48 protein-coding genes and 2 pseudogenes are annotated in these 57,671 nt (G+C 64.7%); 24 read left to right on the forward strand and 26 right to left on the reverse strand.

The features are described 5' to 3' along the window. A pseudogene (locus ACTHNZ_RS20675) lies at positions 1-444 on the forward strand (threonine synthase); the annotation flags it as partial. Between the two features lie 32 nt (positions 445-476). Continuing rightward, positions 477-1,949 carry an NAD-dependent succinate-semialdehyde dehydrogenase gene (locus tag ACTHNZ_RS20680; RefSeq protein WP_440544449.1) on the forward strand — a complete coding sequence of 491 codons (1,473 nt, stop codon included), beginning with the start codon at positions 477-479 and terminating at the stop codon, positions 1,947-1,949. A 15-nt stretch (positions 1,950-1,964) separates the two neighbouring features. Here ACTHNZ_RS20680 and pdxR read toward each other — a convergent pair whose 3' ends face one another. Next, positions 1,965-3,449, reverse strand: a complete 1,485-nt coding sequence (gene pdxR, locus ACTHNZ_RS20685; RefSeq protein ID WP_440544451.1) for a MocR-like pyridoxine biosynthesis transcription factor PdxR — start codon at positions 3,447-3,449, stop codon at positions 1,965-1,967. Positions 3,450-3,536: 87 nt separating this feature from the next. On the opposite strand from pdxR, the gene ACTHNZ_RS20690 reads away from it, so the two are divergent. The 3 genes from ACTHNZ_RS20690 to ACTHNZ_RS20700 are packed head-to-tail and all read left to right on the forward strand — an operon-like array spanning position 3,537 to position 6,356. Further along, on the forward strand, positions 3,537-4,655 hold the full coding sequence (locus ACTHNZ_RS20690; protein ID WP_440544453.1) for a four-carbon acid sugar kinase family protein: 1,119 nt from the start codon (positions 3,537-3,539) through the stop codon (positions 4,653-4,655). Next, complete coding sequence (gene pdxA, locus ACTHNZ_RS20695) at positions 4,652-5,677, forward strand: 4-hydroxythreonine-4-phosphate dehydrogenase PdxA (protein ID WP_440544455.1); 1,026 nt, start codon at positions 4,652-4,654, stop codon at positions 5,675-5,677. The genes ACTHNZ_RS20690 and pdxA overlap by 4 nt, the downstream gene beginning before the upstream one ends. 1 nt (position 5,678) lies before the next feature. After that, positions 5,679-6,356 (forward strand): 4-hydroxythreonine-4-phosphate dehydrogenase, encoded by a 678-nt coding sequence (locus ACTHNZ_RS20700; RefSeq protein ID WP_440544456.1) that lies wholly within the window; start codon positions 5,679-5,681, stop codon positions 6,354-6,356. Here ACTHNZ_RS20700 and ACTHNZ_RS20705 read toward each other — a convergent pair. Genes ACTHNZ_RS20705 through ACTHNZ_RS20730 form a run of 6 tightly spaced genes read right to left on the reverse strand, consistent with a single transcriptional unit; the run spans position 6,331 to position 13,439 of the window. Then, positions 6,331-6,801, reverse strand: a complete 471-nt coding sequence (locus tag ACTHNZ_RS20705) for a dihydroneopterin aldolase (RefSeq protein ID WP_440544457.1) — start codon at positions 6,799-6,801, stop codon at positions 6,331-6,333. The two genes, ACTHNZ_RS20700 and ACTHNZ_RS20705, sit on opposite strands and share 26 nt — an antisense overlap. Then, on the reverse strand, positions 6,798-7,424 hold the full coding sequence (locus tag ACTHNZ_RS20710) for a sarcosine oxidase subunit gamma (RefSeq protein ID WP_440544458.1): 627 nt from the start codon (positions 7,422-7,424) through the stop codon (positions 6,798-6,800). Before ACTHNZ_RS20710 ends, ACTHNZ_RS20705 begins: the two co-directional genes overlap by 4 nt. Continuing rightward, on the reverse strand, positions 7,414-10,440 hold the full coding sequence (locus tag ACTHNZ_RS20715) for a sarcosine oxidase subunit alpha family protein (RefSeq protein ID WP_440544459.1): 3,027 nt from the start codon (positions 10,438-10,440) through the stop codon (positions 7,414-7,416). The genes ACTHNZ_RS20710 and ACTHNZ_RS20715 overlap by 11 nt, the downstream gene beginning before the upstream one ends. A gap of 1 nt (position 10,441) precedes the next feature. Next, on the reverse strand, positions 10,442-10,756 hold the full coding sequence (locus ACTHNZ_RS20720; protein WP_440544460.1) for a sarcosine oxidase subunit delta: 315 nt from the start codon (positions 10,754-10,756) through the stop codon (positions 10,442-10,444). Between the two features lie 24 nt (positions 10,757-10,780). Continuing rightward, entirely contained in the window at positions 10,781-12,025 is a 1,245-nt protein-coding gene (locus ACTHNZ_RS20725) for a sarcosine oxidase subunit beta family protein (protein WP_440544461.1), read from the reverse strand. 28 nt (positions 12,026-12,053) lie between these two features. Further along, positions 12,054-13,439, reverse strand: coding sequence for an L-serine ammonia-lyase (locus ACTHNZ_RS20730; RefSeq protein ID WP_440544462.1), 1,386 nt, complete (start codon positions 13,437-13,439; stop codon positions 12,054-12,056). A gap of 266 nt (positions 13,440-13,705) precedes the next feature. On the opposite strand from ACTHNZ_RS20730, the gene ACTHNZ_RS20735 reads away from it, so the two are divergent. Continuing rightward, positions 13,706-14,776 (forward strand): GlxA family transcriptional regulator, encoded by a 1,071-nt coding sequence (locus ACTHNZ_RS20735; protein WP_440544463.1) that lies wholly within the window; start codon positions 13,706-13,708, stop codon positions 14,774-14,776. 168 nt (positions 14,777-14,944) lie between these two features. Here ACTHNZ_RS20735 and ACTHNZ_RS20740 read toward each other — a convergent pair whose 3' ends face one another. The 4 genes and pseudogenes from ACTHNZ_RS20740 to ACTHNZ_RS20755 all read right to left on the reverse strand — a co-directional run. Further along, positions 14,945-15,895, reverse strand: a complete 951-nt coding sequence (locus ACTHNZ_RS20740; protein ID WP_440544464.1) for a choline ABC transporter substrate-binding protein — start codon at positions 15,893-15,895, stop codon at positions 14,945-14,947. 106 nt (positions 15,896-16,001) lie between these two features. After that, complete coding sequence (locus ACTHNZ_RS20745) at positions 16,002-16,991, reverse strand: GlxA family transcriptional regulator (protein WP_440544465.1); 990 nt, start codon at positions 16,989-16,991, stop codon at positions 16,002-16,004. Between the two features lie 16 nt (positions 16,992-17,007). Further along, the gene (gene choW / locus ACTHNZ_RS20750; RefSeq protein WP_440544466.1) at positions 17,008-17,913 is read right to left on the reverse strand and encodes a choline ABC transporter permease subunit; all 906 of its coding nucleotides are present in this window, start codon (positions 17,911-17,913) and stop codon (positions 17,008-17,010) included. Continuing rightward, a pseudogene (locus tag ACTHNZ_RS20755) lies at positions 17,906-19,364 on the reverse strand (quaternary amine ABC transporter ATP-binding protein); the annotation flags it as partial. The gene choW and the pseudogene ACTHNZ_RS20755, both read right to left, overlap by 8 nt. Positions 19,365-19,426: 62 nt before the next feature. On the opposite strand from ACTHNZ_RS20755, the gene ACTHNZ_RS20760 reads away from it, so the two are divergent. The 7 genes from ACTHNZ_RS20760 to ACTHNZ_RS20790 all read left to right on the forward strand — a co-directional run bounded on the left by ACTHNZ_RS20760 (position 19,427) and on the right by ACTHNZ_RS20790 (position 25,129). After that, a complete protein-coding gene (locus tag ACTHNZ_RS20760; protein WP_440544467.1) occupies positions 19,427-20,365 on the forward strand; it encodes a TorF family putative porin in 939 nt (312 codons plus the stop codon). 140 nt (positions 20,366-20,505) lie between these two features. Then, positions 20,506-21,303 (forward strand): CDP-diacylglycerol diphosphatase, encoded by a 798-nt coding sequence (locus tag ACTHNZ_RS20765; protein ID WP_440544468.1) that lies wholly within the window; start codon positions 20,506-20,508, stop codon positions 21,301-21,303. A gap of 178 nt (positions 21,304-21,481) precedes the next feature. Next, positions 21,482-21,742, forward strand: a complete 261-nt coding sequence (locus ACTHNZ_RS20770; RefSeq protein WP_440544469.1) for an XRE family transcriptional regulator — start codon at positions 21,482-21,484, stop codon at positions 21,740-21,742. Positions 21,743-21,745: 3 nt separating this feature from the next. After that, a complete protein-coding gene (locus ACTHNZ_RS20775; RefSeq protein WP_440544470.1) occupies positions 21,746-23,092 on the forward strand; it encodes a type II toxin-antitoxin system HipA family toxin in 1,347 nt (448 codons plus the stop codon). A 358-nt stretch (positions 23,093-23,450) separates the two neighbouring features. Next, positions 23,451-23,984 carry a hypothetical protein gene (locus ACTHNZ_RS20780; RefSeq protein ID WP_440544471.1) on the forward strand — a complete coding sequence of 178 codons (534 nt, stop codon included), beginning with the start codon at positions 23,451-23,453 and terminating at the stop codon, positions 23,982-23,984. 8 nt (positions 23,985-23,992) lie between these two features. Beyond that, entirely contained in the window at positions 23,993-24,484 is a 492-nt protein-coding gene (locus tag ACTHNZ_RS20785; RefSeq protein WP_440544472.1) for a hypothetical protein, read from the forward strand. A 162-nt stretch (positions 24,485-24,646) separates the two neighbouring features. Continuing rightward, positions 24,647-25,129 (forward strand): DUF2778 domain-containing protein, encoded by a 483-nt coding sequence (locus tag ACTHNZ_RS20790; RefSeq protein WP_440544473.1) that lies wholly within the window; start codon positions 24,647-24,649, stop codon positions 25,127-25,129. Between the two features lie 373 nt (positions 25,130-25,502). Here the strand turns inward: ACTHNZ_RS20790 and ACTHNZ_RS20795 are convergent, their stop codons facing one another. From ACTHNZ_RS20795 to ACTHNZ_RS20815, 5 genes are all read right to left on the reverse strand, one after another. Next, a complete protein-coding gene (locus ACTHNZ_RS20795; protein WP_440544474.1) occupies positions 25,503-26,477 on the reverse strand; it encodes a cysteine synthase A in 975 nt (324 codons plus the stop codon). 82 nt (positions 26,478-26,559) lie between these two features. Then, complete coding sequence (locus ACTHNZ_RS20800; RefSeq protein WP_440544475.1) at positions 26,560-28,566, reverse strand: acetyl/propionyl/methylcrotonyl-CoA carboxylase subunit alpha; 2,007 nt, start codon at positions 28,564-28,566, stop codon at positions 26,560-26,562. Between the two features lie 68 nt (positions 28,567-28,634). Then, positions 28,635-29,420: an enoyl-CoA hydratase/isomerase family protein gene (locus tag ACTHNZ_RS20805; protein ID WP_440544530.1), complete on the reverse strand. Its 786-nt coding sequence runs from the start codon at positions 29,418-29,420 to the stop codon at positions 28,635-28,637. 71 nt (positions 29,421-29,491) lie between these two features. Further along, positions 29,492-31,099, reverse strand: a complete 1,608-nt coding sequence (locus tag ACTHNZ_RS20810) for a carboxyl transferase domain-containing protein (RefSeq protein ID WP_440544476.1) — start codon at positions 31,097-31,099, stop codon at positions 29,492-29,494. Positions 31,100-31,162: 63 nt separating this feature from the next. Next, a complete protein-coding gene (locus ACTHNZ_RS20815; protein ID WP_440544477.1) occupies positions 31,163-32,344 on the reverse strand; it encodes an isovaleryl-CoA dehydrogenase in 1,182 nt (393 codons plus the stop codon). Positions 32,345-32,540: 196 nt separating this feature from the next. Between ACTHNZ_RS20815 and ACTHNZ_RS20820 the strand changes: the two genes are divergently transcribed. The 3 genes from ACTHNZ_RS20820 (at position 32,541) to ACTHNZ_RS20830 (ending at position 34,926) form a co-directional block, all read left to right on the forward strand. Next, complete coding sequence (locus tag ACTHNZ_RS20820; protein ID WP_440544478.1) at positions 32,541-33,374, forward strand: TetR/AcrR family transcriptional regulator; 834 nt, start codon at positions 32,541-32,543, stop codon at positions 33,372-33,374. A 98-nt stretch (positions 33,375-33,472) separates the two neighbouring features. After that, positions 33,473-34,483 (forward strand): DUF2891 domain-containing protein, encoded by a 1,011-nt coding sequence (locus ACTHNZ_RS20825; protein WP_440544479.1) that lies wholly within the window; start codon positions 33,473-33,475, stop codon positions 34,481-34,483. Between the two features lie 149 nt (positions 34,484-34,632). After that, positions 34,633-34,926, forward strand: coding sequence for a hypothetical protein (locus ACTHNZ_RS20830; protein ID WP_440544480.1), 294 nt, complete (start codon positions 34,633-34,635; stop codon positions 34,924-34,926). Between the two features lie 118 nt (positions 34,927-35,044). Here the strand turns inward: ACTHNZ_RS20830 and ACTHNZ_RS20835 are convergent, their stop codons facing one another. The 4 genes from ACTHNZ_RS20835 to ACTHNZ_RS20850 all read right to left on the reverse strand — a co-directional run bounded on the left by ACTHNZ_RS20835 (position 35,045) and on the right by ACTHNZ_RS20850 (position 40,374). Further along, a complete protein-coding gene (locus ACTHNZ_RS20835; RefSeq protein WP_440544481.1) occupies positions 35,045-37,336 on the reverse strand; it encodes an amylo-alpha-1,6-glucosidase in 2,292 nt (763 codons plus the stop codon). Positions 37,337-37,413: 77 nt separating this feature from the next. Then, positions 37,414-38,196, reverse strand: coding sequence for an alpha/beta fold hydrolase (locus ACTHNZ_RS20840; RefSeq protein ID WP_440544531.1), 783 nt, complete (start codon positions 38,194-38,196; stop codon positions 37,414-37,416). Positions 38,197-38,297: 101 nt separating this feature from the next. Next, the gene (locus ACTHNZ_RS20845) at positions 38,298-39,167 is read right to left on the reverse strand and encodes an MOSC domain-containing protein (RefSeq protein ID WP_440544482.1); all 870 of its coding nucleotides are present in this window, start codon (positions 39,165-39,167) and stop codon (positions 38,298-38,300) included. Between the two features lie 169 nt (positions 39,168-39,336). Continuing rightward, positions 39,337-40,374: a rod shape-determining protein gene (locus ACTHNZ_RS20850; RefSeq protein WP_440544483.1), complete on the reverse strand. Its 1,038-nt coding sequence runs from the start codon at positions 40,372-40,374 to the stop codon at positions 39,337-39,339. Positions 40,375-40,672: 298 nt separating this feature from the next. On the opposite strand from ACTHNZ_RS20850, the gene ACTHNZ_RS20855 reads away from it, so the two are divergent. Further along, on the forward strand, positions 40,673-42,259 hold the full coding sequence (locus tag ACTHNZ_RS20855; protein WP_440544484.1) for an ABC1 kinase family protein: 1,587 nt from the start codon (positions 40,673-40,675) through the stop codon (positions 42,257-42,259). A gap of 35 nt (positions 42,260-42,294) precedes the next feature. Here ACTHNZ_RS20855 and ACTHNZ_RS20860 read toward each other — a convergent pair whose 3' ends face one another. The 5 genes from ACTHNZ_RS20860 to ACTHNZ_RS20880 all read right to left on the reverse strand — a co-directional run bounded on the left by ACTHNZ_RS20860 (position 42,295) and on the right by ACTHNZ_RS20880 (position 48,571). Beyond that, entirely contained in the window at positions 42,295-43,185 is an 891-nt protein-coding gene (locus tag ACTHNZ_RS20860) for a L,D-transpeptidase (RefSeq protein ID WP_440544485.1), read from the reverse strand. Positions 43,186-43,642: 457 nt separating this feature from the next. After that, a complete protein-coding gene (locus ACTHNZ_RS20865) occupies positions 43,643-45,160 on the reverse strand; it encodes a PAS domain-containing protein (RefSeq protein WP_440544486.1) in 1,518 nt (505 codons plus the stop codon). Further along, positions 45,157-45,615: a response regulator gene (locus ACTHNZ_RS20870; RefSeq protein ID WP_440544487.1), complete on the reverse strand. Its 459-nt coding sequence runs from the start codon at positions 45,613-45,615 to the stop codon at positions 45,157-45,159. Before ACTHNZ_RS20870 ends, ACTHNZ_RS20865 begins: the two co-directional genes overlap by 4 nt. 25 nt (positions 45,616-45,640) lie before the next feature. Continuing rightward, the gene (locus ACTHNZ_RS20875; RefSeq protein ID WP_440544488.1) at positions 45,641-47,434 is read right to left on the reverse strand and encodes a sensor histidine kinase; all 1,794 of its coding nucleotides are present in this window, start codon (positions 47,432-47,434) and stop codon (positions 45,641-45,643) included. Positions 47,435-47,536: 102 nt separating this feature from the next. Continuing rightward, positions 47,537-48,571 carry an AraC family transcriptional regulator gene (locus tag ACTHNZ_RS20880; RefSeq protein WP_440544489.1) on the reverse strand — a complete coding sequence of 345 codons (1,035 nt, stop codon included), beginning with the start codon at positions 48,569-48,571 and terminating at the stop codon, positions 47,537-47,539. A 252-nt stretch (positions 48,572-48,823) separates the two neighbouring features. Between ACTHNZ_RS20880 and ACTHNZ_RS20885 the strand changes: the two genes are divergently transcribed. The 6 genes from ACTHNZ_RS20885 (at position 48,824) to ACTHNZ_RS20910 (ending at position 56,345) form a co-directional block, all read left to right on the forward strand. Further along, positions 48,824-49,957, forward strand: coding sequence for an acyl-CoA dehydrogenase family protein (locus ACTHNZ_RS20885; protein WP_440544490.1), 1,134 nt, complete (start codon positions 48,824-48,826; stop codon positions 49,955-49,957). Positions 49,958-50,163: 206 nt separating this feature from the next. Further along, positions 50,164-50,412 carry a hypothetical protein gene (locus tag ACTHNZ_RS20890; protein WP_440544491.1) on the forward strand — a complete coding sequence of 83 codons (249 nt, stop codon included), beginning with the start codon at positions 50,164-50,166 and terminating at the stop codon, positions 50,410-50,412. A gap of 321 nt (positions 50,413-50,733) precedes the next feature. Continuing rightward, on the forward strand, positions 50,734-52,467 hold the full coding sequence (locus ACTHNZ_RS20895; protein WP_440544492.1) for an AMP-binding protein: 1,734 nt from the start codon (positions 50,734-50,736) through the stop codon (positions 52,465-52,467). Positions 52,468-52,584: 117 nt separating this feature from the next. After that, positions 52,585-54,108 carry a CoA-acylating methylmalonate-semialdehyde dehydrogenase gene (locus ACTHNZ_RS20900; RefSeq protein WP_440544493.1) on the forward strand — a complete coding sequence of 508 codons (1,524 nt, stop codon included), beginning with the start codon at positions 52,585-52,587 and terminating at the stop codon, positions 54,106-54,108. Between the two features lie 79 nt (positions 54,109-54,187). Next, the gene (mmsB, locus tag ACTHNZ_RS20905) at positions 54,188-55,087 is read left to right on the forward strand and encodes a 3-hydroxyisobutyrate dehydrogenase (RefSeq protein WP_440544494.1); all 900 of its coding nucleotides are present in this window, start codon (positions 54,188-54,190) and stop codon (positions 55,085-55,087) included. A gap of 109 nt (positions 55,088-55,196) precedes the next feature. Continuing rightward, on the forward strand, positions 55,197-56,345 hold the full coding sequence (locus ACTHNZ_RS20910; RefSeq protein WP_440544532.1) for an enoyl-CoA hydratase/isomerase family protein: 1,149 nt from the start codon (positions 55,197-55,199) through the stop codon (positions 56,343-56,345). Positions 56,346-56,371: 26 nt separating this feature from the next. Here the strand turns inward: ACTHNZ_RS20910 and ACTHNZ_RS20915 are convergent, their stop codons facing one another. Further along, positions 56,372-57,088: an autoinducer binding domain-containing protein gene (locus tag ACTHNZ_RS20915; RefSeq protein WP_440544533.1), complete on the reverse strand. Its 717-nt coding sequence runs from the start codon at positions 57,086-57,088 to the stop codon at positions 56,372-56,374. A 94-nt stretch (positions 57,089-57,182) separates the two neighbouring features. On the opposite strand from ACTHNZ_RS20915, the gene ACTHNZ_RS20920 reads away from it, so the two are divergent. Continuing rightward, complete coding sequence (locus tag ACTHNZ_RS20920) at positions 57,183-57,626, forward strand: DUF4902 domain-containing protein (protein ID WP_440544495.1); 444 nt, start codon at positions 57,183-57,185, stop codon at positions 57,624-57,626. The last annotated feature ends 45 nt before the right edge of the window (positions 57,627-57,671 follow it).

Below are 57,671 nucleotides of genomic sequence, written 5' to 3' on the forward strand. Positions count from 1 at the left end.
CTGGGCCGCGATGCAAGCCGCGTCGCCCAGCTATTCGGCGCCGAGCTTTCAGCGCACGGCCGGTTCGAATTGACGGAGCAAGAGCGAACGCGCATCGCCGGCTATGGCTTCGTCTCGGGCAAGAGCACGCACGCGGACCGGTTGCGGACCATCGCCGATGCCTGGCAACACCATCGCATGCTGATCGACCCGCACACCGCCGATGGCGTCAAGGTAGCGCGTGAACATCTGCGCCCGGGCATTCGCACCATCGTGATGGAAACGGCGCTGCCGCTGAAATTCGAAGGCATCATCCGCGAGGCAACGGGCCAGGCCGCGCCGCGTCCGGCGCAACTGGCCGATCTGGAGCAACGCCCCCGGCGCTGTGAGGTGCTCGCGCCATCGGCCGATGCGGTGATGGCATACGTCGCCCGGCATTGCCATGGCTCACACCGCCAAGCCTAACCATGATCGATTCGAAAACGAAAATAGCTGCCATGACGAAACCGTACGCATTGCACGATCTGATCCGCACCGATAATTTCATCGACGGCGAGTGGGTTCCCGCCGCGAGCCGCAAGCGTTTTGCAGTGACCGACCCAGCGACGGGCGAAGTCATCGCCGAGGTAGCCGACAGCGGCCCCGCCGATGCCCGCGCCGCGACCGATGCGGCCGCCCGAGCATTCCCCGCTTGGCGTGACACGTTGCCGAAGGAACGCGCGGCCGTCCTGCATCGCTGGCATGCCTTGATCATCGAGCACGCGGATACGCTTGCGCGCCTCATCTCGCTCGAGCAAGGCAAGCCGTTCGCGGAAGGGCGCGGCGAAGTCATGTACGGCGCATCATACGTCGCCTGGTTCGCGAACGAAGCGACGCGCATCTACGGCGACATCATTCCGCAGCAGCAACGCGGCAAGCGCATGAGCGCGGTGAAGGAACCGGTGGGGATCGTCGCCGCCATCACCCCGTGGAATTTTCCGCTCGCGATGATCGCGCGCAAGATCGCGCCGGCGCTTGCGGCTGGCTGCACCGTGGTCGCCAAGCCGGCCGAGGATACGCCGCTCACCGCGTCGGCGCTGGTCCTGCTCGCGCATGAAGCGGGCGTACCGCCAGGCGTGCTCAATCTCATCACCACGTCACGCGACCACGCAGCCGAATCGGTCAAGGACTGGCTGGACGACGGCCGCGTGCGCAAGATGACGTTCACGGGTTCGACGCCGATCGGCAAGTACCTCGCGCGTGAATCGGCCGGAACCTTGAAAAAGCTCTCGCTCGAACTCGGCGGCAACGCACCTTTCATCGTGTTCGACGACGCAAACCTCGACGCCGCCGTTGCGGGGCTCATGGCATCGAAGTTTCGCAACGGCGGGCAGACATGCGTGTCGCCGAATCGCGTGTACGTGCAAGCGTCCGTCTACGATCGCTTTGCCGAACGGTTGACGCAACGCGTCGCCGCATTGAAGGTCGCCCCCGCGACGGATCCGGACGCGCAAATCGGCCCGATGATCAATGCGCGCGCGGTCGAAAAAATCGAACGTCACGTGAACGATGCGATCGAATTCGGCGCACGGGTGCTCACGGGCGGCAAACGCCTGCCCGAACTCGGCCCGAACTACTACGCACCGACCGTGCTCGCCGACGCCACACACGCTATGCAATTGAACGGCGAGGAAACCTTCGGCCCCGTGGTGCCGCTGTTCCGTTTCGACGACGAAGAGGAAGCGCTCCGCGCGGCGAACGATACGCCGTTCGGGCTCGCAGCCTATTTCTACAGCCAAGACACGCGACGCATCGACCGCGTATCGCGCCTGCTCGAAACGGGCCTCGTGGGCATCAACGAAGGCGTGCTGTCGAGCGAAGCGGCCCCGTTCGGCGGCGTGAAAGAATCGGGCTACGGACGCGAAGGCTCGAAGTATGGGCTCGACGATTATCTGTCGATCAAGTATCTCTGCCAGGGCAATCTCGAATGAAGGCCCCGTCGATCCTCACCGCAACCGTCGCAGGCGACGTTCGATCGGCTTGATAGAGGCATCGAACACGCCCAGGCACTGCGTCAACGCCTCACTGTCCATATGCCCGTATCCGAGCAGAAATCCGTTCGGATCGGATGCGAGCATGACGAAGTCCCGAACGTCATTGAACACGACGCCGTTTGATCGCAACGCGGCTCGCAAATCGCGATCGAACGCGCCGTCCCGTCCTGAGACGACCACATGCAAGCCGCCCTCGTCGCCCCCTAGGGCGATCACGTCCGCGTAAGGCATCAGCCTTTCGCGTATGGCATCGCGCATCGCCCCGTAGTGTCGCCGCACCCTGCGCAGGTGCCGATCCAGCTCGCCGGACACCAGCAGGGTCTCGACGATTTTCTGCAGGGGCCACGAGACATGGGTACGCTCGCGTTCGATGAGCGCAGCCAGCGCGGCCGCTGCATTCGGCGGTGCGACGATGAACCCCAAGCGAAGCGAAGGACTGACCGCCTTAGCGAACGTGCTGAGCAGCAACGTGCTTTCCGGGGCATGGCTGAAGATCGGTGGATGGTTCGTTCCCGCGTAGTGGAACTCGCAATCGTATTCGTTCTCGAGAATCAGCATTCCCCGCCCGCGCGCGAGTTCGACGAGCGCTCTGCGCCTCGGCCCCGATAGACGGCCCCCCATTGGATACTGATGGGCCGGCGTCACGTGGACGAGGCCGGGCACGGCGCCGTCTTCGACGATCCGTTCCACGACGATGCCTTCCGCGTCGACCGGCACATAGCGCAGCGAGGCACCAGCGCGCGAAAACGCCGACGTCGCGCCCGCGTAACCCGGATCCTCGGTCGCGCACAGGTCGCCCTCGCGCAGCAACGCCTGCGCCGCCAGATGAAGCGCATGGCCCGTCCCCTGCGTCACGACGATCTGCTCTGGCTCAACGTTGACGGATCGGTGCTCGGACAGCCAATCCGCGATGGCGCGCCTGAGCCCCGGCTCCCCGCGTGGATCGCCATAACCTTGCGGCGGCAAGTTCCGCCCCGCTTCACGGCAGGCGTTGCGCCATACATCGAGCGGCAGCGTTCTGGCGCTGGCCTGCCCAGGCCGCCAATCGAGGCTCGCACTGGCCGGCCGTTCAGGCGCACCGAGGACATCGGCACACATTCGCTGCACCAGCAATGGCGTCGAACTCGGCGCCACCGCGGTGCCCCTTGCCGCGGGTGCGCTCGCGGCAACGAACGTGCCGTGCCGGCCACGACCTTCGAGCAGGCCTTCGGCGATCAATTCGTCGTAAGCGTCGATCACGCAGTTGCGCGCCACCCCCAGTTCGATGGCCAACTCGCGGCTCGGCGGCAGCCGAGTGCCGGAGGGCAGCGCCAGGCTCACGATTTTCTCGCGCAGCTGCCGGGCAATCTGCCGGAACACCGGCGCCCCCCCGGCTCGGTCCAGTTCAAGGGCGATGAGCGCCGGTAGCGGCTGCCTGGATGAACGGTTCACAACCATAAATGGGCCAAACTCATTCGATTTTGGTTCTTAAAAATCCAGCATAAATCGCCAGAATTGACGAACCAACGATACCACGGGATTGTCATGCGCATCCGCATCATCACGGACGACTTCACGAGCGCGCTCGACGGGACGGCTTGCTTCGCCGAGCGTGGCTGGGATACAGCCGTGCTCGTCCGGCCCGACGGCACCACCGAGGCTGACGTCGTCAGCCTCGATACCGATTCCCGCGAATACCCGCCGGCGCTCGATCACGATGCGCTCGCCGATGCCGCTGGCGCATGGCGAGATGCCGACGTGCTTGCCGTGCAGTTCGATTCGACGCTGCGCGGGCGCGTCGCGCGCGACTGCCTGACGGCGCTTGCCGCTTCCGGCCGGCGCAAGTTGCTGATCGCGGCAGCGTTTCCGACGGCGGGGCGCACGGTCGAGGAAGGGCATGTGCTCGTTGACGGCGTGCCGGTCCACGAAACCGCGTTTGGACGCGATCCCACACTGCCCGTGCGCGAATCAAGCATTGCAGCGCTGTTCGGCGCGCATGGGATGGAGCTGAAAATCGCCAGCGATGCGGCGCGGGCGGCCGCGCTGCTGAGCGTGCATGACGCCGTGGTCGTCGACGCACGCACGGAAGCGGAGTTGGACGTCATCGCCACGACTTTCGCCGGCGAGCGCGATTTACTGCTGGCCGGTTCGACCGGACTGCTGCGCAGCCTGGCCCGCGTATTGCCGCGTCTGCAATGTTCTCCAAGCGATCGTCTCGACCGCCGTGATCACGCGGGCGCGAACGTGCCACCGGCCCTCCGCCCCTGGCTCGTCGTCGGTAGTCTGAACCCGCGATCTCGCCGGCAATTGCGCATCGCCGAGGCTCGATGCCGGGTACAGGTGCTCTCCACCGACGAAGCGCGTTTGCCCACCAGCGCCGCGCCGCAGGCTGCACTGCTCGATCTCGTGCCGCAGGTCGTGAATGCGGTCAGGAGCGGCGCGTGCGACGGACTCGTCGTGACGGGAGGCGAAACCGCCCGGCGCATCATCGACGCGCTGCCGGCGGTGTCGCTGCGCGTATGCCGCGAAGTCATGCCGGGTGTGCCGCTGGCCATGGTTCAAACCGCGACGGGTGCGTTTCCCATGATCACGAAGGCCGGCGGCTTCGGCGACGACGAAGCCTTGGCGACCTGCATCAACCTATTGACCGAGGCAAAACCATGAAGCAGACATTGATCGCCGTCACGATGGGCGACGCGGCGGGCATCGGACCGGAAATCATCGTCAAGACGTTTGCCGATGCCGCGTTCATCGCCGAGCACCCGTCGTTCGTGATCGGCGACGCGGGCGTGCTACGGCGGCAAGCCACGGCGCTGCGCCTTGAACTCGATATACGCGAGGTCGGCTCGGTGGCCGACCTCGTCATCGAGCCCGGCGTGCTCGCTGTCTTGCGCGCCGACGGTGCCGACGAACTCCCTGCCGACTTGCCGATCGGCGCAGTCAGTGCCGCCGCGGGCCGGGCCGCATTCGACGCTATCCGTACCGCGATCGATCTCGCGGTCCGCGGGGACATCGCAGGTGTTTGCACGGCGCCGATCCATAAGGAAGCGCTCGCCGCCGCGCGCGTGCCCTATCCCGGCCACACCGAAATGCTCGCGGACCTCTCGGGCACGCGCGACTACGCGATGATGCTCGTCAATCCGACGCTGCGCACCATCCTCGTCACCGTTCACTGCTCGATGCTCGATGCAATCGCGAAGCTGTCCGTCGAGACCGAACTGCGCATTATCCGGCTCGCGCACCGGGCCATGTGCGATCTCGGGATCGAACGTCCCCACGTCGCCGTCGCCGGACTCAATCCGCATGCGGGCGAAGGCGGCCTATTCGGCCGCGAGGATCTCGACATCATTGCGCCCGCCATTGAGCTTGCGCGGAACGAAGGCATCGATGCCAGCGGCCCGTGGCCGGGCGACACCGTATTCATGCACGCGCGCCGCGGCCGCTTCGATATCGTGGTGGCCCAGTACCACGACCAGGGGCTGATACCGGTCAAGCTCGGCGGAGTGGAAGACGGCGTGAACATCACCGTCGGCCTGCCTTTCGTGAGAACGAGCCCCGATCACGGCACCGCCTTCGACATCGCGGGACAGGGCATCGCCGATCCCGCCAGCCTTCGGGTGGCCCTTCAAACCGCCCATCGGTTCGCCCGCTCGCGCGCGAACCATTCATCTGTCATCGGAGCCTGATGTGTCCCACTTCATCTTGATGTTGACCCACAACGACGCGACCGTCAGCGACGCGATCGCACACTACGACAGCCTGCGCGATAGTCCCGTCCGCTATGTCGGGTTCAAGGACGTCGGCCTGCCCATCCCGGAGTTGAAGCAGCTCGCGCAGCGTATTCGCGCCGATGGCCGCAAGGTCATGCTGGAAGTCGTCGCAACCAGCCGCGAGGCGGAACTGGAATCGATCAGGGCCTCGCTCGAAATCGGCGTCGACTACCTGCTCGGCGGCCGCCACGTCGAAGACGCACTGCCGCTGCTGCGGGGCTCGGCCGTCCGGTATTTTCCGTTCGCGGGGCGCACCGTCGGCCATCCGACCGTGCTCGAAGGCACGATGGACGAAATCGTCGACGATGCGCGCCGCATCGCGTCGATGCCCGGGGTGCACGGCCTGGACTTGCTTGCCTATCGCTTCGCCGGCGACGGCGATCCGGCCGAACTGACGAGGCGTGTCGTCGCGGCAGTCGACGTACCGGTCATCGCCGCGGGCAGCATCGATCGAGAAACGCGTGTGAAGGCAATGATCAGTGCGGATACGTGGGGCTTCACCGTCGGCAGCGCGCTTTTTCAACATGCGTTCACCGACCGCCGGCTGTCTGCTCAGATCGCTAGGATCTTCACGATCGAAGGGGTGTGTGGGTGATGCCCGTGCGCCATGCTTCATAATCGGCACGCGTCCAATCGAGTTCGAGCCCGATACGGCGCGTGCCTTCTCGAATCTTCGGCTTGTGCAGCGACAGCGTCAGCGTGTCGAGCGCGGGCCATTGCGAAAACGACAGCGCCGCGAGTTCGACGGCCAGCGTTTCGAGCAGCCGCGTGTGCGGCTTTTCGGCGAGAAACGTCGTCACTTGCTGGCAGTACCGCTCATAGTCGATCCACTCGTCCGCCAACTCGGACGGCATGCATCGGTATCCGAGGCGGGCATCGACGATGACGGGTTGCGGCGCGTCGTACTCGTAGGCATGGATGCCCACCCGCGTGTGGGCGATCAACTCATCGACGAAAACGTGCCAGCCGCGGCCGCGACGCGCGGCCGCCGCTTCATGCAGCAACGCGTCGCGGACGGTGAACGGCTCGGCCGGCTTCACGATACGATCGGCGCGGCCGCGTCGGTGATGATGCGCAGGAAGTAATCGGCGAAGCTGCGGCGCACGATCAGATCGAAGGTGTCGCCGGCGATCGGAACCACCACGACAGGAGCCTTGAAGTAATGGCTCTGCACACACTGTCCCGGCTGCAGCACGTTCGGATGCAGATCGAGCGGGCATCCGCGCGAAATCACGTCACGCACGCGCTCGCCGCTTACTTCGAGCACCGTGTATCCGCTGCCCACGTCGACGACCGATGCGAACAACGCGCCCAATGCCGTCCGCAGTTTGCCCTCGAGCTCGGGCGTGCGCGCGTCGTTCGAGCGCACGAGCCACTCGTCGGGGCCGAGCCACAGCGCGTCGTAGCCGTTGCCCTTCACCACCGTGTTCGGCTTGACCGGCAGGCGGGCGCCGATCACGCCCTCCACGGCAGCGATGAATGCGCCATCGCTCGCTTCGCCGCGCACGTTGACGAGTTCGAGGAACGGCCGCTCGCGCAGCCGGAACGCCTTCGATGGCCGTGCTTGGTTAGCGTCGAGCAACGCTTGCGCCCCTACCATCGGCGATTCGAGACGCGCGGACGCACCGGCCAAGGCCGCACCGCTTCTGTTCTCATTCCACATGCTGACGCACTCCTTCGACATCGTAAAAGACGGGGCTAGCAATCGTCGCCGCCATCGATTTGCCGTTCAACTCCACCGATACTTTCTCGCCCATCTTGCCGAGGCCGCCCTTCACGACAGCCATTGCAATGGACCGCTTCAAGATCGGGCTGTAATAGCTCGACGTTACATGGCCGAGCATCGGCACCGGCGTGTCGGCCACTTGATTGGCCGCCGGCCCCCGGACACCGTTCGCCACGATCTGGCTGCCTTCCGGCAATACGTAGGCCGGGTCGTCGGTGAGCAGACCGACCAACTGCTTGCGCCCTTCCTTCGCCGTATCCGAGCGTGTCAGCGAACGCTTGCCGAGGCAGTCCTTCGTCTTCGCCACCAGCCCGCCCATGCCCAGATCGAACGGCGTCATCGATCCGTCCGTGTCCTGACCGACGATGATGTAGCCCTTCTCGGCACGCAGCACGTGCATCGTTTCCGTGCCGTACGGCGTGATGTCGAATTCCTCTCCGGCCGCCATCAACGCTTCCCACACAGCGCGGCCCGCGTTCGCCGGCACGTTCACTTCATAAGCGAGCTCACCCGAGAAGCTGATCCGCATGATCCGCGCGGGGACGTCGGCCACCGTGCCTTCCCGGAACGTCATGAACGGGAACGCCTCGTTCGAGAAGTCGATGTCGCGGCAGACCTTGCGCAGGACCTTGCGGCTGTTCGGTCCGACCACCGCAAACGTCGCGAAATGATCCGTCACCGACGTCATGCGCACCTTCATGTCGGGCCATTCGGTCTGCACCCAGCGCTCGAGCCAAGTCAGCACGCGCGCGGCGCCGCCCGAGGTCGTCGACATCAGATAGTGCTGCTCGCCGAGGTGCACGGTCACGCCGTCGTCGAAGACCATGCCGTTCTCGTCGAGCATGAGGCCATAGCGGCACTTGCCCACTTCGAGCTTCGACCACGGGTTCGTGTAGACCCAGTTCAGCAGCTTGGCCGCATCCGGGCCTTGCACGTCGATCTTGCCGAGCGTCGAGGCGTCCATGATCCCGACGCTCGTGCGCACGGCCAAGCACTCGCGCGCGACGGCCGCGTGCAGGTCTTCGCCGGCCTTGGGGAAGTACCAAGGGCGCTTCCAATTGCCGACGTCTTCGAACAGCGCACCGTGCTCGACGTGCCATTCGTGGATGCAGGTCTTGCGGATCGGATCAATGAAGTCGCCGATTTCGCGGCCGGCGATCGCACCGAAGGTGACCGGCGTGTAGTTCGGGCGGAACGTCGTCGTTCCCGTTTCGGGAATCGTCTTGCCGAGCGCCTGAGCCAGAATCGCCATGCCGTTGATGTTGCCCAGCTTGCCTTGATCCGTGCCGAAGCCCATGGCCGTGTAGCGCTTGACGTGCTCGACCGATTCGAAGCCTTCGCGCGCGGCCAGCAAGATGTCCGCTGCCGAGACGTCGTTCTGGAAATCGACGAATTGCTTCGGCCCGCGCACCGCACGCTCGCGCGACCCCACGAGCCAGAGCGGCATCAGCGGCGCTTCCTTGATGTCCGCCACTTGCGGCGATGCAGGCCGCGACGCCGGCTTGAACCCGAGCGCATTGACGGCCTCGACGCCGGCATCGATCGCCAGACGCAGCCCGCGCGCCAAGCTGAACTCACCCGCGGCGGCGCCGACGCTCACTTCGGCTTGCATGCCCTTGCCCGGAACGAAGCAGGCCTTCTCGTCGTGCCAGTGCGCCTTGCCGCCCGATTGCGCGAACAGGTGCAACACGGGGCTCCAGCCACCGGACATCGCCACGAGATCGCAGGACAACGTAGCGAGCTGCCCGACCACGACGCCTTTCGAGTACGACGCGACGTCGACCGACGACACGTTCCACTTGCCGCGGGCCTCGTTGATCACCGCGCCGGCCATGACCACGATGCCGTGGCGGCGCGCGGCCGCGGGCAGCGAGCCGTCGCTTTGCGGGCGCGGATCGACGACGGTGACCTTCGCGCCGGCTGCTTTGAGGTCGAGCGCGCTTTGATAGCCATCGTCGTTGTTCGTGAAGACGACGGCTTCACGCCCGGGCAGCACGCCGTAACGCTGGATGTACGTCGATACGGCCGATGCCAGCATGATGCCGGGCAGATCGTTGTTGCCGAATACGAGCGGCCGCTCGTGCGCCCCCGTCGCCAGGATCACGCGCTTCGCGCGGATCTTCCAGACGAGCTCGCGCGTGCCCTTTCTCATCGACACGGGCAGATGGTCGGTCAAGCGCTGCACGACCGTGACCAGGTTATGGTCTTGATAGCCGAACGCCGTGCTGCGCGACAAGATCTTGACGTCGGGCATCTGCGAGAGCGAGTGCTCGATCTTCTCGACCCATTGCATTGCGGCCTTGCCGTCGATTTGCGCGCGGCACGAGAGCAGCGAGCCGCCCAATTCGCGTTGATCGTCGACGAGAATGACGCGCGCCCCCGTGCTGCCGGCCGCGTGCGCCGCGGCGAGACCGGCGGGACCGCCGCCGACGATGAGCACGTCGCAGTGCGCGAAGCATTTGTCATAGCGATCGGCATCGCGCGTATCGGGCGCCTTGCCGAGGCCCGCTGCCTCACGGATTTTCTCTTCGTACTTCGGCCACCATTTGCGCGGCCACATGAAGGTCTTGTAGTAGAAGCCGGCCGGAATGAAGCGGGCGATCTTTTGGTTGACCGCGAGCCGGTCGCGCTCGAGCGAAGGCTCGGCGTTGACGCTGCGCGCCACGAGGCCTTGATAGAGCTCGATCTCCGTCGCGCGCGCATTCGGCACGCTGTACGCGCCGCTCTCCAGTTGCACGATGGCATTCGGCTCTTCGACGCCGGCCGTCACCACGCCGCGCGGGCGATGATACTTCCAGCTGCGCGCGACGAAGCGCACGCCGTTGGCGAGCAGCGCCGAAGCCAGCGTATCGCCCTGATAGCCCTGATACGTGCGTCCATTGAACGTGAACGTGAGCGGACTCGCGCGATTGATCCGCCCGCCCGTGCCCAGGCGATCTTTTTGATTGCTCATGTTATTTGCTCCCCTGCGTATTCTTGCGTGCGCCCGCGTCGGGCGCGGGTGCACTCGTGCTCCCGAACGTTTCGTAGCCTTGGAACGCGTAGGTGTTCGTATCGCGCGTCGCCATGAACCAGCGGCGGCACCCCTGCGCGTGCAGCCACTGCTCCCGATGCACGCCGCGCGGATTCTTGCGCATGAACAGGTAGTCGCCCCATTCCTTATCGCTCAGCTTCTCGGGTTCCAGCGGACGGGCGATGTCGGCCTCGCCGCCGCAGGTAAATTCGCTTTCGGCGCGCGGCCCGCACCAAGGGCATTCGATCAACAGCATGTCAGTCTCCTCGTTGCAGGCGGATTAGTGCGCGACGGCTGCGGCGCCGTGCTCGTCGATCAGGTGGCCCGTGTAGAAACGGTCCAGCGAGAACGGCGCATTGAGCGGATGGGGCGCATCGTTGGCGATCGTATGCGCGAACACCCAGCCCGATCCCGGTGTCGCCTTGAAGCCGCCCGTGCCCCAGCCGCAGTTGAAGTACAAACCCTTCACATCCGTCTTGCTGATGATCGGGCAGGCGTCGGGCGAAACGTCGACGATGCCGCCCCACTGGCGATTCATCCGCACGCGCGAGAACACGGGGAACATTTCGACGATGGCCTGCAGCGTGCCTTCGATGACGTGGAAGCTGCCTCGCTGGCCGAAGCCCGTGTATTGATCGATACCGGCACCGATGACGAGATCGCCCTTGTCGGATTGGCTGATGTAAGCGTGCACCGCGTTCGACATCACGACAGTATTGACGACCGGCTTGATCGGCTCGGACACGAGTGCTTGCAGCGGATGGCTTTCGAGCGGCAGACGCACGCCGGCCATGTCGGCCAGCGTCGTCGTATTGCCGGCCGCAACGACGGCGACCTTCTTCGCCTTGATGAATCCTTTCGTCGTTTCCACGCCGACGACGGCCCCGCCATCACGGCGAATGCCCGTGACTTGGCAATTCTGGATGATGTCGACACCATGCGCATCGGCGCCGCGCGCGAAGCCCCAGGCCACCGCGTCGTGGCGCGCCACGCCGCCGCGGCGCTGGAACGACGCGCCGAGCACGGGATAGCGTGCGTTCAGGTTGATCGTCGGCTCGATCTCCTTGATCTGCTCGGGCGTCAGAAATTCGGCGTCGACACCGTTGAGCCGGTTGGCGTTGACGCGACGCATCGTATCGCGCACGTCTTGCAGCGTATGGGCGAGATTCATCACACCGCGCTGGCTGAACATGACGTTGTAGTTGACGTCCTGCGAGAGCCCTTCCCACAGCTTCATCGCTTTTTCGTAGAGCGCCGCCGATTCGTCCCACAGATAGTTCGAGCGGATGATCGTCGTGTTGCGCGCGGTATTGCCGCCGCCGATCCATCCTTTCTCGAGCACGGCGATATTGCGCACGCCGTGCTCCTTGGCCAGGTAGTAGGCCGTCGCGAGACCGTGTCCGCCCCCGCCGACGATCACGACGTCGTACTCGCGCTTGGGTTCGGGGCTGCGCCACTGGCGCTCCCAGTTCTCGTGGTACGACAACCCGTTGCGCACCAGACTGAATATTGAAAAGCGGCTCATAGCGGTAGTCCTGGTCCCGAATGGTCGATTAGCACTCAATGACGTTCACGGCCAATCCGCCGCGCGACGTCTCCTTGTATTTGGTCTTCATGTCCGCCCCCGTTTCGCGCATCGTCTTGATGACGGAATCGAGCGAGACGTAGTGTTGACCGTCGCCCTTGAGCGCCATGCGCGAAGCGTTCAGCGCCTTGATCGCCCCCATCGCATTGCGCTCGATGCAGGGAATCTGCACGAGCCCGCCGACGGGGTCGCACGTCATGCCGAGGTTGTGCTCCATGCCGATCTCGGCGGCATTCTCGACCTGCCGCGGGTTGCCCCCCATGACGGCTGCGAGCGCCGCGGCAGCCATCGAGCAGGCAACGCCCACTTCGCCCTGGCAGCCCACTTCCGCGCCCGAGATCGAGGCGGTCTCCTTGTAGATGATGCCGATCGCCGCGGCCGTGAGCAGGAAATCGACGATGCCGTCGTCGTTCGCGCCCGGCACGAATTTCACGTAGTAATGGAGCACCGCCGGAATCACGCCCGCGGCGCCGTTCGTCGGCGCCGTCACGACGCGTCCGCCTGCCGCGTTCTCCTCGTTGACGGCCATCGCATAGAGGTTGACCCAATCGAGCATCGACAGCGGATCGCGCAGCGATTCTTCCGAACGCGCGCGCAAGTTCTTGGCGAGCTCGGCCGCACGGCGCTTCACGCGCATCGGCCCGGGCAGATCGCCCTCGGTGCGGCAACCGCGCTCGACGCAAGCAGCCATCGTGCGCCAAATCGCGAGCAAGCCCTCGCGCACCTCAGCGGGCGAGCGCGATGCGCATTCGTTTTCGAAGGCGACTTGCGCGATCGATAGGCCGCTGTCTTCGCACGCCCGCAATAGGTCGGCGCCCGTGCGGAACGGGTGCGGCACCTCTGCGCCGGCGCGCACGCCGTTGACCCGATCGCCCTCGCGATTGACGACGAAGCCGCCGCCCACGGAGTAATACTCTTTTTCGACGAGCAGTTGTCCGTGCTCGTCGAAGGCTTGAAACCGCATGCCGTTCGGATGGACGACCGCCGTGCCGCTCATCATGCGGCGATAGAAGGCGATGTCTTCTTTTTCGTCGAAGCGGATCTCGGTGCCGCCCATCAACCGCAGGGCTTTGGCCGAGCGGATCGATGCCAGACGCGGCTCGATCAGATCGGGATCGATCGTGTCGGGAAGATTGCCTTCCAGGCCGAGCAGAACGGCCTTGTCGGTGCCATGCCCCTTGCCGGTCGCGCCGAGCGAGCCATAGAGCTCGACTTTGACGCGGCGCACATAACCGAGCAGGTTGGCGTCTTCCACATGCGACACGAAGCGGCAAGCGGCGATCATCGGGCCGACCGTATGGGAGCTGGACGGACCGATGCCGATCTTGAAGAGATCGAAGACGCTGACGTTCATTGAGCTGCCTCGCGATGTTGTATCGTTCAGAGGGGCGTCGGCACCGCGTTCGCACTGCCGACCATGGACGCCAGTACACCAAAGCGTAAAATTCCCAGATAGAACAAAAACGGCATCGCCGTGGGATGCCATCGCCAAACGCGCGAAGAGTGGGCGGCAACGGGCGTTTCCACTATGATTGGCGGCGCAAAAACACAAGCGCCTCGGGGTGCCGCGCGCGACCCTGAACGTGCTTGCCGCTGGCTGCACCCCTATTCTTCACTCGCATGAACGCCGTCGATCCTTCACCGCTCGTTTCCACCGTCGCCCGAGAGCGCATCCGCTTCGGGATCGTGCTGCTCCCCAATTTCACGTTGACGGCGTTTTCGGGTTTCGTCGACATGCTGCGGCTCTCGGCTGACGACAGCGACTTCAGCAAGCCCGTTCGATGCGCTTGGAGTGTCGTCGGGAAAACCCTTGCTCCCGTGCGCGCGAGTTGCGGCATTCAGATCACCCCGTGGGAAACGTTCGACGAAGCGGAGCCGTTCGATTACGTCGTCGTCGTCGGCGGGCTGCTGCATTCCGGGCCGCAGGCCGATGACGAAACGCTGGCTTTTATCCGGAACGCCGCGAGCATTGGTGCGAATATCGTCGGCATTTGCACGGGCGTCTTCACGCTCATGCGCGCGGGCGTGCTGGAAGGCCACCGCCTCTGCGTGAGCTGGTTCCATTACTGGGATTTCATCGAGCGTTTTCCGTCGGCCAACGCCGACATGCTCGTGGCCGACCGCCTGTTCGTCATCGACCGGCGGCGAATCACCTGCTCGGGCGGACGCGCCTCGATCGACGTCGCCGCGGCGATACTGCTGCGGCATTTCGATCATGCGACCGTGCAGAAGGCGCTGCGGATTCTGCTCGTCGGCGAAATGCAAAAAGGCAATGCGCCGCAGCCCCACCCGCCCGGACTCGAGCCGGCCACGCATCCGAAGATCAAGCGCGCGATCTTGCTGATGGAACAGCACGTCGGACGCACGCTGCCGCTCGAGGAACTCGCCTGCAAGCTCGATCTATCGCCGCGTCAACTCGAACGGCTTTTCAAGGCACAGACGGGCAAGACGCCGCAGACGTTCGCCAAGCACGTCCGGCTGCGCACCGCGGCCTGGCTCTTGACGAGCTCGGATCGCACCGTGGCCGACATCGCTTCGAGCTGCGGTTTCTCCGATGCATCGCATTTGGGCCGCGAATTCCGCAAGCAGTATGGGTTGCCGCCCATCGCGTATCGCGAGCAGCGCACGGGCAGCGATCCCGTCGATAAGGAGTACGAAGAATACTTCGCGGCATCGGGGGCGGCGTCGTGATTCCGATGCTGCGCGGCGTCGTCGCGCAGCCCGGCATGGCGATCTGAAGTGGATCTGAAACTGAAATGCTGAACGGGAGCGCCTTCGGGGGCGGCCCGGCCCCGCGTCGTCCCGTGCGCGCGGCGCGGAGAGGCCGCCGGCCGCCGTGGTGAGCGGCCGGCGCCGGCGTCAATGCGATGCGATGTACGACTTCACCGCCGTGAGTCCATCCTTGCCGTCGAACGTCGTCACGCCGGCCAGCCACTTGTCGAGCACCTGCGGGTTCTTCTTCAGCCACTGAGTCGCCGCCTTGTTCGGATCTTCCTTGTCCATGATCGGCATCATGACGTGGTTCTCGATATCGGTCGTGAAGCGCAGATTGGACACGAGCTTCGCCGCATTGGGGCAACGCGCCGCATAATCGGGCGGCGTGGCCGTGAACACCTTGGCCTCGCCGTAGTTCGGGCCGAACACGGCATCGCCGCCGCTCAGATAGTCGATCTTCATCTGCACGTTCATCGGATGCGGTTCCCAGCCCAGGAACACGATCCACTGCTTCTCGCGAACGGCTCTGTTGACCTGCACGAGCATGCCGGCTTCGCTCGACTCGACGAGCTTGAACTTGCCGAGACCGAATTGATTGCCGGTGATCATCTTCTGAATCAGGGCGTTGCCGTCGTTGCCCGGTTCGATGCCGTAGATCCGATCGCCGAGCTTATCGGCGTATTTCTGAATGTCCGCGAACGTCTTGAGGCCGCCGTTGTAGACGTAATCGGGCACGGCCAGTGTGTACTTCGCGCCCGTCAAGTTCGGCGTGCTGAGCACCTCGATTTGCTTGGCCTTCACGAACGGCTCGATCATAGGGTCCATCGTCGGCGACCAATAACCGAGAAACACGTCGATCTGTTTGCTTCGAATGCCGGCGAACGTAATCGGCACCGAGGCGATCGTCTTCGTCGGGTGGTAACCGAGCCCTTGGAAGACGGCCGAGGCGAGCCCCGTCGTCGCGGCGATGTCGGTCCAGCCGACGTCTGCAAAGCGGACGTTGCGGCACACGGCCGCGTCCGACGCATAGGCGCTCGTCGTCACGAGCGCGGCAACCGCCAAGGCCCAACCGGCTTTCGTCAAGCGTTGATTCATTCGTCTCTCCTCAAATTCGTGCATTTTTTCGGCACACCGCCGCATTCGGGGATATTCCAATCGACGGATCGACCAGTACGACTAAACGTCTGCTGCGAGATTCGAATCAATTCGCTTGCCGGCGCTCCCGGCTCGGGGCATAGCCGAACTGCGCGCGATACGCTTTGCTGAAGTGGCACGGCGATTGAAAGCCGCACTCCGTCGTCACGCTGGCGATCGATGCGTCCGTCGTGCGCAGCAGATCTCGCGCGCGGCGCAGCCGCAAGGAAAGGTAGTAATGCGTGGGCGACACGTCGAGATAGACCTTGAACATGCGCTGCAGATGCCGTTGCGATAGCCTGACCAATCGCGCGAGCTCTTCGAGCGACAGCGGCTCCTCGATGTTCGCTTCCATGAGCCGCACGACTTCGATCAGTTCCGCGCGCGAGAACCCGATGCGCGCGTCGACCGGAATCGGTTGATGATCGTTGGCGCTGCGGATGCGCTCGAGAATGAATTGAGCCGACACTTGCGCGGCCAGGTTGCGTCCGAGCCGCTCGCCCACCAGGTGCAGCATCAGATCGAGCGGGGCGGTGCCGCCCGTGCACGTCAGACGGTCGCGGTCGATGACGAACAGTTCGTCGCGGAACTTCACGCGCGGAAACTCCGTGTGCAGCGACGACATATCCTCCCAATGCACGGTGCAGCGATAGTCGTCGAGCAGGCCCGCGCTCATCAGCGCGTAGGCGCCCGTGCAGATGGCGCCGAGCGGCACGCCGCGTGCGCCGAGGTCGGCCAGCAGCGTCTTCACGCGCGAGTCGACGGCCGTGCGAATCTGCGTGCCGCCGCACACGATCAAGACGTCGGGGATGCCGACTTCCTCGAGCGTTCTCGTCGGCGTAATGGTGACGCCGTTGCTGGCCCGCACGGGAATGCCGTCGCTCGACACGACCGACCAGCGATAGTGCGTCGCGCGGCTGACATAGTTCGTCATCCGGAGCACCTCGACGGCGCTCGTGAATGCGATCATCGAAAAATTCGGCAGTGTCAGGAACCCGAAGTGGACGGGCATCGTCGACTGCACGGGTTCGGGCTGCATCGCGGTGGCCGGCGTCACGCTTGCCTCCCGCCGGTCAGTTTTGCGTCAACGGCTGCTGCGCGGCGCGCAACCGCATCACGCTGCGCAAGCCCGCAAAGCGCGGCGCGGTTGCCGTTCCCGGCGTGCGGCCGAAGCTCTCGGTAAGGCGGTCGAGGATGATCGCGAGCAGCACCACGGACAACCCGCTTTCGAAGCCGAGGCCAATGTCGAGCCGCTGAATGCTGGCGAGCACGTCGTTGCCCAAGCCGCCCGCGCCGACCATCGACGCGATGATCACCATCGAGAGCGCCATCATGATCGTCTGGTTCACGCCCTGCATGATCGAGGGCAGCGCGTTGGGAATCTGGACCTTATAGAGCAATTGCCAGGGCGTGCAGCCGAAGGCTTGGCCCGCCTCGACGATCTCGCGATTGACGTGGCGAATGCCGAGGCTCGTCAAGCGGACGGCGGGCGGCATGGCGAAGATCACGGTGGACAGGATCCCCGGCACGCGGCCGAGGCCGAACAACATCGCGGCCGGAATCAGATAGACGAACGCCGGCATGGTCTGCATCAAATCGAGAATCGGCCGCACGACGAGCGCAACGTGCTTGTTTTTGGCGATCCAAATGCCGAGCGGGATGCCGAACACGAGGCTGATGATCGTCGACGACAGCGTCAGCCCGAGCGTAATCACCGTCTGGTCCCAGAAGCCCGTTGCATAGATCAACAGCAACGAGAGCGTCGTGAACAGCGCGAAGCGCCAGCCGATGCGCCAGAGGCCGATGCCGATGAAGATCGCCATCAAGAGCCACATCGGGATCCCTTGCAGGCCGTGCTCGACGAGCCCGGCGAGGCTATCGATCCCGCGCCCGATCACGTCGAACGCATGGCTGTCGTGATCGAGCAGATAGTGGACGGATTGATCGACCCAGGTGCCGAGCGGAATGAGTTCAGACATGGGAGCCTCGCGTGCGGGTGATGGCGTTCAGAACGACGGCGCGATCGACCGAGCCGCAATAGCAGCCGTCGTCATCGACGACGGGCAGCGCACGGGCGTGCGCCACGACGCGCGAGACGACTTGATCCAGCGTCGCGCTGCGCGAGATGCATTCGACCTGCCCGAGGCTCGGCGAGTCGTGGCCGAGCGCCTCGCGCGTCACGAAGCCGCGAATCTTGCGCTCGGCGTCGAGCACGAACGCATAATCGGCGCTGCCGTTCAGCGATGCCGCCACGCCGGCCGCGTCGAGCTGACGCACGAGCGGAACGACATCGGTTTGCATCAGATCGCCCGCCGTCAGATAACGGCTCGTATCGACGCCCTCGAAGAACGCCCGCACGTATTCGTTCGAGGGGTTGCTGATGATCTCGTGGGGCGTGCCGACCTGGACGAGGCGGCCGCCCTCCATGATCGCGATGCGATTGCCGATCCGCAGCGCCTCTTCGAGATCGTGCGAGACGAACATGATCGTGCGGCGCTGATCCTTTTGCAGTTGCAGCAGCACGTTCTGCATCTCTTTGCGCTTGAGTGGATCGAGCGCCGAGAACGCTTCGTCCATGATCATCAGCGAGGGGTTCACGGCCAGCGCACGGGCGAGGCCAACGCGCTGCTGCATGCCGCCCGATAGCTGAGCGGGCAGCTTCTGCGCGAACGGTGCGAGCCCCACCTGCTCGAGCACCGACATGGCGCGCGCTTCGCGCTCCTTGCGCGCGACGCCGGCAACTTCGAGGCCGAACGCGGCGTTCGAGAGCACGGTGCGCTGCGGCATCAGCGCAAAAGACTGAAATACCATGCTCATGTCTTTGCGCCGCAGCGCGGTCAACTCGCCGCGCCGCGCCGTCACGACGTCGCGGCCGTCGATGAGCACCTGGCCGGCCGTCGGATCGACGAGCCGGTTGATTAGGCGAATCAGAGTCGACTTGCCCGAGCCGGAGAGCCCCATGAGGACGAATATCTCGCCTTCCTGGACGTCGAACGACACGTCGTGCACGCCGACGATCTGGCCTGTTCGCGCGAAGATCTCGTCCTTCGTCGACCCTGCGGCCAGCATGTCGAGCGCCTGCTTGGGGCTCGTGCCGAACACCTTGCACAAGCCCTGCACTCTCACCTTCGGTGAACTCATCTTTTCCATCTCCTTGCGGCAGGGCTCGAGCCCGCACAGTCTGCCTACATAGTTGCTAGAAAAATCGCGGGTTAGCCGACGAATTCCGACACACGCTTGCGAAAATACGACACGGACGACGCCGGCGATCGAGCCTTTTCTCGCGCTGAGCACCGTCGCGTAAGGCTTCGCGTCTCTCCTGCAATCGGTGCATGCGCGCGACATGTCGGGAAACGACAAATTCTCGTCCAAAAGCGCCTGCGCACCGCGGATATCGGCTGGCAATACTCAGCTCGACCGGATCCCGACCCATCAAGAAGAATCCGGGCGTGCGAGCAGATCAGACCCATTACAACGACGACGGAGCGCACCATGAGTCATCGCAAGACCCCGCCTCGCCTATCGTCCGCCGCTTTCGGCGGCGCGGCACTTTTGATCGCTTCGCTGCATGCGCCTACCGCGCTTGCGCAAACCGCCGACGCAAGCAGCGCGGGGGCAAGCGCGCCGGCTGCCGCGACGGCGACGGCACCAGCCGATGCGACCGCGACGGCTACGGCGAGCACACCGGCCGCGACGGCACCGGCGGCGCCTGCGTCGCCGTTCACGGCCAACGTAACGCTCGCTTCACAGTACGTCTCGCGCGGCTTCAGGCAAACCTGGGGCAAGCCCGCGATTCAAGGCGGCTTCGACTACACGCATTCGAGTGGGCTGTTCGCGGGGACATGGCTCTCCAGCGTGAGCAGTAAGTTCATCGAAGGCGGCACGGTCGAATGGGATCTGTACGGCGGATATGGCGGCGCACTCGGCGATCTGTCGTACACGGGCACGATCTACTACTACGTCTACCCGGGTGCCCGCATGTCGGCGAGCGCGACGAGCTACAACTATGGCGAATTCGTCACGGCTTTGACGTACAAATGGTTCACGGCCAAGTATTGGCTGACCTACACGCCGAACTACTTCGGCTACGATAGCCAGTCGCTCGGTATCGGCAGCGGTAAGAACAGCCGCGGCTCGGGCTACCTCGACCTGAATGCGAACATCGATCTGACGCACGGCTTCTCGCTGCTGCTCCACTATGGCTGGGAACGCGTGCAGAACTTCTCGGCCTATAACTGGCAAGACGGGAAGATTGCCGTTTCGAAGACGTTCGACGGCGGATGGACGCTGGCCGGCGCGGTCACGAAGGCTTGGGGCGCCACGAACGTCTACGATCGCTACACGACGGGGGCGCCCGATTCGTCCGGCAACATCGCCGTATCGAATCCGACGAAAACGACGTTCTTCGCGACGATCACCAAGGTGTTCTGATCGTTTCGATGACGAAGATGGCATTGCACCGCCGAGCATGACGGTGCAAGACGGACGGCAGTGGCGCAACGCCACGCCGTCCGCTTTCGTTTCATGACAGAATGCCGCGTCTTGGTCACTACGATTTGCCGACACGCGACATGCTTACCACGCTCATCACGTCGATCATCCGCCGGCGGCCGTGGCGCGCGTTCGTGCTTGCGACGGGTACCGCGATCCTGGCGGCCGGGTGTTCCGTCCTTGCGCAAGCCGATCCGAATGCCCTGTGGCAGATCGTCGACCTCGATTGCGTGCCCGCCGCGCGCACGACGGGCAAAACGGGCATCTGCGCGACCGTGAACTTGCCGGGCCGCTACGCGCTGCTGCGCGATCGCAACGGCGTCGCCCAGCATCTGTTGATTCCGACGGATCGCCTCTCGGGCGTCGAGAGCCCCGCCCTGCTCGCGCCTTATGCGCCGAACTATTGGGCGGACGCGTGGGACGCGCGACGTTACGTGGAAGAGACGTTGAAGAAGGCGCGGCGCGCGACGCTTGCGGACGACGAGATCGGGCTGGAAATCAACTCGGCCATGCGCCGCTCGCAAGAGCAGCTTCATATCCATATCGACTGCATGCGGGCCGATGTCACGGCCGCGCTCGCGCGGCACCGAAACGATCCGCCGCGTAGGTGGACGTGGGACACGATCGACGGAGCGCGCTATCGAATCATGCGGATTCCTGGGCCTTCATTCGATTTCAATCCGTTCGATCTCGTCGCCGGCCCTCACGCGAGCCCGGACGTCATGGCGCAGCAGACGATCTTCGTGACGGGCGCGGGGCCGTCGGCCGCGGACTCGGGTTGGTTCGTCGTCAACAGCGGCTTGGATATCGACGGCGGGACGGGTTCTGCGGAAGTCCTGCTCGACCACGAATGCGACGCCGCAGCGAGGGCGGAGTAGACAACGGGATCACAGAGCAGGGACGCAAGATATTCCTGTCAAGCATAAAACGCGTTTATGCCTGAAAGAAATATTTTGAGCACCACACGCCCGGCTCCGCTGCATATTCCCTATAAGAATATTTGCGGTTTATTCCCGTCAGGAATATAATGCGAATATTCCCCACAGGAATATCTCGATGATCATCGTCAGCACCCCCTCGCAACTGGGCGAAATACTCCTTTCCGCTAGAAGAGCCAAAGGTCTGACCCAAGCCGAGGCGGCCGCCTACCTCGGCGTCGGCCAGCCGCGCTTATCGCTGCTCGAGACCACGGCCACCGCTTCGCTCTCGCTCGACCAAATGCTCTCGCTTTTCGCCCTCTATGATCTCGAGCTGCAGGTCCAACCCAGAGGAGGGCGCCCGTCGCAAGCGGACGCTGACTACGAGCCGGAATGGTGATCGATGGCTCGACGATCACATTCACGCGCGTTGTCGGTTTGGGCGAACGGAGAACGCGTCGGAACCTGGGTGACCCCGGCGAGGGGTGCGATGGAGCTTCGTTACGACGAAAGTTGGAAGCAATCCGCCGTCGGCCGGCCGCTATCGCTTTCCCTGCCTTTTGGCATGGATTCTCGAGCCCTGAAGGGCGAACGTGTCGAAAACTATTTCGACAATCTCCTGCCCGACAGCCCCGACATCCGCAAACGAATTGCTGCACGCTTCAAAACTGAAACCGTGGAAGCATTCGATCTGCTGAAAGCGATCGGGCGTGACTGTGTCGGTGCCGTCCAGTTGCTGGGCGAGGACGAAGCCCCGGTAGGCGTGGACCGGATTGCAGGAACACCGCTATCCGATGCTGACATCGATCGCATTTTGCAACGCATGCTGGGCACGGAGCCTGTTTGGCCCGACGACGATGATGACGACTTCCGCATTTCATTGGCCGGGGCGCAGGAGAAAACTGCTTTGCTCCGACGTAACGGTCAGTGGTTTCTCCCGCACGGAGCAACGCCAACGACGCACATTCTGAAGCTTCCGCTCGGATTGCTCGGCAGAAAGAAGGTGGACTTCCAAACGTCCGTGGAAAACGAATGGCTGTGCCTCGCCGTCCTCGGCGCATACGGCCTGCCCGTGCCGAAAGCCGAAATCCTAACGTTCGATTCGCAGAAAGTATTGTGCGTGGAGCGCTTCGATCGCACGTATGGCCGCACCGGCACGCTGCTGCGTTTACCGCAAGAAGACTTTTGCCAAGCGCTCGGCGTTTCTCCCCATCGTAAATATGAAGCCCACGGCGGACCGGGCGTACGCGAAATCGCCGGCATCCTGCGCCAATCGCAACATGCTTCGGAAGACCTGGCCAACTTCCTTCGCGCGCAGATCCTTTATTGGATGCTTGCAGCGCCGGACGGCCATGCGAAGAACTTTAGCCTCAGATTGCTGCCGGGCGGACGCTTCCATATGACGCCGCTTTACGATGTCATGTCGATTTGGCCCGTGGAAGGCGACGGCGGCAATCAATGGTCGTGGCACAAAGCATCACTCGCCATGGCGATTTGGGGAACCGGAAGGCACTATCGGATGCGCGACGTCAAGCGCAGTCATTTCGATCAGACGGCGCGCCTGTGCCATTACGGCAGAAACGCGGAGCCACTGATCGTCGAAATTCTGCAGCGCACGCCGGAGGTGATCGAATCCGTCTCGCGCATATTGCCGCCGCATTTCCCGGAGAAGGTAGCCGAGCGAATCTTCAAAGGTCTGCGTGCGTCGTCCGAGCGGCTACAGTCGATGGGACCCGCAACCGACAGCTAGTGCCCTGTCCCGCAAGTTCCTTTGATATGAAATCGCCCAGTTGGCCGCCAGGCGGCGTCGCTCGTCGTTGCCATAGCTACGGCTATGGCGCCTCCTCACTCCTTGCCTAACGTGCCCTGCATGGGACAGGAGTAAGCGCTGAAGCGCCAACTCCTGTCGACACAACCGGACAATTTCATTTATCAAAGAACTTGCGGGACAGGACACTATGCGACCCCGCCCGGTTTGCAATTTTTTGCATTTTTTCCCTGTCTTTCTCAAATCCCCTGCTGCAAAATGCGGCCGCGAAACGGGCCGCGCGGCGGCGCGCTTCATGCTGAACGCAGCAACAAAAAGTAAAGTCAAGGGGCAGGAAAACATGCAACTCACCATCCACCGGTTTGCGGTGGCGGCACTCGCCGCAGCGGCGATCGTCACGCTGAACGGCTGCAGTTCGCTCTATACCGAAAGCGCCTCGGCGGGCGCCGGCATCGCCGGCGCGGCCGTGGCGTCCAAAGTCACGCGCAACGCCGCGGCCGCGACCGGCATCGGCCTTGGCGCCGTCGCCGCCGCTAAAGCGGGCGTGCAGTATACGGAACGCGTCGTCCATACTCACACCCAGGACGCGATCGCGACGGCTGCGGGACCGCTGGCCGTCGGCGCGGTGGCGTCATGGTCGATCAAGCACTCCGTGCCGATCGAGGACAGCGAGCACGGCCGCGTCACCGTCAGCCGAACCATCAGCACGGGGGCGCTCGACTGCAAGGAAATCGTGTTCTCCGTCGATCGAGAAGCGACGAAGAAAGCCGCGGCCTCGAGTGCCTTCTATGTCGCCTCGGTGTGCCGCGACGGCACGGCGTGGAAATGGGCGTCGGCCGAACCGGCCACCGAACGCTGGGGTGCGTTGCAATGAGCGCGCGCATGGTACTGGTTGCGCTCGCCTGCGCGGGCGCGAGCGCGGCGATGAGCGGCTGCGCTTCTATCGGCGCGGCGAGCGGCGCGGTCGCGGGGGTTGCCACGGGCGCCGTCACCGCGAACCCGGCGGTGGGAATCGGTGTCGGCATCGCGGTGCAAGCCGCGACCGACGAAGCCGTGAACCGCTACATGAAAGACATGCATCGCGATCAACAAGATGCGATCGCGGCGCTCGTCGGAACGATGCCGGTCGGTGCGTCGAAACCATGGCGGGTCAAGCATGCGCTGCCGATCGAGAACGGGCACGGGGAAGTGCGCGTGATCCGCTCGTTTGATACGGCATTAGCGAGCTGCAAGGAGTTCGCGTTCTCCGTGGTCGATGGAGACAAACCCGATGCGAAGGTCGATTGGTTCACGGCGAGCGCCTGCCAGCAAGGCGCGGCTTGGAAATGGGCGTCGGCCGAACCGGCAGTCGAACGCTGGGGGACGCTGCAGTGAGATCGTTTGGCCGCATCGGCAAGTTTCCATGCGGGGCAGTCGATGCCACATTCGAATCGGCGGCCTCGCGTCGAAGACTTCTTCTCGTCTGAAAATCTCGCCGACTTAAGCGTGGCGTGGCATGCACTGAATATATTGTCGGATCCAATAAAGGAAGCCGATATGCCACTCGCGTCATGCACATATAGATTGAACGGCGAGCGATTTTCCACGCTGATCTGCGACGGACGTTCATTCGTCGCTTTTTCCGGCAACGCGGAGCGAGTGAACTCGCCGGAAGCCATCACAAACGTTGATTCCGGACCGTTGCCCACCGGAAGGTACTATATCGTTGACAGGGAAAGCGGAGGCCGGCTTGGATGGCTGTGGAACCTAGGAACACGATTTGCGTCCGGAACCGGCCGTGACCAATGGTTTGCGCTGTATCGAATCGACGGCCGAATCGACGACGAAACGTACATCGATGGAGTTAGGCGCGGCAATTTTCGGTTGCACCCCATCGGTCGCGGCAGGATCAGCAAGGGATGCATTACGCTTGTAAGCTCCCCCGCGTTCGCTCGATTGAGCGCATATCTGCGCAGTCGAGAACTAGCGTACATTCCAGGCACCCACATCCGCTGCTACGGCGTCGTGGAGGTTCTATGAGCACGGTTGTGAAGCTGCTTCTCGTCTTCATCCTATCCACTGCATTGTGTCGACTGGTCTACGCGTCCGACGCATTCTCGATGTGGATCAACAGTACGAATGGCGTGCGGTTCTTCGCACCACTTGCTCATCGGCTCGGGGCCATTGGGCCGGAAGACGATGAAAACATCATGCTCGTCGTCGTTTTCGGGCTTTGCTCGTTGCCGTCTATCCTTGCAGTCCTGGGAGCTCGCGCGTTGACCCGAAATCGCGGATAGATGCCCCCTAGTCGCGACGCGACGCTACCGTCTCCGTCGGCTTGGGCCTCGCGCATCTGCACAATACTAGCGCCCCAGCCGCGCTATCTCGCAACGACGATAGATCCGCATAGTGTCTACCCCGGCGTGAGCCCCCGCTCCGCCAACCAAGCACGATTGAACAACCGCGCGAAATACAGACTGCCGCGATCACAGAGCAACGTCACGATCGTATGCCCCGGCCCCATCTCGCGTGCAACCTGCACGGCCGCTGCGACATTGATGCCCGTCGAACCGCCGACGTACAACCCTTCCTCTCGCAGCAACCGATAAACCATCGTCACGCAGGTTTGGTCATCGATGCGAACGGCATCGTCGATGACGGTTCCCTCTAGATTGGCCGTCACGCGACTCGAACCGATCCCCTCCGTGATCGAGTTGCCCTCGGCCTTGATTTCGCCCGTCTTCACGAAGCTGTACAAGCCGCTGCCGTGCGGATCGGCCAATATGATCTTGATCGCTCCGCTGCGCTCCTTTAGATAACGCGAGACACCCGCAAGCGTTCCGCCGGTACCGGTTGCACAGACAAAAGCGTCGACCTTTCCGTCGGTATCGCGCCAAATTTCCGGGCCTGTCGTTTCGTAATGCGCTTGGCGATTGACGACGTTGTCGAACTGGTTCGCCCAAATAGCGTTATCCGTCTGTGCCGCAAGCCGGCCCGCGATCTTCTGATAATTGTCGGGATCCTTATAAGGCTTGGCCGGCACAGCGCGCACTTCGGCCCCCAGCACGCGCAGCAAGTCCATTTTCTCCTGCGATTGCGTTTCCGGAATGACGATCACGCAGCGATAGCCGCGTGCCGCGCAGATGTGTGCGAGGCCGATGCCCGTGTTGCCAGCGGTGCCTTCCACGACGGTCCCGCCAGGCCTCAGTGCGCCGCGGCGCTCGGCATCGCGGATGATGTAGAGCGCGGCACGATCTTTGACCGAGCCGCCGGGGTTCATGAATTCGGCCTTGCCGAATATCTCGCACCCCGTTTCGGCGCTCAAACGCGCGAGACGAATGAGCGGCGTGCCGCCGACCGCACCGACGAAGCCATCGCATCGAGGCATGATGCCCTCCTCATCGAAGAGAGGATGCAAACGCTTCCAGGATAGGTCACGCGGCGGCGCATGGGGATGTGGCGCTTACGACTTACTGCGCTTCCATGACGAGCAACTGGGCGCCATCGGCCACCTGATCGCCCACTCCGTACAGCACGTCCGCGACTTTCCCGGCCGCCGGCGCTCCGATCGTATGCTCCATCTTCATCGCTTCCATGACGATCAGCGGCGCGCCCTTCTCCACGATGGCGCCCGGCTTCACGAGAACGGCGATGACTTTCCCGGGCATCGGCGCCGTCAGCCGTCCTTCGCCATGCTCGGCATCGGCCGCATGCGCCAGCAAGTTCTGCCATTCGAAAGCCAGTGCCGAACCTTGACAGAAAACGTGAAACACATCGCCATCGACGAACACGCGCCCCGTCACCCGTGCGTCGCCAATACGCGCGCCGAACGTATGCGGCTCGCTGCCGCGCCACCAATCGAACGTTTCGCTCGCGCCGTCGCGCTCGAGCGTGCGCAGATCGCCCTCACGCGCATACGTGACCTTGAACGCGCGATCGTTCTCCGGATCACGCCATTCGATCGTTTGCCGATAGGTGCCGTTCAACCGCCAATGCGATAGCGCGTCCCACGGCGATGCACCATGGGCCATGCCACCCTCGCGTGTCAGCAACGCCGCGCAAGCGAGCCCCACCGCTTCCTTGAAAGGCTTGTCGATGGGCGCGAACAGCGCGTCGTGATGGCGTTCGATAAGGCCCGTGTCCAAGTCGGCCGTTGCAAACGGCTGGCTTTCCACGATGCGCTGCAGGAACGCCACGTTCGTTTGCGGACCGACCGCTTCGCACGCTTGCAGCGCACGGCTCAGCCGAGCGAGCGCTTCCTCGCGATCGGCACCGTGCACGATGAGCTTCGCGATCATCGGATCGTAGAACGGCGTGATCGTATCGCCCTCGCGCACGCCGCTGTCGATCCGCACCGGAGCGCGCGTGGGCGCGCCGATCTCGAATTCGACGGCGGCCGGCATGCGCAGATACTTGAGCGTACCCGTCGACGGCAAAAAGCCGCGAGCCGGATTCTCGGCATAGACGCGTGCTTCGATCGCATGGCCATCGATACGCAATTGGTCCTGCCGCAGCGGCAACGGCTCACCCGCGGCGACGCGCAACTGCCATTCGACGAGGTCCTGCCCCGTGATCATTTCCGTCACCGGATGCTCGACCTGCAGCCGCGTGTTCATTTCCATGAAGTAGAACGCGCTGTCGGTCATGATGAATTCGACGGTGCCGGCCCCGACATACGAGACCGCACGCGCGGCTGCAACGGCCGCTTCGCCCATCGAGCGGCGCACTTCGTCGGAAAGCCCCGGTGCCGGCGCCTCTTCGAGCACCTTTTGATGGCGGCGCTGGACCGAGCAATCGCGATCGAACAGATACACCGCCCCGCCGTGCCGATCGGCGAACACCTGGACTTCAACGTGACGCGGACGCGTCAAATACTTTTCGATCAGCACGCGATCGTTGCCGAAGCTGCTCGCGGCCTCGCGCTTGCACGAGGCCAGCGCTTGCGCGAAGTCGGCGCTCTTTTCGACGACGCGCATGCCTTTGCCGCCGCCGCCCGCGCTCGCCTTCAGTAGCACCGGATAGCCGATTGCATCGGCTTCGCGCTGCAATAGTTCAGGCTCCTGATCGTCGCCGTGGTAGCCCGGCACGAGCGGCACGGCCGCGGCCTGCATGAGCGCTTTTGCGGCAGCCTTCGACCCCATCGCGGCAATGGCCGAAACCGGCGGCCCGATGAATACGAGCCCTGCCGCCTCGCACGCCTGCGCAAACGCTTCGTTCTCCGACAGAAATCCGTAGCCTGGGTGCACGGCCTGCGCGCCCGTGCGCACGGCCGCCTCGATGATGCGTTCGATGCGCAGATAGCTCTCGCTCGCCGCCGCCCCGCCGATATGCACGGCTTCGTCGCAAGCCGCGACATGCTTGGCGTTGGCGTCGGCATCGGAGTACACCGCGACGCTCGCAATCCCGAGCCGCTTGCAGGTTGCCGCGACCCGGCAAGCGATCTCGCCGCGGTTCGCAATCAGAATCTTGTTGAACATGGATGGTCTCGCAATGAAGCGGCTATCGGTAACGATCGGTTGCTGACGTCGGTTGCGGTTGATTGCGGTCAGTCGCGCCACGCGGGCGCGCGCTTTTCGAGGAACGAGGCCACGCCTTCGCGCCCTTCGTCGCTCGCGCGAATCCGTGCGATGCGTTGAGCGGTGTCGTCGATCAACGCTGCGTCGAGCACTCGGCCAGCGACGTCCTGCACGAGACGCTTCGATTCGCGCACGGCATGCGGGCCGTTGGCGCACAATGCGGCCGTGATTTTCTGCACGGCGCCGTCGAGCGCGTCGGCCGGGACCGCTTCGTGAACGAGCCCGAGCCGCTGCGCCGTCGCGCAATCGAACGGTTCGGCCGTCGTGAAGTATCGGCGCGAAGCGCGTTCGCCGAGCGCGCGCACGACGTAGGGCGCAATCGTCGCGGCGATGAGGCCAAGGCGCGCTTCCGAGAGGCAGAATCGCGCGCTGTCCACGGCAACGACGATGTCGCTCGCAGCGACCAAGCCCACGCCGCCCGCGTAGGCATCGCCCGACACGCGCGCGACGACGGGCTTCGAGGCGCGATAGATGGCCGACAGCATATCGGCTAGACGCCGGGCGTCGGCGCGATTCTCCTCGTCGGAGAACGCCGCCATCTTCTTCATCCAGTTCAGATCCGCCCCCGCGCAAAACGCCGGGCCGTTGGCCGCAAGGACGATCGCGCGGACGTCGTCGCGCGCATCGAGCCGGCGGAACGCATCGGTCAGCTCGGCAATCGTGGTCTCGTTGAAGGCGTTGCGCACGTCGGGGCGATCGAGCGTGACGGTCGCCACGCGCCCGGCGAAAGCAACGTCCAACATCGTGTATTGCATTGACATGGATTCTCTCCGTGAGCGTCTGCCGCCGCGCGCAAGCGATCGCGACGGGATACGACGCCGACGCCTTACATTCTGAACACGCCGAAACGCGTATCTTCGATCGGCGCATTCATCGCCGCGGACAGCCCGAGCCCCAGAACGTCGCGCGTTTGCGCCGGGTCGATGACGCCGTCGTCCCACAACCGCGCGCTCGCATAGTACGGATGCCCTTGATGCTCGTATTGCTCGCGAATCGGCTTCTTGAACGCCTCTTCTTCGTCGGCGCTCCAGGTGCCGCCCTTCGCTTCGATGCCGTCGCGCTTGACCGTGGCGAGCACGGAAGCGGCCTGCTCCCCGCCCATCACCGAGATGCGCGCGTTCGGCCACATCCACAGGAAACGCGGCGAATACGCACGGCCGCACATGCCGTAGTTGCCCGCACCGAACGAGCCGCCGATGATGACCGTGAACTTCGGCACCTTCGCCGTCGCCACGGCCGTCACCATCTTCGCGCCGTTGCGTGCGATCCCTTCGTTCTCGTATTTGCGGCCGACCATGAAGCCTGTGATGTTCTGCAGGAATACGAGCGGAATCTTGCGCTGACAGCAGAGCTCGATGAAATGGGCGCCCTTCACGGCGGACTCGGAGAACAGGATGCCGTTGTTCGCCACGATGCCGACCGGGTGTCCCCAGATGTGAGCGAAGCCCGTTATGAGCGTCGTGCCGAAACGCGCCTTGAATTCGTCGAATTCGGAATCGTCGACGATGCGCGCGATGACTTCACGCACGTCGAACGGCTTGCGGGTATCGGCCGGGATCACGCCGTACAAGCTTTGCGCGTCATAGCGCGGCGGCTTGGCTTCTCGCATGGCGACGGGCGGCTGCTTCGTGCGATTGAGCTTGCGGACGATGCCGCGCGCCAAGCCGAGCGCGTGTGCGTCGTTCTGCGCGAGATGGTCGGCCACGCCCGACAGCCGCGTATGAACGTCGCCGCCGCCGAGATCTTCCGCGCTGACTTCCTCACCCGTCGCGGCCTTCACGAGCGGCGGCCCACCCAAGAAGATCGTGCCTTGATTCTTGACGATGATCGACTCGTCGCTCATGGCGGGCACGTAGGCGCCGCCGGCCGTGCACGATCCCATGACCACCGCGATCTGCGCGATGCCCGCGGCCGATAGATTCGCTTGATTGAAGAAGATGCGGCCGAAGTGATCGCGGTCGGGGAATACCTCGTCTTGATTCGGCAGATTGGCGCCGCCGGAATCGACGAGATAGACGCACGGCAACCGGTTTTCGGCCGCGATCTCCTGTGCCCGGACGTGCTTCTTCACCGTCATCGGATAGTAGGTGCCGCCCTTGACCGTTGCGTCGTTGCAGACGATGACGCATTCCTGCCCCGCGATGCGGCCGATCCCGGTGATGATGCCGGCGCCCGGCGCGGCATCGTGATACATGCCGAACGCGGCGAGCTGCGACAGCTCGAGGAACGGCGTGCCCGGATCGAGCAGTTGCGCGATGCGCTCGCGCGGCAACAGCTTGCCGCGCGAAACGTGCTTGTCGCGCGCGGCCTGCCCGCCGCCGAGCGCGAGATGGGCCACCTTCGCGCGCAGATCGGCGACGACCGCTTCCAGCGCGGCGGCGTTCGCTCGAAAATCGTCCGAGCGCGGGTTCAACTTGCTTTCGATGATCGCCATAGGGCTCGATGCTCCGTCTCGCGGCGTGCGTCCAGGTTCGTCCAAGCGTTGCGTGGCGTGGCGTTAAGCGGTTTCAGCGAACAGCTCGCGGCCGATCAGCATGCGGCGCACTTCGCTCGTGCCCGCGCCGATTTCATAGAGCTTCGCATCGCGCCACAAGCGGCCGACCGGGTATTCATTGATGTAGCCGTTGCCGCCGAGGATTTGAATCGCTTCGCCGGCCATCCAGGTGGCCTTCTCGGCCGTATAGAGAATGACGCCCGCGCAGTCCTTGCGCACTTGCCGCACATGCTCCTTGCCGAGCGTATCGAGCTGGCGGCCGACCGCGTACAGATAAGCGCGGCACGCCTGCAGCGTCGTATACATATCGGCGACCTTGCCCTGGATCAGCTGGAATTCGCCGATCGCTTGGCCGAACTGCTTGCGATCGTGGATATACGGCACGACCGCATCCATGCAGGCCAGCATGATGCCGGTCGGGCCGCCGGCCAGCACGGCGCGTTCGTAGTCGAGGCCGCTCATGAGCACCTTCGCGCCGCCGTGCAGCGTGCCGAGAATGTTTTCCTCGGGCACTTCGACCTCCTCGAACACGAGCTCGCCCGTATGCGAGCCGCGCATGCCGAGCTTGTCGAGCTTTTGCGCGACCGAGAATCCTTTCATTCCCTTTTCGACGATGAAGGCGGTAATGCCGCGCGAGCCGGCTTCGACGTCCGTCTTTGCATAAACGACGAGCGTGTCGCAATCCGGGCCGTTCGTGATCCACATCTTCGTGCCGTTCAGGACGTAGCGATCGCCGCGCTTGTCGGCGCGCAGCTTCATGCTGACGACGTCCGAACCGGCGTTCGGCTCGCTCATCGCCAGCGCGCCGACGTGCTCTCCGGACACGAGCTTAGGCAGGTACTTGGCCTTCTGCTCCGGCGTGCCGTTGCGGTGGATCTGATTCACGCACAGGTTCGAGTGCGCGCCATACGACAAGCCGACGGATGCCGATGCGCGCGAAATTTCCTCCATCGCGATCATGTGCGCCGTATAGCCCATGTTCGCGCCGCCGTACTCCTCCGAGACGGTCATGCCGAGCACGCCGAGCTCACCGAACTTACGCCAGAGGTCCATCGGGAATTGATCGTTGCGATCGATCTCGCCCGCACGCGGCGCGATTTCCTTTGCGGCGAAAGTGGCGAGCGCATCGCGCAGCATGTCGATGTCTTCGCCGAGCGCGAATTGCAAGCCAGGCACATTGCTCATGAACGTCTCCTCGAATTCGGTTTGGGGCCGGTCCGACCCTGCGAGCGGCACGAGCGCTCGTTCACCGCGCATTTCACGCCACATTTACGTATGCGTCAATAGTTTTATTGAGGAAAGCTCATTTTCATAGCGTGACGCATCGGCACGGGCTGGCGGTGCTAACATCCGGTGCAGCAATCAAGCGGATGCGACAAAGTTGAATACGACTCAGACAGAGGAAGAAGCGAAGGCCGAGGCGAGCGGCGCAAGGCGCCAGCCGGCCGGGCGCAAATCTCAGCAACGCGTGAAGGACATCCTTCAGGCGGGGCGTGAAGTGTTTTCCGAAAAAGGCTACGAGCGGGCCACGACGGCGGAGATCGCCCAGCGGCTCGGCGTATCGGAGGCAACCGTCTTCAGCTACTTCCGCGGCAAGCGGGAGCTTTGCGCGCGCGTGATCGCCGATTGGTATGACGAAATCATCGCCGCCATCGAAACGGGCCTGCCGAGAGACGGCACCCCACGGCAGCAGTTCGCGTTCATCGTCCGCACGCACTTGCGGCTGATGCTCGTGCACGGAACGGGCATGTGCTCGCTGGTCTTGTCGGAGGGGCGCGCGAAGCACCACGAACTGAGTGCCGAGTTGACGGCGCTGCAACGCCGCTACACCGCCCCGCTGATGCGGGTGCTCGCACAGGCGCAGCAAGCCGGGCAGATTCGTGCCGATCTGCCGCTGCGACTGATGCGCTCAATGGTTTTCGGGCCGGTGGAACATGTCCTGTGGGATGCGACGCTCGGGCATCGGAGCACCGACATCGATGCGACGGCGGAGCATCTCGTCGACGTGCTGTGGTCAGCCTTGCAGCCGCCGGCACCCGCCGTCGCCGCGCTCGTGCAATTGAAGGACGACTTGAACGATGCGATGCGGCGGTACGAATCGTTAGCGCTCGCGCCAGCGGACGGAGACGAGCGCTCGACGGCCGGCATCGCCGCCGACGGCGCGCCGGCCGAAGCGCCTGCGAAGCGTCGATCGACGAAGTCGCCGGCTGCCTGATCGACCGCCCGATCGGCCGCCCGACGCCGGCCTGAGCACGCTTGCCGAACGCCGAGCGCGCGGCTATCGTTAGTCGTCTTTACCTCCGGATCGCTCCGATGACTACCCGTCTCACGCCCGCGATCGCCGCCAAATTCGCTACGTTGGCGTTGGCCCATCTGACGCGCGAATACCCGAACAAGCTCACGCATTCGCTCGCCGGCCCGCAAGACGTGCGCTCGCCGCGCGAGCTGCATCCGATTTTCTACGGCAGCTACGACTGGCATTCGTGCGTGCACGGCTATTGGCTCGTGTTGCGGCTGCTCGATCGGTATCCCGAAATGCCTCAGGCGCGCGCGATTCGCGACGTCGTCGACGCGCATTTCACCGAGGACGGCGTCGCCGGGGAGCTTGCTTATCTGAGCCTTCCTCACAACCGCGGCTTCGAACGCCCGTATGGATGGGGATGGCTGCTCGCGCTCGCTGACCAACTGAACATGATGCGTTCACCGGAAGCCGATCGATGGGCTGCCACGCTAGCGCCGCTCGCCGGTGTGATCGTCGAGCGGTTCATGGAGTTCTTGCCGAAGGCGACCTACCCGCTGCGTGTGGGAACGCATTTCAATACGGCGTTCGCGCTCGCCTTGGCGCTGGACTTCGCTCGCGGCACGGGCCATACGGCGTTGGGCGGGCTAATCGAGGATACCGCCCGGCGCTGGCACGAGCGCGATGCCGATTGCCAGGCTTGGGAACCGAGCGGCGACGAATTCCTGTCGCCCGCGCTGATGGAAGCGGAACTGATGCGGCGCGTGCTGCCGCTCGATGAGTTCACGCAGTGGTTCGATCGGTTCTTGCCGCGCCTTGCGCAAGGCGAGCCGGCTACGCTGTTCGTGCCGGCGACGGTCACCGATCGCGCCGATGGGAAGATCGCGCATCTCGATGGGCTGAATTTGAGCCGCGCATGGTGTCAGCGCTCGCTCGCGCGTGCCTTGCCGGATGGTGACCCGCGCAAGGCACTGCTCGACGGGGCGGCCGAAACGCATTTGGGCGCGGCCCTCGCTCATGTGGCCGGCGATTATATGGGCGAGCATTGGTTGGCCACGTTCGCGTTGCTGGCGTTGGAGGCTTGAGGCAACGCAATGTTTTAAGCTTTTTTTAAGCCACGCTGCATACATTTCAGGCGCGCTGGCGCACCATGCCGTTGCGTTTCAAGTGCTGCCACGGCCGTTGCTTTTCGCTTTTTGCTTTCGCTTTTTCATTCACGACGATGAGGTCCGCCATGTCTCATCCACTGATTGCATCGCTCGGCGTCGCATGTTTGATCGGCGCCTTCCCGCTCGCCGCCCACTCTGCCGAAGACACGGCCTTGCCGGCCACCAACCCGCTGTTGTCGGCCAACCTCGCTCGAGACGGATTCAAAATGTTGCGCGTCAAGGCAGGCACCAGCAGTTCGACTGCCCGCATGACGCCCGTCATCTACGGGCCTGATTTCATTCCGAAATGGCAGACGAAGGCCGTATCGCCCGACGCGGGCGCGTCGAAGCTAGAAGGCGAGCGGTTCAAATTCCGATAACGAAGACCACCGCCGCCGGCCGGCATACCCGGGAACAAATCTGCAAACGATCGACCCAAGCGGGCCGCGCGCGATAACCGTGCGGCCAGTTCTACCCTGCCTATCGGTCAAGCAACCCCTATAGCATCGCAACGACACGTACGTTGCCGCTGTCGGTCGAGGGCACGACCTTCTCGCCGACGCGCCGGAACGTAATCGAGACGGTCCCCTCGCCCACGCGCAGGTTGCGGACCTCGATCCAATCGATGCCTTCCGGCAGCGCCGGCTGATCGATCCGCACTTCGCCGCGCTCGGCATCCACCGTCATGCCCAGGCACGCCTCGAGCATCATGAACGGCGCACCCGCCGCCCATGCTTGCGGCAAGCAAGCCACCGGGTAAGCCGTGGGCGGTTCGCCACGCCGGCGGCCCAAACCGCAAAAGAGCTCGGGCAGCCGCATGTCGAAGCTGACGGCGGCTTCGAACAGCGCCTGCAGCAAATGCACCGCCGCCTGCTTGTTGCCGTAACGCGCCAGCCCCCGCGCGCAGAGCGCGTTGTCGTGCGGCCAGACGGAGCCGTTGTGGTACGCCATCGGGTTGAAGCGCGCTTGCCCCGCGGCCAATGTCCGCACGCCCCAACCCGTGTGAAAGAGCGTCGATTGCAGATGCCGCGCGACCGCTTCGCCGCGCGCACGAGTAGGCAGCCCGAATGCGAGCAAGTGCCCCGCGTTCGATGCCAGCACGCGACACAGTTCGCCATGCCCATCGAGTGCAATGCCGTAAAAATCGGCTTCGGGCATCCAGAACAGCGCTTCGACGCGCTCACGCAACGCCGTGGAACGGGCCGCGTAACGCGCGGCGTCTTCGGTCAAACCGCGCTGCGTCGCGAACTGCGCCATCGTGTCGAACGCGGCGCAGGCATACGCCTGCACCTCGACGAGCGCAATCGGCCCTTCGGGAAAACGTCCGTCCGCGTGAAACACCGAATCGTGGCTGTCCTTCCAGCCTTGGTTGGCCAACCCGCGGTCGGACTCGCAGCGATAGTCGACGAGACCATGCAGATTCTTGTCGCAAACGCCCGCCACCCACTTCGCCGCCCGCTCGAGCGCCGGCCACAACTCGGCAATCAACGCATAGTCGCCCGTGCGCGCCGCATACGCCCCGGCGAGCACGATGAACAGCGGCGTCGTATCCACACCGCCGTAATAGAGCGCAAACGGCACTTCCCCCGTCGCCGCCATTTCGCTCTTACGCATCTCGTGCATGATCTTGCCCGTGGCGGCATCGCGAAACTTCGAATCTTCGAGCGCTTGGTGCTCCGCCAGAAAACGCAGCACGCCGCGTGCGAGCCAGGGCTGCAACCACAGCGTCTGCAGTGAAGTGATGACCGCGTCGCGCCCGAACGGCGTCGAAAACCAAGGAATCCCCGCATACGGATAGGGGCCCGTCGGCAAGTCCGTCGTCAAAAGGCTCAGATCGGCGAACGAGCGCTCGAGCCACGCGTTGAACAGCGGGTTGCTCGACCGCAGCCGCGCGGTCGCACGGCGCCGTTCGCGCATCGACAAATGCGCGTTCGCCAGCGCGGCCCGCACGGCGGCCCGCCCGACGCGCGGGCGCACCGCATCGATCTGCGTCAAGTGGGCCGGATTCGAGCTATGCGGCGGCTGGGCGACCTGCACGCCGGGCGCTTCGGCGCCTCGAGCCCCCGCTGTCGAATGGGTATGCGCGGCGACGGACAAGTAGATCGACACGCACGCATGCGCCGACAGTTCGACCGTGTAGTCGGCTCGGTCCGCGAACAGATGGTCCGGCGTCGGCGTAAAGGCGATATCCACGCATCGGCGTACCTGATCGAGCCCGACGTAGGCCAGCCTCACGTCGTCCTGCCCGACGTGAGTCGGCTCGACGGCGCCGTGCTGCGTCCGCTTCAGGCCCCGCACCTCGAACATGTCCTTGAAATCGGCGGCGAAGGAAATCGAGAGCGGCACGACGGCATCGCTGAACCCGTAGTTCGTCAGCGTGATGGCCTCGTAGAGCACCGTGCCGCACAGCACGCGCAGCCGTTCGACGTGAATGACGCCTTCGGGCGTGCCCTCCCCGCCGAGCGGCGGCAGCGGGCGATTCGTCAAATGCGCGGTAAAGGACGCGTTGTCGCTGCTGACGTTGCCCGACAGCAGCGAGGGCGCGCGCCCGCCGAACGTCAGTCGCAGTTGCGACAGCATGCGCATGTCGTTGACGAACAAGCCGTCGTCGACACCGTTGATGTCGCCGAGCGGATCGTTCACGACGAAGGCGTCGCCCGACTTGAGCACATACTGGCTCGTGCGTGCGATGTACGGGTGCTCCGGCGCGATGAACGCGCCGTCGGGCTCGCCGTGCAACGGCGCGCCGGTTTGCGCGGGAGTGTCGGTCAGTGCGTCGGTATCGAGCATCGTCTGGCTCCGGTCGGTTGGAGGGGGCGCTCAAGCGCTTGGGGATCAGTGCAAACGCGGTGCCCGCGCCTCGCCGTTCACTCCCCGTCGCGGATGAATTCGTCGACGTGGCGATTGAACGCGCTCGGATGCGCGAGGTTCATGCCGTGCGATGCACCGCGTATCGTATGGCGCCGGACATCGGGCAACCAACCCTCGAGCAGAGTCACGTTGCGCCGAAACAGTTCCGGACTTTTCTCGCCGTCGATCAACATCGTACGACATCGCAGGCTCCATGCGGCCTCGCGCGTGTAGGCAGGCAGCGGATCTTGAAACTGCAGCGGCAACGTCGACGCGTTGTCGAGCGCCATCGCACGGAACGCCGGCGTGCTCTTCGCCCAGGAGCCGACGCGGCTCACGGAATCGACGAACAATTGCAGCCCCGCCTCCGGCTCTCCCCGCTCCACGAGCTCGGCCGCCTTGGCTCGCAATGGATTGACAGTGTCGGGCAGCACCGCGTTCGGCGGGCACGAAGGCGACAATGGGCCGCCGGGGTCCGCCAACGTCAAGCTCTGCACGTGCTGCGGATGGCGCGCGGTGAATTGAAACGCCACCGCACCGCCGCGCGAATGGGCCACGACGTGCGCGGGGCCACCGCCCAGCTTTTCCACGAATTCGGCGAGCTCGTCCGCATGTTTGCTCCAACTGAACGGAAAAGTCCGCGGTAACCCTGCCGCAGGCCAATAGTGCGTCAGGCTCACGGCGACACAGCGGTAGCGCGCCGATAGCCCCGCTAGCTGAGGCTGCCAGTACCGGTAATCGCAAAGCGAGCCGTGCACGAACAGCACGAGCGGGCCGGCGCCGCGCTCGACGTAGGGCATTCGTAATCCGCCGTGCAGATCGATCGAGCGAACTTCATCGGGTGGGATGACCACGGCGCGCCGCGTGGCGGAAGGTTCCGCGCTCATCCGATCGCCCTCGCTCATGCGTCGAAGCGCAGTTCGGCGTCGACGGTTTGGCCGATCGCCAGCGTCTGCCCGACGCCCGCAACGATGATCGCGTTCTGCCCGAAGGTGACGGCGCCATCGACGCGACGGTCGGAACGGTAGGTGCTCATGGTGTCCGTCGGTTCGTTCGGCCAGCGCGGATCGGGCGCGCCGCTCGTCTGATCGATGTTCGGGATCGGGCAGCGCGTGCATGGCTTTACGATGCGCAACGCGACTTCGCCGCCGGCTGCCGCGATGCGAATGGCGTCCGCATAGTCCTCTTCGTAAGCGTCGATCCCCGCCAGCACGAGGTTCGGCCTGAAGCGGTTCATCGGAACCGGCTCGACGCCCCTACCCGTCAAGCGTGCGTTGAGATCGGCGAGCGAAGCTTCGCCGAGCACGAGCAACGGATAGCCGTCCGCAAACCGCACGAGCGACGTGGCGCCACCCGTCCATTTACGGCTCGCCGTGCGTTCGGAACCAGGCCTGAAGCGCACGAGGCGCATCTGCGCACCGAGGAGATCCGAGAACCAGCGCGCGGCTTCATCGCCCGCGTCGAGCGCGGGCACGATGTCGTCCCAAACCGTCGCATCGATCCTGGCTGCGCCGTCCAGCGCGGCCGCGTCGACGGGCAAGTTCAGGGTCGCCATGCCCGGCGCCCGCACTTCGAGCGTGTCTGCGTTCAGCGCCGGCTGAACGAGCGCGAGGCTCGGCTGCGTCCGTTGAGTGACGAAGCGACCCTGCGCGTCGATCACCATCCAGTTGCGGTCATGCTCGAGGCCGTAGGGCGTCAAGCGAACGGTGTCGCGCGTGATCGCGCCGCACGATTTGATGGGATAAACGTTGAGTTGGCTAATGGAAGGCATGGCCGGCCGGCGCACAGTGACGCGGATGAGCAAACGCCGATGGTAACACCGCGCCGCGCCGCCCGTAGCAAGGCGGCACGGTTGCTCGGCGTGCTTGGACGGAGCGCCGGTGCTGCGAGCGCATCCGAGCCGCGGGACGCGGCGCGGCCGGCGGCACTACGCGTCGGCGCTATTGAAGGAAGGAAGCGGAATCGACGCAGCCGGCCGCCGCGCCAGCCCCGCGCACGGCGCAGGTCAGCGGCTCCTTCGCCACTCGGACCTCGAGCCCGGTCTCCTCCGCGAGCCGTTGATCGAGATGGGCGAGCAACGCGCCTCCGCCCGTCAGCACGATGCCCGTGTCGGCGATGTCGGTGACGAGTTCGGGCGGCGCGTTTTCGAGCGCGTTCTTGACGGCGGCGATGACGGCCTTCAGCGGCACGGCCAGCGCTTCGGCGACGTCGTGATTGATCAGCTCGATCGTTCTGGGCAGTCCGTCGGACAAGCTGCGGCCGACCGCGCACATACGCTCGTGCGGCACGTTCGCCGTCGCCGTGCCGATCGTCTTCTTGACGACTTCGGCCGTCTGATCGCCGATGATGACCCCGTAGACACTGCGCACGTGGCCGATGATGGCCGCATCGAATTGGTCTCCGCCGACGCGCACCGACGTTTGATAGGCCACACCGCCGAGCGAGACGACGCCCACCTCCGTCGTACCGCCGCCGATGTCGACGACCATCGAGCCGCGTGCCTCCGATACCGGCAAACCCGCGCCGACCGCCGCGGCGAGGGACTCGCCGATCAGCGTCACGCGCGACGCGCCGGCCGCGAGCGCGGCTTCCCGAATCGCACGGCGTTCCACGGCGGTGGCGTTGGACGGCACGCATATCGTGAATTCGGCGCGGCGCCCGAACAACGAGCGCAGCCGCGCCATTTCGACGAATTCGCAGAACATCTGTTCGGCGGCAGAGAAATTGGCAATGACGCCGTGCCGCATCGGCCGGATGGTCTCGACGTTGCCGGGCGAGCGGCCGAGCAGTTGCTTCGCTTGATCGCCGACGGCCGTGACGCGGCTTCGTCCGGCATCCGTCGATTTCTGAAAGCAGACCACCGACGGCTGGTTGAGTACGATACCCTTGCCGCGCGTATAGATGAGGGTGTTCGCCGTGCCGAGATCTACCGCCACGCTTTGCGGGAACAGCCGATCGAAGAATGCATGATGCGACATCGTTGACTCTCTCTGGGATTGAGCACAACGGTATGCGTCCCGTCACAACGGGCGAGGCGCCTCGTGTGTCCGTTGCGGGTAGCGCGGTGAGGCCATGCCCCCTTTACGGCAGCGGTACGCGCAACTTTAGGGGTTCGTTGTATTTTTCTCTTGTGCACTGCGGCACGGGCCCGCCCTTCTTGAGCGCGCGTCGGGCTGGCCGAATGGCCGTTGTTTCCGCTCGAACGCGCATGCGCTTCCTTCGCGTGGCATTCTTCTCGCTACAGCGTTCCCTTCCCTCGAACTCATTCGTCTCTTCATGCGCACTACGCTTCGTCGGCTGCTTCTGCTGTTTTGCGCGCTGCGTTATGGCGCGAAGCTCCTGTGGGCTGCCGCGCCGCACAAAAACAAGCTGCGGTGGTTCGTGCATCTCGCCTCGCGCCTACATGCTTCGCCCGGCGCGCAGGCCTCGCTGCATCGCGCGCTGCCGCAGTTGGGGCCGCTGCTCGCCGCATTCACGGAGCATGCGTCGGCCCATCCGGACTCGCTCGCCCGTTCGGTCCACGACGTCTTCGCGTTGCTGGCCCGCGCCCGGGCCGCGCTCACCGAGCCGCTGCCGCCGGAAAAGGTCATCCCCGCGCTCGCGAAAGCCATGGGGCGTGCACCCGAGTCGGCATTCGCCTCGATCGAACGCGTTCCGGCGGAAAGCGGGATCGCCGAGCAAGTCCACAATGCGCGGCTGCGCATGCGCGAACGCACTGAACGCGAAGACGGCGGCTATGTCGATTCCGTGGTCAAGCTGCTGCGCGTCGAAGAAGTCCAGCGTATCGGCGACGATCTCGCCGTCCTGGCGTGGGTTGCACGGCTGCTCGAGCGGTTCGTGCCGGCCGCCCGCGAACTCGGGCTGCACACCATGGCCCAGTCGCTTGGCGCCGAAATCCAGCGGCACTTCGACTTACGCGCCGAAGCGGCCAACTTATCGCAAACGAGCCGGCATTTCGGCGACGACGAACGCGTCGTCGTGCCCGACGTCGTTTGGGAACTGAGCACCGATCACGCGCTCGTCGTCGAACGCATCGACTCGGCGGCCATCACCGATTTGGAAACCCTCCGCTTGCGGGGCATCGATCTCGAAGCGCTGGCCGAGCGCATCGTCGAAGTCGTCGTCGAACAGGCATTCGCGCACGGTTTCTTTCACGCCGCGCTCGATGCCGAGCGCCTGCGCGTGAGCGTCGAACCCGCAACGCTCGGCAGGCTCGTGTTCGGTGAGGGCAAGACGATGGCGACGTTGACGGAACCCGAACGCGAATTCTTCATCCACGGCGCCGGCGCACTGTTCGCGCAGGATTACGGGCGGCTCGCGGCCATGCATCGGGAGGCCGGTCACGTCGAGCCCGATACGCGCGACGAAATGCTCGGTGCCGAGCTTCGCACGCGCGCGGAACCGCATTTCGCTGCACCGAACGAGCAGCGTTCGCCGGCCGCGCTGCTGGCGCATCTGCTCACCGCCATCGAGCCTTTCGGCGGCGCGGTGTCGCCCGCCCTCACACTCGCCCACCAGGCGCTCGAGCGGGCGGAATCGCTCGCGCTCCATTTGGCGCCGGGCGTCGATACCTGGCGCGTCGTCGAAGGCACGCTCAAAGCCCTGGCTCGCGAGGACCTGAGCCATCGAGGCTGGGTCAAACGGCTCTCGCGCGAGTTGCCGCATCTCGCAGGACTGCCTCGCCTGCCCACGCTCGTCGTGCAACGGCTGCAGCAACTGCACGATGGTGGGCGCGAACGGCACCAATCGGCCGCATGGCTCGCCGAGCTGCGCCAAGAAGAACGCCTGACGCGGCGTCTGTTGTGGGCCTGCGCGGTGGGAGGCGTCCTGCTTGGTGCGGGCGCGATTTGGCTCGCGCGCTAGCGCCTCCCTCGCGCGCGGCGCATGAGGCACGGCGCTCAATCGGCCGTGTCCGCGCCCTCGGGCACCCGCGCCCGGACATCGGGCCGGGGCGGTGGCGACCATGAAGGCCGCGACGTGGCTCCCGAGTCGACGACCACCAGGTAGCGGCCGGCCCAGGGCGTCACCGCCCGGTCCGGGTGGAGCACCCACAGCGAGAAACCCGCATCGGCCATCGCCTGATAGCCGGCGTCGAGCACGCCGAAGTGGTCGAGAAACCGGTCCAGCGAACCCGGAATTCGCACACACCCCTTCGAGTGGCGGATGCCGAGCAATGGCTCGAGCTTGTCGGGATCGGTCGCATGCATCTGAAAACGCATCGAGGAAACGCCGCCCTTGCCCCATCCTCGCTGCGCATCGGTCCAACCGAAGTCGAAGATCCTCGAGTCGCGCGCGCCATAGCCGCGGATACCGTTCTCGTTCAATGTCCCCTCGGCGCGGAAATCCATGTTCTGCGGCGTATGCTCGAACACGCCGACGGGGGTGACGAAATGGTCGTAGCGGCCGGGCCAGCCGGTGGAGACCGGCGAAGCGCCGATGAGCGTCCATACTCGCTTCGAGTCGCCGCGAAAATAGATGAACAAAGCTTGGACGTTCGGATTGCGATCGACGAGCACGACGTACTGCCGCGCCAGCGCACCGAGTCCTTTCTCGGACAATGCCGCCTGCAACCGCTGCCCATAGGCATTCTGATCGGCCGGCGTAACGTCGAGGCGCCGCGTGACGTCGCTTTCGAATTGGCTACGTAACTCGAGCGCATCGCGCGGATCGAGGTGCGCGGCGAAGTCGACTGCCTGTTGAGCCGCATCGGCAACGGCCGCCGAGGCTGCCGACGCTGCCGACGCTGCCGAGGTAGAGGATGCTGTCGATGCAGCGGACGCAGCCTGCATCAATGCCGCGGAGGCGGAGGAACCGCCGGCTGCCCTCTTGTCGACGGCACTAGATGCAGCCGATGACGGGGCAGCCGGCCTAGCCGACGCGCCTTTGGGCGAAGCCGCCGATGCTTCTGATGCGCCCGATACCGACGATGCCGACGATGCCGCCGAGGCCGCGGATGCCGGACACGCGATCGCCGTGCAGACCGTCAAGCAAGCGAGGATGGCCCCGGTTCTCCTTCGAGTGACACCCTTGCACCCAATCGAGTGCCGATTGAAGACTTGACGCTCGCCAAACGCATGAATCTGCCGACACAGGCCGCGTCGACCAGAAAGACTTACCCCTCTCATCCATTGCCCACCGTAGAAAGTGCTTGTTTACCGGTCAAGCAAATCCCGTGCGTGGATGCCAATCTCAAGCTCCAGACTCTAAGCAACAACCAACAACCAACAACCAGTCGATGGTGTTGCGTCAATGCTTCACGACCGCGCCGGCGCCTGAACCGGCGCTCGCCCCATCCACATCGGGTGACTCGACGACGGCGAGCGGCAGCCTCACGGTCAGTGCAAAACCTTCCCCGGGTGCGGTGACGACCTTGATCTCGCCGCCGAGCCGTGCGGCCCGCTCGCGCATGCCGAGCAACCCGAACGACTTGCGGCTGCGCCGCGCGTTGGGTAGCGCACCGCGGCCGTTGTCGCTGATCTTGACGACGCAGAACGGCTCGTCGCGCGCGATCTCGATGTTGGCCTCGCTCGCGCCCGAATGCCGCGCGATGTTCGTCAATCCTTCCTGCACCATGCGAAACACCTCGGTGCCGCTGTCGCGATTGAACGCCACTTCGTTCATGTCGAGTTGGGCGTTGACGACGATCTGATGCCGCGCCGAAAACTCCTGAATGAACCAATCGATGGCGGGAATCGGACCGAGATCGTCGAGCATCACGGGCCGCAAATCGGCTGCGATCCGGCGCACCGAAGAGACGAGCTGATCGATGAGCCCATAGATCGCGCGCAGCCCGCCGGCGGCGGCGTCATCGATCTTGTTTTCGATCTTCTCCTCGAAGTGCGTCATATCGATTTTGAGCGCCGTCAGCAATTGGCCCAGATCGTCATGCAGCTCGCGTGCGATGCGGGTCTTCTCCTCTTCGCGGATATGTTCGATGTTCGCCGACAAGCGCTGCAATTCCTCGCGCGATTCGCGCAGCGCTTCGGCCGCGCGCCGCCGATCCGTGACGTCCAAGATCCATCCGACCATCCGGTACGCGGTGCCCGACGCATCCCAGAGCGCTTGAGCGCGCGACTGAATCCATCGGTAGTCCCCCGCCCGCGTGCGCACGCGATATTCGATGTCGTACGGGCGCCGATTCTCGGTGTGCGCCCTCAATGCGAGCATGACGCGCTCGACGTCGTCGCGGTGAATGATGTCGTAGTGCGCTCGCATCTCGTTCGGCAGTTCGTCCTCGGCATGGCCGACGATCTCGCGAAAATGCACCGACAGATACATTTCTCCGGTGCGCAGATTCCAATCCCACAGGCCCGCGCTGGCGCCGCTGACGGCCAACTGAAACCGCTCCTCGCTCGCGGCGAGCGCGGTGAGTGCCCGATGGCGCTCGATCGCATAACGGATCGCGCGACTGAGCAGCGCCGCCTGGATCTCGCGCTTGAGCAGATAGTCTTGCGCGCCCTCCTGAATCGCGACGAGCCCCACGGAGATATCGCCAAGGCCCGTCAAGACGAGCACGGGCGTATCGGGCGCGACGTGCCGGAAACGGCGAAACGTATCGATCCCGTTCCCATCCGGCAGGCCGAGGTCGAGCAAGACGACGTCGAAACGCGTCTCTTGCGCGTGCGCGAACGCCGCGGCAAGCGACTCGGCATGCGTCAGCTCGTGTTCGAAGTCGCTGATGTCGACCAGCGCCTCGCCGATGATGAGCGCATCGGTCGGGCTGTCTTCGACGAGCAAGACTTTGACGGACGACGGCGTATTCAAGGGCGGACCGGAGGCAGAGTGACGACACCGAACCAGAAATCGTTGATGCTGCGCACGACGTCGATGAACTTGGCGAAATCGACGGGCTTCGTGATGTAGCAATTCGCATGAAGGCAGTACGACTTCACGACGTCTTCCTCCGACTTCGACGTCGTCAGCACCACCACGGGAATGTTGCTCAGCTCGGGGTCTTGCTTGAGCTCGTAGAGCACTTCACGTCCGCTCATGCGCGGCAGGTTCAGATCGAGAATGATGAGCCCGGGGCGCGTGACCGGCTTGTCCGCGTACTTGCCCCGGCGTTTCAGGTAGTCCATGGCGTCGACGCCGTCCTCCACGATGTCGAGCGGATTGAGGACCTTGTATTGCACCATCGCCTCTTTCGTCAACATGACGTCGGTGGGACTGTCCTCGACGAGCAGAATGTGAACGAGCTTACCGCTGTCATCGCGTAGCATGGGTAACACTCCTCGGAACGATGCGTTAGCCGGCGCTTGCCCCCGCCGCGCGAGGCAAGGTGAAGAAGAACGTCGTGCCCTCGTCGGGCTTCGACTCCAACCAGATCCTTCCTCCGTGATGCTCGACGATGCGCTTGCACAGTGCGAGCCCGAGCCCCGTGCCCGGATATTCGCGGCGCGTATGCAAGCGCTGGAAGATCACGAAGATGCGTTCGAAGTATTGCTCCGCAATACCGATGCCGTTGTCCGCGACAGATATCCGCCACTCGTCGCCGAGCGGCTTCGCGCCGATATGAACGTGCACCGGGCGGTCTTTTTTCCGGAACTTGACGGCATTGCCGATCAGATTCTGGAAGAGCAGCGTCAACTGCGTCGGAATGCCCTGCACCGTCGGCAACGGATCGTGCGTCACCTGCGCCCCTGTCTCGTTCAGGACGACGGCCAAGTTCTTCAAGGCGAGATCGAGCGCATGCTCGATGGAGATAGGCTGCTTCGGGTCTTCGAGACGCCCCACGCGCGAATAGCTGAGCAGATCGTCGATCAACGTCTGCATGCGCGTCGCACCATCGACGGCATGGCCGATGAATTCGTCGGCGCGATCGTCGAGCTTGCCCTCGTAGCGCCGCTGCAAAAGTTGCAACGGCCCGGCCACCGCGCGCAACGGCTCCTGCAGATCGTGCGACGCCACATACGCGAATTGCTCGAGGTCCCGGTTCGAGCGCGCGAGTTCGTCGGTGCGCTGCCGCAATTGACGTTCGGCACGGGCGCGCTCGGTGACGTCGTGCAAGACGAGCACGGACCCGACGAGCCGCCCTTCGGAATCGAACGTCGGGGCACCGTTCGCGTCCACGTGCGTTCGCTTGCCGTCGCGACCGATCAGCATGGTGCCGTCCGAATGCTCGATCGGACGCCCCTCGCGGATCGCGATGATGGCGGGGTTCTCGGCTCGGCGGCCATCCGTGCTGTGCTCGAAGCCCAAGATCTCGTCGACCGGATGACCGAGCGCCTCGCCGGGAGGCCAGCCCGTCAACGTCTCGGCCACGCGGTTGAAATACGTGACGCGGCCTTCCGTGTCGGTGGCGATCACCCCATCGCCGATGCTCGCGAGCGTCACTTCGAGCAACTCCTTCTGCTCGAACATCGAGGCGGTCAATTCCGCCGCCTGCCTCAGCAGGCGCCGTGAGAGCGCGCCGAACGACAAGCAGATGAACACGGTCAAAAGTCCGGACGCGAGCCCGACGGCAACCGCCAAGTTGCGCGTGCGCCGAGCCGCCGCCTGGCGGGCCGCCAATTGGGTGGCCACGTCGCGCTCCATCTCGGCGACGATGGCACGGGCGCGATCCATGAAGAGCTTGCCCGTATCGTTCGAGACGATCGCCTGCGCCGCTGCGAATCCCTGTGCACGGCGCAGGTCGATGACCGAACGCAGTTCGCGGCGCTTGTCCTCGAGCAGCGTGCGCAAGCGTGCGAGCCGCTGCTCTTGGACAGGGTCCTGCGCCAGCAGCGCCTTCAAACTGTCGAGTTGCGCCCCCATCTGCGCTCCGGCTTCGTGATACGGCTCGAGATATTCGTCGCGCCCAGTGATGATGAACCCGCGCTGCCCCGTTTCGGCATCGCGCGCCAGCGAGAGCACGCGCTCGAGATCTTTGTAGACGACGTTCGAATGATCGACCTCCGCTTCGCTGTTATAGAGGCTCACCGTGCCGAACGCGCCGATGCCGGCCGTGATGAGCATCAGCAGGCCGATGAACGGCCAACCCCAGCGGACCCACGCCCACCCCGGAACCCCAACGCCAAACCGCTCGACCGCGCTCTTCATTTCCTATTGACCCCGAATGTGCACAGCGTTGCTCTATTACAAGATAGGAAATTCGACTGATGAATCACAACGACAAATCGCATTTTGTCGCGATCGTCTTGGTCATTCCGGTAACGCTCCGCTATCGACGGGCAACGGGCGACGATAATCGGTCGGGCGCGCGCCGGTCCATTTGCGGAAGGCGCGATGAAACGCGCTCGGTTCGGCGAATCCCACGTCGGCTGCGATGTCCGCGATCGTTCGCTCCCCGCTTTGCAACGCAGCAATGGCCAAATCGCGCCGCAACGCATCTTTGATCGACTGATAGGTCTCACCGTCGCGCTTGAGCTTGCGGCGCATCGTGGCCTCGGCGATGCGCAATTCGGCGGCCAGTTCGTCGGCGCCGGGCCATTCCGACACCGGACGGCCACGCAGCGCCCGCCGCACCCGTGCGGCGAGCGAATCGGGATTGCGGTATTTGACGATGAAGCTCGCCGGCGCATTGCGCAAAAAGGTCTTCAGCGATTTCGGCGTTTGAATGACCGGTAACGCCATGAAGGCAGGCGCGAGCTCGACATAAGATTCGCGTTCGCCAAAGCGTAAATCGTCGCAAAACATCGAGCGATACTCATGGCCCGCCGCCGGCTCCGCACAGCGAAAGCGGGCGGCACGGACAGGAATGCGGCGCCCCACGAGCCAGCACACCACGCCGTAGACGAGAATGAAGTGCGTCGCGTAGGCAAACATCGCCTTTTCACGCACGCCGTCGCGCAAGCGGTAGACGAGGCGCACGCGCTCGGCGGTGGCATCGACCTCCGCGGTCATGTCGTCGAGCACGAGCCGCATGAAGCCCGTGGCGCGCGCAATCGCCTGTGCCCCGTTACGCGCGGTGAGCGCCGCCTGGCACATGGCGATGAAGCTTCCGCTGCGCATCGGGTGCGAGTCCTGGCCGAAGAATTCATCGTCGAGCGCGCGGACGATCGCGCTCCACAGCGCGCCATACTGCGCCGAGGACACCCGCCCCTGCGGCGAAGCGATCAGCTGTGGCGAAATACCGGCTTGCTCGAGGATCGGCACCGGATCGACGCCGCGGCGCTCGACGCAGCGCACCGCCTCCTCGACGAGACTGACCGCGATGGTCCCTTTTTCTTTATCCATGAATCGTTCCAAGCCTGGGATAGGGCTGCGGCAAATGCCGAACGGGCCGAATGCCGAATGCCGGCGCATCGGCGGCCGCCGGCCCGGGCCTGCGACGCACCCCTGGCTGCGGTGGCAAATGCGCTCATGACGATTGAGCGGTGCGAGCATCGAAAGCCGCGGCGGCCCTGCCTACACTTCGACGCGTGAACGGCACGCCGATCCGGCGCGCCATTTTGACCGATTTGACCGATTTCGCCTATTTGCGCCGCCATGGATGAGCTCTACACCGACGAACAACGCATGATCCGCGATACCGCACGGCAGTTCGCGACCGAATGCCTGGCGCCGCACGCGGCCGAGTGGGACCGCGACGGCGCGTTGCCCGCGCAGATCGTCCGCCAGATGGGCGAGCTCGGGTTGCTCGGCATGATGGTTCCGGCCGAGCTCGGCGGCACCTATACCGATTACGTCGCCTACGCCCTGGCCCTCGAGGAAATCGCGGCCGGCTGCGCCGCGTGCGCGACGATGATGAGCGTGCACAACTCGGTCGGCTGCGGGCCGATCCTCAAGTTCGGCACTGCGGCGCAACAAGCGCGTTGGCTCGGCGAACTCGCGCTCGGCAAGACGATCGGCGCGTTTTGCCTGACCGAGCCGCACGCCGGCTCGGAGGCCAACAATCTGAGAACGCGGGCCGTGCTTCGAGACGGGCGCTGGGTCATCAACGGCAGCAAGCAATTCGTGACGAACGGCGGCCGCGCCGGGGTGGCCATCGTCTTCGCCGTCACCGATCCCGAACTCGGCAAGCGCGGGCTGTCCGCTTTCATCGTGCCGACCGATACGCCGGGATTCACGGTCGGCCGGCCGGAGAACAAGCTCGGCATTCGTGCATCGGATACCTGCCCGATCACGCTCGAAGACTGCGCCGTGCCCGAGGACCATTTGCTGGGCCCGCGCGGCGACGGGCTCAAGATCGCTTTGTCGAACCTCGAAGGCGGCCGCATCGGCATTGCGGCCCAGGCCGTCGGCATTGCCCGGGCCGCGTTCGACGCGGCGCGCGCGTATGCCGGCGAACGCATCCAGTTCGGCAAGGCCATCAAAGAGCATCAAGCGATCGCGCATATGCTCGCCGACATGGCCACGCACCTGAACGCGGCCCGGCTGCTCGTCCATCACGCAGCCCGCTTGCGCAGCGCGGGCAAGCCTTGCCTGTCCGAGGCGTCGCAAGCGAAGCTCTATGCGTCGGAGATCGCGGAGGACGTCTGCTCGAAGGCCATCCAGGTTCACGGCGGGTACGGTTATCTGGCCGACTACCCAGTCGAGCGCCATTACCGCGACGCGCGCATCACGCAGATCTACGAAGGCACCAGCGAAGTTCAGCGCATGGTCATCGCGCGCCACCTCTGAGGCCGGGCAATCAGCCCTCGGCCGGCCCGGCCGGGGGGCTGGCGGGACCGACGCAACCGCTCGGCGTTCAAGCCGCCCGCAAGGGGCTCGGCCCGGCTCCGCGGCTCGTAATATTCCGTTGCAGACTCGACCCACCGCTTTTAAGAATGGCTTAAGGTGCCGCCGCCAACATCTGGCCGCAGCTATTTGCGATGGAGGCCGGCCCGATGACTGACCCGAACGAACTCACCCCGCCGCGCAAGGCGCGCACTATGCTGCGCCGCATCCTAAGCCATCACGAGCTCGCCACGTTGCTGCTCTTGCTCCACTCGCCCATCGACGTCTCCGCCAAACCGGAGATTCCGATGCTGCAGGAAGCCGGGCTCGTGGAATCCGTCACGCTCGAATCGGGCGCCACCCGCTTTCAATTGACCGAGGACGGCAACGCCGTCCTGCGCGGGCTCGGCGTGAGCTGAATGCCTCCGCCCGGCGCAGCCCCGGCCGCCATCCCGGCCCGCTCGCCGGTACCGCTTGCCCGGCGGGTGGCAAATGCGCTCACGCAAAGTGAGCGGCTTGAGCATCGAAAGCGGCTCGCCCGCTGCCTACACTTCGACGCGTAGCACACCGGCATGAGCAGCCAATGATCGGCCATGCCGGCCGCGCGGTGCATCGCGCTCGCGGGTTGGGTCTATAACTAGGTAACTAGGGAACCGCAACCTCACTAGAAAACGCGCCGGGCCAGCCAAGCCTCCCGACTTTGCACGCACCGAGCGCGGCGTAGGCTTCAGGAGACATCGATGAACGCATCACAGCGCTTTCTAGCCGCGCGCGATTTCCTATTGCGCCATCGGTCGGACTACGACCATGCCTATCGCCATTTCGCCTGGCCCATGCTCGACGAATTCAATTGGGCCATCGACTACTTCGACGAAATCGCCCGCGGCAACGACGCACCGGCGCTGTGGCTCGTCGATGCCGGCAGCGGCGAACAAACCCGGCTCTCGTTCGCGCAGATGTCGGAACGCTCGTCGCGCATCGCCAATCATTTGCGCGAGCTCGGTGTCGGCCGCGGCGACCGCATCTTGCTCATGCTGCCGAACCGCGTCGAACTATGGGATGCCATGCTCGCCGCGATCAAGCTCGGCGCGGTCTTGATGCCCGCCACGACGCAATTGTCCGCCGACGATCTGCGCGAACGGATCGACATCGGCCAGCCGAAGTTCGCGATCGTCGATTCCGCCGAATGCGGCAAGTTCGAAGCGGCCGGCGCGGCGCTCGTCAAGATCGCCGTCGGCGCTCGAGCCGACACTGCGATGGCCGGCTGGCACCGCTTGGAAGACGGCTATGCCGCTTCGCCCGAATTCGAGCCGGGGGCCGCGACGCCCGCGCGCGATCCGCTGCTGCTCTATTTCACGTCGGGCACGACCTCCAAACCGAAACTCGTCGAGCACACGCACGAGAGCTACCCCGTCGGCAGCTTGTCGACGATGTATTGGATCGGGCTGCAGCCGGGCGACGTTCATTGGAACATCAGTTCGCCGGGCTGGGCGAAGCATGCATGGAGTTGCTTCTTCGGGCCGTGGAACGCGCAGGCGTGCGTCTTCGTGCTCAATTACGCGCGCTTCGATGCCAAGACCGTGCTCGATACGCTGACGCGCCACGGCATCACGACGTTGTGCGCCCCGCCGACCGTCTGGCGCATGCTCGTGCAGGAGCCGCTCGCGTCGCATGCCGTCTCGCTGCGCGAGATCGTAGGGGCGGGAGAACCGTTGAACCCGGAGATCATCGAACGCGTGAAAACGGCGTGGGGCATCACGATCCGCGACGGCTACGGCCAAACCGAAACGACGTGCCAAATCGGCAATTCTCCGGGACAAACGGTCGTCCCGGGCTCGATGGGGCGCCCGATGCCAGGCTACCGCGTCGTGCTCGTCGATCCCGACGGGCATTCCGCGGAGGAAGGCGAAATCGCCCTATGGCTCGGCCCGCCGCCCGACGATACGGCCGAACCCTGCGAGCGCCCGCTCGGCCTGATGACACGCTACGCGAACAACGCCGACGCAACGGCACACGTGATGCGCGACGGCCGCTATCACACGTCGGACGTCGCCATGCGGCGCGCCGACGGCTACTACGTTTACATCGGCCGGGCCGACGACGTCTTCAAATCCTCGGACTATCGCTTGAGCCCATTCGAACTCGAAAGCGCGCTGATCGAACACGAAGCGGTGGCCGAAGCCGCCGTCGTGCCCAGCCCCGACCCGCTGCGGTTATCCGTCCCGAAAGCCTATGTGATGCTGCGCCACGGCTATACGTTCGGCCCGGAGCTCGCGAAGAGCATCTTCGCGTTTTCGCGCGAGCGGCTCTCGCCGTACAAGCGAATCCGGCGCCTCGAAGCCTACGAGCTGCCCAAGACGATCTCGGGCAAGATCCGCCGCGTCGAGCTGCGCCGTCGCGAGATGGAGCGCGGCGATGCGAAGCAGCGGCTGGCCGGCGAGTATTGGGAAGACGACTTCCCCGATCTGCGATGACCGCGCAGCGCAAGCGAGAAGTCTGCTATTTCTTCGCAAGCCGAGCGCTGCCGGCTTGCTCGCATGCGGTGAGCCTCGGCCGCCGCGCATTCCCTTGAACCGAACCGGAGCCTATCGATGAGCGTATCTTCCGCCGCCGGCGCGACCTGCCCGACCGTCAAGCTGCTGATCAACGGAGAATTCGTCGAATCCACCTCGACCGAGTGGCGCGATATCGTCGATCCCGCCACTCAAGAAGTGCTGGCACGCGTGCCGTTCGCGACGCGCGCCGAAGTCGATGCCGCCGTCGGCGCCGCGCACGCGGCATTCGCGCAGTGGAAATCGACGTCGATCGGCACCCGTGCGCGGATCATGCTCAAGTATCAAGCGCTGATCCGCGAGCACATGCCGCGCATCGCGAAGATCCTGACGGCCGAGCAGGGCAAGACGCTGCCCGATGCGGAAGGCGACATTTTCCGCGGGCTCGAAGTCGTCGAGCATGCGGCGTCGATCGGCACGCTGCAACTCGGCGAATTCGCGGAGAACGTGGCGGGCGGCGTGGACACCTACACGCTGCGTCAGCCGATCGGAGTCTGCGCGGGCATCACGCCGTTCAATTTTCCCGCCATGATCCCGCTTTGGATGTTCCCGATGGCGATCGTCTGCGGCAATACGTTCGTGCTCAAGCCGTCCGAACAGGACCCGCTCTCGACGATGGCGCTCGTCGAGCTCGCGCTCGAAGCCGGTGTGCCGCGCGGCGTGCTCAACGTCGTCCACGGCGGCAAGGACGTCGTCGATGCCCTGTGCACGCACGAACACGTCAAAGCGGTGTCGTTCGTCGGCTCGACGGCCGTGGGCACCCACGTCTATACGCTTGCAAGCGAACACGGCAAGCGCGTGCAATCGATGATGGGCGCGAAGAACCACGCGATCGTCCTGCCCGACGCCCATCGCGAGCAAACGCTCGATGCGCTAGTCGGCGCGAGCTTCGGTGCGGCCGGCCAGCGCTGCATGGCGACGTCGGCCTTGGTGCTCGTCGGAGCGGCGCGCGAATGGCTGCCCGATCTCGTCGCGCGCGCGAAGGCGCTCAAAGTCAACGCGGGGATCGAGCCGAACACCGATCTCGGGCCACTCGTCTCGAAGTCCGCCAAGGACCGAGTGCAATCGCTGATCGCGAAAGGCGTCGAAGAGGGGGCAACGCTCGAGCTCGACGGACGCGGCGTGCGTGTGCCCGGTTACGAGCACGGCAACTTCATCGGCCCGACGATCTTCTCGGACGTGACCACCGACATGGCGATCTACCGCACGGAAATCTTCGGCCCCGTGCTCGTCGTGCTGAACGTCGCGACGCTCGACGAAGCCATCGCACTCGTGAACCGCAATCCGTTCGGCAACGGCGTCGGCCTCTTCACGCAAAGCGGCGCGGCGGCACGCAAGTTCCAAAGCGCGATCGACGTCGGCCAAGTCGGGATCAACATTCCGATTCCGGTGCCGGTCCCGTTCTTCAGTTTCACGGGTTCGCGCGGCTCGAAGCTCGGCGATCTGGGTCCGTACGGCAAGCAAGTCGTTCAGTTCTACACGCAGACGAAGACGGTTACGTCGCGCTGGTTCGACGATGCAACGTCCGCCGGCGGTGTCAACACGACGATCAGCCTGCGCTGAGCCGCCGTGCGATCGGCAACGGGCTGATCAGCCATCCGCATCCGCCATCCGCTTCCAACCGAATACGGAGACATTCCCCATGAAGATCGGATTCATCGGCCTCGGCAACATGGGCGCGCCGATGGCGCTCAATCTGCTCAAGCACGGTCATTCCCTGCAAGCGTTCGATCTGAACGAGGCCGCGCTGCGCGCGCTCGCGCAAGCCGGCGCAACGGCGTGCGCGTCGCCGAAGGCGGCTGTCCTCGATGCCGAGATCGTCATCACGATGCTGCCGGCCGCCGCGCACGTGCGCAGCGTGCTGACGGACGAGCAAGGCGTGCTGGCGGGCATGGCACCCGGCGCGGCCATCATCGATTCGAGCACGATCGATCCGGCCAGCGCGCAGGCTTTCGCCAAGCTTGCGGCCGAGCACGGCAACGCGTTCGTCGACGCCCCGGTCTCTGGCGGAACCGGCGGCGCTGCTGCCGGCACACTGACGTTCATGGTCGGCGCGAGCGAAACGCTGTTCGCCCGCGTCGAGCCGGTGCTCGGCGCGATGGGCAAGAACATCGTCCGGTGCGGCGATACGGGCATGGGACAAGTCGCGAAGATCTGCAACAACCTGCTGCTCGGCATCACGATGACGGGCGTGGCGGAGGCGATGTCGCTCGGCGCCGCCCTCGGCATCGACCCGAAGGTATTGGCCGGCATCATCAATACGTCGACGGGCCGATGCTGGAGCTCGGATGCCTACAACCCCTATCCGGGCATCGTCGAGACCGCGCCGGCGTCGCGCGGCTACGCCGGGGGCTTCGGCGCGGATCTCATGCTCAAGGACCTGGGCCTCGCGTCGGAGGCGGCCCGTGCTGCCAAGCAACCGATTTTTCTGGGAGCCGTGGCTCAGCAGCTCTATCAGGCAATGAGCGCCGGCGGCCAGGGCGGCCTCGATTTCTCCGCGATCATCTCGCTCTACCAACGCCAACGGCGCGCCCCGCAATGAGGAGCGGCGCGACGGCATACCGACATACCGAAACATCGATGAAGGGAGTCAAGCAATGAACGCACGTGTCGAACCCTCGCATGCCGCGGGCGACGGCGCATCGAGCGCCATGCAACCGGCCGAGGGGCGCGTGCTCTGTCACGTAGTCAACGGCGTCGCCATCCTCACGCTCGATCGGCCGCAAGCGCTGAACGCACTGTCGCATTCGATGGTGCGTGCGCTCGCCGAATGGATCGAGCGTTGCCGGGAGGACGACGCGATCGTCGCGGTGGTGCTGCGCGGCAGCGGCGAGAAAGGATTCTGTGCAGGCGGAGACGTGCGCGCGCTTTACCATGCGGCGACCGCGGGACGCATCGAAGGCGAGGACGGCTGGCGCGCGTTTTTCATCGACGAATACCGGCTCGACTTTGCGCTGCACGCGTTTCCGAAGCCGATCGTGGCGCTGGCCGACGGCATCACGATGGGCGGCGGCATGGGCCTCGCGCAGGCCGCGTCGCTGCGCGTGAGCACCGAGCGCAGCAAGATCGCGATGCCCGAGACGCGCATCGGCTTCGCGCCGGACGTCGGCGCAACGCGCTTTCTGAGCGTGATGCCGCCCGAACTGGCGCTGTACATGGGCCTCACGGGCGCCGTGCTCACGGGCGCAGACGCCGTGCGCTGCTCGCTCGCCGATGTCTGCGTTCCGAGCGAGTGGCTGCAAGGATTCGAAGCACGGCTCGCCGGCTTGCCGCCCGCTCAAGTGGGCAAGCGCCTGCGCGAAGCGTTCGTGCCGAGCGCGGCGCCGCTACCGCATGCGCCGATCGACGCCGTGCTGCCCGCGATCGAAAAGCACTTCGATGCACGGCTCGGCGTGGAACAAATGGCCGCCTCGTTGGCGGCGGCACTAATCTCGAATCCGCATCCGGAGTTGCGAGCGTGGCTGCAAACGGCGCTCGATGCGCTGCACGGCTATTCGCCGACGATGCTGCACGTCACGCGCGAGGCCATCGGGCGGGGGCGGCGCATCAGCTTGGCCGATGCCTACCGGATGGAGCTCGGCATCGTGTCGCGCGCGATCGAGGAAGGGGATTTTCGCGAGGGCGTGCGTGCCCATCTGATCGACAAGGACCGCTCGCCGCGCTGGCAGCCGGCCTCGCTGGCCGACGTGCGGCCCGAGCGTGTCGCGTACTTCTTGAGTTCGCCCTGGCCGCGCGCTCGGCATCCGCTCGCCGATCTCGGCGAACTGCCGCCGATCCGCGCATCGCAGTTGCCGTCGTGAGCGGCGTGCGGGCGTAAGCGGCGCCGTCAAACCGAAGCGATGAGCCCCATCGCGATCGCTTTGACGACGGCCTGCACCTTGTTGGTGGCGTTCAGCTTCAGCAGAACGTTATTGACGTGGAAATTGACGGTCCGCTCCGAGATATTGAGAATCTGGCCGATTTCGCACGCCGTCTTCCCTTCCCCGGTCCAGCAGAGCACTTCGCACTCGCGCGGCGTCAGCACGACGCCGGCTTCGGGTGCCAGCCGCGGCACGACGAATTCGCTCATCAGCGAGTGCGACAGATTGGCGAGCCAGCTCGCCTGCAGCGTCAATTCGTCGACCTCGGCAGGCGTGAGCCCATCGGCGGAACGCGCCATCGTCAGCAAACCATAGACGCCGTGCGCCGCCCAGCTCGACTGCGCGACGCCCACGCGCAAGCCGAAATCGCGCGCATCGCGCCAAAGCTGCGGCGCGTTCGGCGCTGCCTCGGGCCATAGGATCAGCCGCGAACTCGTCATCCCTTCGCGCACCGTGGGATCGACGTCGATGAAATGACTCTCCTGATAGTGCTTCATCCACCCGGACGGATAGGTATCGAAGATGGCGACGGCCGGGTTCGACACGGGCAGCGGCACACGGATGCCATAACAGCAGTACTCGAAGCCCATGCGCTTCGCGATCCCTGCGACCCGTTCGAACAGTTGGCGCTCGTCGGCCGCGGAGCTCAGTTGTTCGTAACTATCTTGCCAGCGCAACGGCAATTCCATGGATACCCCAAACTGTGAGAAACACGGGACGCCGGGCTGTCATTGTTGCCAGGTCCCACGAGTGCGACAGGCTGCTACAGTCCCGCGCATGAGACTTCCTTCCCCCTTGCTGCCCGCCCCCCATGCCGACGGCTACGTCCGGCTGCCCGAATGCGCGCTCGCCGAACTTCATCTCGTGCATGTCGATTCCGCGCTCGATCCCGCGTTGCTCGAGGAATTGCACGCAGAAGGAATCGACGCGAGCACCGCCGGCTACACGGAGTGGCAACGCACGCGCGGCCCCGGCTCGCCGTTCGTGACGCTCGGCTGGGACTGGTACGTCGACCCGGCCTCCGGCGCATTGCTCGTCGCTTGGGGCGACATCCGCAGCAACGTCATGTGCGTCGACCCGGGCGGAGCCGATCTCGGCATGGCACATACCGCGCAAGCATTGTTGCGGCGCGTCGCCGGGCTGAACTGGCCGAACACCGTCGCGCAAACAGCGCTTGCGCTCTGGGGCCAGCCGGCGGCCCGGGGTCCGACGCTGCAATAAGGCCATGCGGCAGTGCCGTATCGGCCACTGCGCACCCAATTCGTC

The sequence above is a fragment of the Trinickia sp. genome, assembly GCF_051953955.1.
Lineage (GTDB): Bacteria > Pseudomonadota > Gammaproteobacteria > Burkholderiales > Burkholderiaceae > Trinickia.

Coding starts and splice junctions, on each gene's coding strand:
- ACTHNZ_RS20680 (WP_440544449.1), top strand. CDS start 477: ATGACGAAACCGTACGCATTGCACGATCTGATCCGCACCGATAATTTC.
- pdxR (WP_440544451.1), bottom strand. CDS start 3,449: ATGGTTGTGAACCGTTCATCCAGGCAGCCGCTACCGGCGCTCATCGCC.
- ACTHNZ_RS20690 (WP_440544453.1), top strand. CDS start 3,537: ATGCGCATCCGCATCATCACGGACGACTTCACGAGCGCGCTCGACGGG.
- pdxA (WP_440544455.1), top strand. CDS start 4,652: ATGAAGCAGACATTGATCGCCGTCACGATGGGCGACGCGGCGGGCATC.
- ACTHNZ_RS20710 (WP_440544458.1), bottom strand. CDS start 7,424: ATGTGGAATGAGAACAGAAGCGGTGCGGCCTTGGCCGGTGCGTCCGCG.
- ACTHNZ_RS20715 (WP_440544459.1), bottom strand. CDS start 10,440: ATGAGCAATCAAAAAGATCGCCTGGGCACGGGCGGGCGGATCAATCGC.
- ACTHNZ_RS20720 (WP_440544460.1), bottom strand. CDS start 10,756: ATGCTGTTGATCGAATGCCCTTGGTGCGGGCCGCGCGCCGAAAGCGAA.
- ACTHNZ_RS20725 (WP_440544461.1), bottom strand. CDS start 12,025: ATGAGCCGCTTTTCAATATTCAGTCTGGTGCGCAACGGGTTGTCGTAC.
- ACTHNZ_RS20730 (WP_440544462.1), bottom strand. CDS start 13,439: ATGAACGTCAGCGTCTTCGATCTCTTCAAGATCGGCATCGGTCCGTCC.
- ACTHNZ_RS20735 (WP_440544463.1), top strand. CDS start 13,706: ATGAACGCCGTCGATCCTTCACCGCTCGTTTCCACCGTCGCCCGAGAG.
- ACTHNZ_RS20740 (WP_440544464.1), bottom strand. CDS start 15,895: ATGAATCAACGCTTGACGAAAGCCGGTTGGGCCTTGGCGGTTGCCGCG.
- choW (WP_440544466.1), bottom strand. CDS start 17,913: ATGTCTGAACTCATTCCGCTCGGCACCTGGGTCGATCAATCCGTCCAC.
- ACTHNZ_RS20760 (WP_440544467.1), top strand. CDS start 19,427: ATGAGTCATCGCAAGACCCCGCCTCGCCTATCGTCCGCCGCTTTCGGC.
- ACTHNZ_RS20765 (WP_440544468.1), top strand. CDS start 20,506: ATGCTTACCACGCTCATCACGTCGATCATCCGCCGGCGGCCGTGGCGC.
- ACTHNZ_RS20770 (WP_440544469.1), top strand. CDS start 21,482: ATGATCATCGTCAGCACCCCCTCGCAACTGGGCGAAATACTCCTTTCC.
- ACTHNZ_RS20775 (WP_440544470.1), top strand. CDS start 21,746: ATGGCTCGACGATCACATTCACGCGCGTTGTCGGTTTGGGCGAACGGA.
- ACTHNZ_RS20780 (WP_440544471.1), top strand. CDS start 23,451: ATGCAACTCACCATCCACCGGTTTGCGGTGGCGGCACTCGCCGCAGCG.
- ACTHNZ_RS20785 (WP_440544472.1), top strand. CDS start 23,993: ATGGTACTGGTTGCGCTCGCCTGCGCGGGCGCGAGCGCGGCGATGAGC.
- ACTHNZ_RS20790 (WP_440544473.1), top strand. CDS start 24,647: ATGCCACTCGCGTCATGCACATATAGATTGAACGGCGAGCGATTTTCC.
- ACTHNZ_RS20795 (WP_440544474.1), bottom strand. CDS start 26,477: ATGCCTCGATGCGATGGCTTCGTCGGTGCGGTCGGCGGCACGCCGCTC.
- ACTHNZ_RS20800 (WP_440544475.1), bottom strand. CDS start 28,566: ATGTTCAACAAGATTCTGATTGCGAACCGCGGCGAGATCGCTTGCCGG.
- ACTHNZ_RS20805 (WP_440544530.1), bottom strand. CDS start 29,420: ATGCAATACACGATGTTGGACGTTGCTTTCGCCGGGCGCGTGGCGACC.
- ACTHNZ_RS20810 (WP_440544476.1), bottom strand. CDS start 31,099: ATGGCGATCATCGAAAGCAAGTTGAACCCGCGCTCGGACGATTTTCGA.
- ACTHNZ_RS20815 (WP_440544477.1), bottom strand. CDS start 32,344: ATGAGCAATGTGCCTGGCTTGCAATTCGCGCTCGGCGAAGACATCGAC.
- ACTHNZ_RS20825 (WP_440544479.1), top strand. CDS start 33,473: ATGACTACCCGTCTCACGCCCGCGATCGCCGCCAAATTCGCTACGTTG.
- ACTHNZ_RS20830 (WP_440544480.1), top strand. CDS start 34,633: ATGTCTCATCCACTGATTGCATCGCTCGGCGTCGCATGTTTGATCGGC.
- ACTHNZ_RS20835 (WP_440544481.1), bottom strand. CDS start 37,336: ATGCTCGATACCGACGCACTGACCGACACTCCCGCGCAAACCGGCGCG.
- ACTHNZ_RS20840 (WP_440544531.1), bottom strand. CDS start 38,196: ATGCCCTACGTCGAGCGCGGCGCCGGCCCGCTCGTGCTGTTCGTGCAC.
- ACTHNZ_RS20845 (WP_440544482.1), bottom strand. CDS start 39,167: ATGCCTTCCATTAGCCAACTCAACGTTTATCCCATCAAATCGTGCGGC.
- ACTHNZ_RS20850 (WP_440544483.1), bottom strand. CDS start 40,374: ATGTCGCATCATGCATTCTTCGATCGGCTGTTCCCGCAAAGCGTGGCG.
- ACTHNZ_RS20855 (WP_440544484.1), top strand. CDS start 40,673: ATGCGCACTACGCTTCGTCGGCTGCTTCTGCTGTTTTGCGCGCTGCGT.
- ACTHNZ_RS20860 (WP_440544485.1), bottom strand. CDS start 43,185: ATGCAGGCTGCGTCCGCTGCATCGACAGCATCCTCTACCTCGGCAGCG.
- ACTHNZ_RS20870 (WP_440544487.1), bottom strand. CDS start 45,615: ATGCTACGCGATGACAGCGGTAAGCTCGTTCACATTCTGCTCGTCGAG.
- ACTHNZ_RS20875 (WP_440544488.1), bottom strand. CDS start 47,434: ATGAAGAGCGCGGTCGAGCGGTTTGGCGTTGGGGTTCCGGGGTGGGCG.
- ACTHNZ_RS20880 (WP_440544489.1), bottom strand. CDS start 48,571: ATGGATAAAGAAAAAGGGACCATCGCGGTCAGTCTCGTCGAGGAGGCG.
- ACTHNZ_RS20885 (WP_440544490.1), top strand. CDS start 48,824: ATGGATGAGCTCTACACCGACGAACAACGCATGATCCGCGATACCGCA.
- ACTHNZ_RS20890 (WP_440544491.1), top strand. CDS start 50,164: ATGACTGACCCGAACGAACTCACCCCGCCGCGCAAGGCGCGCACTATG.
- ACTHNZ_RS20895 (WP_440544492.1), top strand. CDS start 50,734: ATGAACGCATCACAGCGCTTTCTAGCCGCGCGCGATTTCCTATTGCGC.
- ACTHNZ_RS20900 (WP_440544493.1), top strand. CDS start 52,585: ATGAGCGTATCTTCCGCCGCCGGCGCGACCTGCCCGACCGTCAAGCTG.
- mmsB (WP_440544494.1), top strand. CDS start 54,188: ATGAAGATCGGATTCATCGGCCTCGGCAACATGGGCGCGCCGATGGCG.
- ACTHNZ_RS20910 (WP_440544532.1), top strand. CDS start 55,197: ATGCAACCGGCCGAGGGGCGCGTGCTCTGTCACGTAGTCAACGGCGTC.
- ACTHNZ_RS20920 (WP_440544495.1), top strand. CDS start 57,183: ATGAGACTTCCTTCCCCCTTGCTGCCCGCCCCCCATGCCGACGGCTAC.